The organism is Marinobacterium zhoushanense, assembly GCF_014641945.1.
Classification (GTDB): Bacteria; Pseudomonadota; Gammaproteobacteria; order Pseudomonadales; family Balneatricaceae; genus Marinobacterium_D; species Marinobacterium_D zhoushanense.
The window spans coordinates 770,345-826,934 of record NZ_BMIJ01000001.1; the positions used below are offsets into that span (position 1 = coordinate 770,345).

Here is a 56,590-nt window from a genome sequence, read left to right on the forward strand (position 1 = left end):
CGCGTGGAGAAGCTGTTTCTGGTGCCGCCCGGCGCCTTCCAGCCGGCCCCCAAGGTCGATTCCGCCATCGTGCGCCTGACACCCTACGAGCAGCTGCCAATGGTTGCTAAGGACGTAAATCGGCTGCAGGAGGTGGTCCGCACCGCCTTCAGCCAGCGCAGAAAAACCCTGCGCAACAACTTGAAACCGCTGATCGATGCCGCCACATTGGAAACACTGGGTATAGACCCGCAGCTAAGACCCGAGCGCCTGTCACTGGCAGAGTTCATCAGAATCAGCGATGCTATCGCTATCGGGCAGCAAGAGGAAAACTGAATCACGATGGACCCCTTCGAGTACGGCCGCAACATACAGATCGATGTACAAACCTCCTATCTGCCCGAGCAATCGGATCCGGAGGCGCATCGTTTCGTATTCTCATACCAAATCACGGTAACCAACCATAATCCCGAACCGGTCAAGCTGGTCAGCCGCCGCTGGGTCATCACCGATGGCAATGAGCAGGTGCAGGAGGTCAAGGGTGAGGGCGTGGTCGGCGAGCAGCCGGTGATCGAGCCGGACCAGAGCTTCAGCTACACCAGCGGCACGGTACTGGCCACCGAGGTCGGCAGTATGCAGGGCCATTACGAGATGCAGACAGAAGAGGAAGACCGCTTCATCGCACCTATTCCCGCCTTTACACTGGCCCAGCCTAACGCCCTGCACTAGACGCTAAAACAGTCCGGCCTGTACCTGCCTGGGTTCAGGCCAGTCGACGAAGCCCCGGCAGCCGTTCCCCAGCAGCTCAACGAAACGCCTGGCCAACAGCGGCGCCTCGGCGTTGTCCGGGGTGTGGAAAAACAACCAGGGCTTGCGCCCCTGACCTATCCATTTCGCGACACACTGCACCCAGAATGCGAGTTCCTGTTCGGCCAGGGCTCTGTCCAGCGGCGAGATGAACCTCAACATCGGCGCTGCTGCCGTTGCCACAGGCCGCAACGGCAACCGTGGCTTGGCCTTGAACGCCTCCTGCGTGATCGGATCAGTACTTGGATGGCGAAACAGTGCGCGGGTATCGAAGCAGACCCGGTTCACCCCCGCAGAAGCCAGAAGTTCAGTCAGCTCCCGGTCCGCATCGCCGGCACTGAAAAACTCCGGGTGACGCACCTCGACCGCATAACTGAAACCCGCCGGCAGCAGGCGGAGAAAATCCGCCAATGCCGGAAGATCCCGCGGTGAAAAGATCGCAGGCAACTGCAACCACAGCATGCCGAGCTTGTGTTCCAGCGGCGCCAGACGCTGCAAAAAGGTAAGCAGTAACTGATCGACGCCGGTTAGCATCCGTTTGTGGCTGATCTCGCCTGGGAACTTGAAGCTGAACCGGAACTGCTCACCACTCTCCCCTCGCCACCGCGCAACCGCTTCAGGCGATGGCAGGCCGTAGAAGGTCGTGTTGCCCTCTACCGAATTGAAGCAGTTTGAATATCCTCTCAGCTCCGACAGCCCCTGCTGACCGGCGAAGAGAGTGTCATGCCAGGCCGGATGACTCCACTGCGGCAGACCGATGTAATAGTCGGGTTGTGTCAAAACAGTTGATGTCACACTGAGCTACTTTGACCGGTGAATGGCTGATCGCCAAGCCTAACAACCGTAGTGAAAAAATGCATCCGTTGACCCCATCAAGGCTGCCCCATATTGATGCAGCCGTCCCCGGAGCACGCCGAACCGCAACAATGAACATTTGCCAAATTATTAATTTGACAGGGGTATGACACCTCTGTATAGTTCGCACCACGTTGATGCGGGGTGGAGCAGTCTGGTAGCTCGTCGGGCTCATAACCCGAAGGTCGTTGGTTCAAATCCAGCCCCCGCTACCAAATTTAAAGAAGGCAGATCAGCTAATTGCGATCTGCCTTTTTTGTTTGTCGGCTCAACTAAGCCCAAGCACACCGCATGAACCCATTGAGCCTTCACGCCATTAACAAAATCAACCTAAAGGCCAGCCCAGTTAAGACTGATACTTAGGCTTCACCTCACTCGCCATCACCCTCGGGCGATCCTGTTCCACCTCAGTCAGCGGTTCACATAGCTCAAGCGAGGCCTGGCAACGCCGGGTCAACAGCTGGTATTCAGCAGTACCCTGGGATTTCCACTGCACCTCCTCGTCGCGCAGCTCGCGCATCACCTTGGCCGGCGAGCCGACCACCAACGAGCGCGGCGGACACTCGAACCCCGCCTTGACGAAGGCGTTGGCGGCGACGATCGATTCGGTGCCGATCACGACACCATCCATCACCACCGCATTCATCCCCACCATCGCGTTGCGGCCGACACGACAGCCGTGCAGTATCGCCCCGTGCCCCACATGACCATCCTCCTCGACCAGGGTATCGGTATCGGGGAAGCCGTGCATGACACAGTTGTCCTGCACGTTGGAACCGCGTTCCAGGATCAGGCGACCGAAGTCGCCCCGCAGACTGGCGTTGGGCCCGACATAGCAGCCGGGACCGACGATCACATCACCGATCAATACCGCCGTCGGGTGCACATAGGCACTGGGGTCGATGACCGGTGTAACACCTTCGATTCGATATACGGGCATGGCTTTACTCCTGTACCGGCGCGGGAACGTCATGGCGGTTCTGCACCACCACGAAGCGGCGGCTGACAAACGCCAGATCGGTCAAACAAGCATTCGCCGCCGGATTACCGCCGGTGGCATGGAAATCACTGAATGCGGCCGACTGGTTGACGAACACGCCGCCGCTCAGGTTGCAGGACAGCGCCACTTTCACCTCCAGCGCCAGCTCTGCTGCCCGCTCCAATACCGCCTCGGATGTAGAATAGACGCCGAGCGTGATCGCGCCCTTTTCCGCGATCACTTCACGCGCGATATCGAAACTCTGTTCGGTACTGTCGGTGGCGATCAGGAAAGCGATCGGCCCGAAGCGCTCCTGCGCATAGGCCTCACGGTCGGCTGCGTCCACGCTCAGCATCAGCGGGGTCTGCATGCGCGCACCGGCGAACTCCGGATGCTCAACCGGCTGGCTATCCAGCACCACACGCCCCAGCCCCCTGCTCTCCTCGATACGCTGCACCGTAGCGGGATTCTGCAACGCGCCGAGCACGTTGACCTGCACCTCGGGGTTGGACAGGAAGCGGCTCACCGCGTCAGCCAGCGCCGTCGCGATAGCGTCGAAACTCAGATACCCCTGGTCGGTGTCGATACCGTCGCGGGGGATGAGGATATTCTGCGGCGTGGTGCACATCTGGCCGGAGTACAGACTCAGCGAGAACGCCAGGTTGCGACAAACCGCTTTCAGGTTATCCACACTGTCGATGATCAGCGTGTTGACGCCGGCCTTCTCGGTAAACACCTGCGCCTGGGGACAGTTACGCTCCAGCCAGTTGCCAAACTCGGACGACCCGGTGAAGTCGATCAGTTTGACCGCCGGATGCTGAGCCAGGGTTTTGGTGATCGGCGCCGCCGCACTGTCCGGCACCATCGACACCAGGCAGGGATCGAATCCCGCCTCAGCCAACACCTGTTGCGCGATCTGCACACTGATCGCCACCGGCAGTACCGATCCGGGGTGCGGTTTTACGATGACCGGGTTACCGGTGACCAGGCTGGCAAACAGGCCCGGATAGGTGTTCCAGGTCGGGAAGGTGGCACAGGCCACAACCAACGAAATGCCCTGTGGCACGATGGTGTAAGACTTTTCCATCGCCAGCGCCGGATGTTTACCCTGCGGCTTGGTCCAGCTGGCGCGCTCCGGCACCTGCTTCATCGCCGACCAGGCCATCGCGACCGCCTCCAGCCCACGGTCCTGGGCATGTGGACCACCCGCCTGGAATGCCATCGGGAACCCCTGCCCGGTAGTATGCATCACCGCATAGGCCATCTCGAAGCTGCGCTGGTTCAGTCGATGCAGTATCTCCAGACAGACACCGGCACGGGCATCCGCGCCGGCAACGCGCCACGCCTTCATACCGGCCTGCATACGGGCGATCAGCCCCTCAATGTCCGGAACTTCATAGGTTATCCCCAGCTCGAGGCCATAGGGGGATACCTCTTCGCAAACTCGGCCTGCGATGCCGGTTAGCGCCAGTTCGTACCGTTGTCCAAGAGTGGCTTCAAACGCGGCACGACCTTCGGCATTCGCCGTCTCACCATAGATGCGCCCGCTCGGCACCTCCGGATAGGGCGACCAGAAATCGCGTGTGCGACCGGCATCCACCGCCCGCTCCAGTGTTGCCAGGTGTGCTTCGAAAAATGCCTGGGCCTTAGACATAGAACCGATCTCCAGTGAGGTCGGATCGTCTCTATCGAGAGACGCCAGCATCTGTAGCTGGGCACCGATGAGCGATCGCAGTTGTATTTGTAGTCGCTAACGATGCTAGTAACACGCTTTTTTAATGTCAAATTATTAATAGGTAACACAACAAGACGAATCGGACACACCCGCGAACCGAACTGAGACCCGAAAGCCAAAAGCCACAGCTTTAACCTTTATATATCAGCCATATATATGAATAACGAGACAGTTATGACCACTTCAAAATACAGATAAAGAACATGACACAACCTCAAACAGCTACTTATAAAGTAAAAATGCACAACATAAAGACACGTTATTTTTTACTCTATTACTTTTCATGTATCACTTTTTTGAGCTAAGCTAATCGGCAACAATGAGGTAGGTCCACGCGAGATCGACCCGACACAAGACAGATGACATCCATAACTACAAAAACAGTGAAGACTATGCTGAATTTTCTACTGACCGGAACGTCATCCAACGGCGTACTGACTATTCAACTACACCGCCCGGAAGCGCTGAACGCCCTCAATACAGCGCTGCTCCGTGAGCTGGCCGACACACTCGACAACGCCGCCGCTGACAGTGCGGTGCGAGCGGTCGTCATTACCGGCGGCAGCCGAGCCTTTGCTGCCGGTGCCGATATCCGTGAAATGGCCGACCTGGACCTGCTGGGCGTCATGAACGACCCTCGCCCGCAATACTGGGCGCGGATCTCAGCCTTTGCCAAACCGATCATTGCCGCCGTCAATGGCTTTGCCCTCGGCGGTGGCTGCGAGTTGGTGATGCACGCCGATATCGTCATCGCCAGCCGCGATGCCCGCTTCGGCCAGCCGGAGATCAAACTGGGCATCATCCCCGGTGCCGGCGGAACCCAGCGCCTGATCCGCGCCGTCGGCAGATCCCTCGCCTCACAGATGGTGCTGACCGGAGAGCCGATCACCGCCCAGCGCGCCTATGACGCCGGCCTGGTCAGCGAACTCACCGAGCCGGAACTGACCCTTGAGCGTGCCCAGCAGATCGCGGCCAGCATCGCCGCCCAGGCGCCGCTGGCGGTACGCCAGGCCAAGGACGTGCTGCTGCGCTCTCAGGAGACGCATCTGGCAGCGGGTCTGGCCTATGAACGCAAGGCGTTCACGCTGCTGGCGGCCACCGAGGATCGTAACGAAGGGATCCAGGCATTCATCGAAAAACGGCGTCCGGAGTACAAGGGGCGCTGAGCCCCACTCCCGGACAGGACCGACCACCCCATCCGTCTACTCTGAAGGAGCCGCCAGCCATGGCTTTCGAGCATATTGAATATCGCGTCGATCAGGGCGTTGCCGTACTGACCCTGAACCGCCCCGCCAGCCTCAACAGTTTCAATGCTGAGATGCACGCCGAGATGCGCGAAGCGCTGAAACAGGTGCGCAAGGATGAATCCGTACGCTGCCTGCTGATTACAGGTAACGGCCGCGGCTTTTGTGCCGGTCAGGACCTGTCCGACCGCAACGTGGCGGCCGATGCCGAGATGCCGGATCTGGGCCTCTCCATCGAGAAATTCTACAACCCGATGATCCGCACCCTGCGCGAACTGCCGCTGCCGGTTATCTGTGCCGTCAACGGCGTTGCCGCTGGCGCCGGTGCCAACATCGCGCTGGCCTGCGACATCGTATTCGCGGGCCGCTCCGCCAGCTTCATCCAGGCGTTCTGCAAGATCGGCCTGGTACCGGACTCCGGCGGCACCTGGACCCTGCCGCGCCTGGTCGGCCCGGCCCGCGCCATGGCGCTGTCGATGCTGGGTGACAAGATCTCCGCCGAGCAGGCCGCCGACTGGGGCATGATCTGGTCCTGCGTCGACGACGACGCGCTGATGGACAGCGCCCTGGGCTGCGCCCGTCACCTGGCCACACAACCGACCCAGGGTCTGGCACTGATCAAGCGCGCGCTGAACGCCAGCAGCACCAACACCCTGGACCAGCAGCTCGATCTTGAGCGCGACCTGCAGCGTATGGCCGGCCGCACCGCGGACTACCGTGAAGGCGTCGCCGCATTCATGGAGAAGCGCAAGCCCGAGTTCAAAGGCTGCTGATGCAAACTGAGATTAAACAGCAAACTGGGATTAAACAGAGAGCCGAGATGAAACAGATTACTGAACGTTCCGTAATCGGCGTGATCGGTGCCGGCGCCATGGGTGCCGGTATCGCCCAGGTCGCGGCGGCAGCCGGCCATCCGGTGCTGCTGTTCGATAACGCCCCCGGTGCCGCCCGGAAAGGGATAGACAACACCGGCAAAGGGCTGGACAAGCTGGTTGCCCGCGGCAAGCTCGACGCGGCTGAACGTGACGCCCTGCTGGCCCGCATGCAGCCGATCGATTCTCTAAACGCGCTGTCCGATGCCGATCTGGTGATCGAGGCGATCATCGAGAACCTGGAGATCAAGCGCGGCCTGTTTGCCCAGTTGGAAACAATCTGTGCACCGGGCACCCTGTTCGCCTCCAACACCTCGTCGATCTCCATCACCTCCATCGGCGCGGGCTTGAAACAGCCCCAGCTCTTGGCCGGCATGCACTTCTTCAACCCGGCACCGGTGATGAAGCTGGTCGAGATCGTCTCCGGCCTGGATACCGATCCCGCCGTTGCTCAGACCCTGCACCGCCTGGCCACCGCATGGGGCAAGAAAGCGGTCTACGCCAAATCCACCCCGGGCTTTATCGTCAACCGCCTGGCCCGCCCGTTCTACGCCGAAGGCCTGCGGCTGCTCGAAGAGGGCGCCGCCGACTGCGCCACGCTGGATGCGCTGATGCGCGAGGCTGGCGGTTTCCGCATGGGCCCGTTCGAGCTGATGGATCTGATCGGCCACGACGTCAACTACGCGGTGACCTGCTCGGTGTTCAACGCCTACTACGGCGACACCCGTTTCCAGCCGTCACTGACCCAGCAGGCGCTGGTCGACGCCGGGCGCCTGGGACGCAAGTCCGGCCAGGGCTTCTACACTTACCGCGACGAGGCCGAAAAACCGCAACCGAGCACTGTCGCCGCTAGCGCAGAGCACCTGCCGGAGACCATTGTGATCGAGGGTGAGCTGGGCTCTGCCGCACCGCTGATCGAGCGCTGGCGCGCAGCCGATATCAATGTGGTGTTGCGTGAAGGCCGCGGTCTGATCCGTGTCGGCGACTGCACCCTGGCCCTCAGCGACGGCCGCATGGCCGATGAGCGCGCGGTACAGGATGGTATTGGCGCCCTGGCGCTGTTCGATCTGGCGCTCGATTACGGCCGCTGCAGCCGCCTGGCTGTCAGCCGCAACCGCCGGGTATCGGACCAGGATATGGACGCCATCGCCGCGCTGTTCAGCCATATCGGTATCGCCCTGACCCAGCTCGATGACGTACCGGGTCTGGCCGTGCTGCGCACCGTCGCCATGCTCGCCAACGAGGCCTCGGACGCGGTGATGCAGGGCGTCTGCAACGCCGCCGATGCCGACAACGCCATGCGCTACGGCGTCAACTACCCGCAGGGACCGCTGGCCTGGGCTGAACAGGTGGGCCTGCCCCATATCCACCAGACCCTGAGCAACCTGCAGAGCAGCTACGGTGAGGAGCGCTACCGCCCGTCACGCCTGCTGCGCCAGAAACTCTACTCCGGAGCGCGCTACCATGACTGACCAGATCTCCTCTATGACACCCCAGCAGCTGGCCGAGGCTTGTGCCGACGCCATGTACAGCCGCGACAATGCCACCCGCATGCTGGGCATGAAGATCGAGCATATCGCCCCCGGCGAAGCGACGCTGAGCATGGAGATCACCCAGCAGATGATCCAGGGCCACAACAACTGCCACGGCGGTTACATCTTCACCCTGGCCGACTCGACCTTCGCCTTTGCCTGCAACACCTACAACGCGGTGACCGTGGCCCAGGGCTGCACCATCGACTATGTCGCCCCGGGCCAGCTCGGTGATCGGCTGACCGCCTCTGCCAAAGAGCAGTCCCGCGGCAAGCGTACCGGTGTGTACGACATCCGCATCGAGAACCAGAACGGCGACCTGATCGCACTGTTCCGCGGCAAATCCTACCAGGTGCGCGGCACGCTGCTCGCTGACGACGCCCGCCCTAACGAAAGCGCGTAACCGGAGACCCTGCATATGAAAGACGCACTGATTATCGATGCCATCCGCACACCGTTCGGCCGTTACGCGGGCACCCTGGCGAGCGTACGTGCCGACGATCTCGGCGCGGTGCCGATCAAGGCGCTGATGGAGCGCAACCCCGGTATCGACTGGAACGAAGTGGATGACATCGTCTACGGCTGTGCCAACCAGGCCGGCGAGGACAACCGCAACGTGGCGCGCATGTCGGCACTGCTAGCGGGGCTACCGGTCAGCGTACCGGGCACCACACTGAACCGCCTGTGCGGCTCTGGCATGGACGCGATCGGCACCGCCGCGCGCGCACTCAAGGCCGGCGAGACCGCGCTGATGATCGCCGGTGGCGTCGAGTCGATGTCCCGAGCCCCGTTCGTCATGGGCAAGGCGGAGACGGCATTCAGCCGTAGCGCCGAGATCTTCGATACCACCATCGGCTGGCGTTTCGTCAACAAGCAGATGAAGGCGCAGTACGGTGTCGATTCGATGCCGGAAACCGCGGAGAACGTGGCCGCGCAGTTCAACATCAGCCGTGAAGACCAGGACCTGTTTGCCCTGCGCAGCCAGCAGCGCACCGCAGCCGCCATCGAAGCGGGTCGCTTCCAGCGCGAGATCGTGCCGGTGACGATTCCGCGCCGCAAGGCGGATCCGCTGATCTTCGATACCGACGAACATCCCCGCACCACCACGCTGGAAGCGCTAGCCAAGCTGCCGACGCCGTTCCGCGACGGTGGCAGCGTCACTGCCGGCAACGCCTCCGGTGTTAACGACGGCGCTTGCGCCCTGCTGCTCAGCAACGCCGAGACCGCTGAGCGCCTGGGGCTCAAGGCCCGCGCCCGCGTGGTCGGCATGGCTACGGCGGGGCTGGAACCCCGCATCATGGGCTTTGGACCTGCACCTGCGGTACGCAAGGTACTGAAGCAGACCGGTCTCGAGCTTGCGCAGATGGATGTGATCGAGCTCAATGAGGCGTTTGCCGCCCAGGCTCTGGCGGTACTGCGTGACCTGGGCTTGCCGGACGATGCCGCGCACGTGAACCCGAACGGCGGAGCCATCGCCCTTGGCCACCCCCTCGGTGCCAGCGGCGCACGCCTGGTGACCACGGCGCTGAATGAACTGGAGATCCGCCAGGGCCGTTATGCCCTGTGCACCATGTGTATCGGCGTCGGTCAGGGTATCGCCATGGTAATCGAGCGACTCTGACCCATTCGCCCCAGACGGCCGCCCGCGAGCGCCCAACAGCTGCGGGCGGAATCGGCTATAAAAATAATTGATCAGGACACGAGATATGACCAGCACTGCACACAAGAACACCAGCATTCTGGACCCGATCGAAACCGCCAGCATCGATGAGCTGCGCCACACCCAGCTGCAGCGCATGCGCTGGAGTCTGATGCACGCGTACACCAACGTGCCGTTTTACCGCAAGGCGTTCGACGAGGCCGGCGTACACCCGAAAGAGCTGGAGACCCTGGAGGATCTGGCCCGCTTCCCGTTCACGCTGAAGAACGACCTGCGCGACAACTATCCGTTCAACATGTTCGCCGTGCCGATGCGTGATATCGTCCGCATCCACGCCTCCAGCGGCACCACCGGCAAACCCACCGTGGTCGGTTACACGCAGCAGGATATCGATACCTGGGCCGACGTGGTCGCCCGCTCGCTGCGCGCCGCCGGCGCCCATGCCGGTGACCTGGTCCACGTCGCCTACGGTTACGGCCTGTTTACCGGCGGCCTCGGCGCCCACTACGGTGCCGAGCGCCTGGGTTGCACGGTGATCCCGATGTCCGGCGGCCAGACCGAGAAGCAGGTGCAGCTGATCCGCGACTTCAATCCGGATGTGATCATGGTCACCCCCTCCTACATGCTCAATATCGCTGACGAGATGGAGCGCCAGGGGCTCGATCCGCACGAACTCAAGCTGCGCCTGGGCATCTTCGGCGCCGAGCCCTGGACCGGCACCATGCGCACCGAGCTTGAGCAGCGTCTTGGCATCGACGCCATGGACATCTACGGCCTGTCGGAAGTGATGGGCCCGGGCGTGGGTATGGAGTGCATCGATTCCAAGGATGGCCCGACCATCTGGGAAGACCACTTCTACCCCGAGATCATCGATCCCAATACCGGCGAGGTAATGCCGGATGGCGAGTATGGCGAGCTGGTATTCACCTCACTGAGCAAGGAAGCGCTGCCGATCATCCGTTACCGCACCCGCGACCTGACCCGCCTGTTGCCGGGTACAGCACGGCCGATGCGCCGCATCGACAAGATCACCGGGCGCAGCGACGACATGCTGATCATCCGTGGCGTCAACGTGTTCCCGACCCAGATTGAGGAGCAAATCCTGCGCATACCGGAGCTGGCACCGCACTACGAGATCATCGTCAGCCGCAACGGCAACCTGGACCAGATGGAGATCAAGGTCGAGCTCAAACCCAATGCCGTCGGCATCGATGCCGAGCCGCGCGTGATCAAGGAGCTGACGCACCACATCAAGTCCTATATCGGCATCAGCACCCGCATCAACGTCGGTGCACCGGGCTCACTGCCGCGCTCCGAGGGCAAGGCGAAGCACGTTAACGACCTGCGCAAACAGTAAGTCGATCGGGGCAGTTTCGCCTGCCCCATTTTTTCGCCCATTTATGATACGGTTTTATTTCTTTACATTATTTGTTCGTATCATATAATCGGTACAAACATTGATCTGAAGCAATGACAGATCACGAAAAATAACAGGAGACAGCCATGTACGCCCAACTCGTCGATACAGGCGCAAAACGTCTTAAGACCCTGGAGGAGATGTCGCCGGAAGAGCGCGCATTCCAGGAGAAGATCGATGCCGAGATCAAGATCGAACCGAAGAACTGGATGCCGGAGGGCTACCGCCGCACCTTGATCCGCCAGATCTCCCAACACGCCCACTCCGAGATCGTCGGCATGCTGCCGGAGAAGAACTGGCTAACCCGCGCGCCCAACTTCAAGCGCAAGCTGCAGCTGCTGGCCAAGATCCAGGATGAGGGCGGCCACGGTCTCTATCTGTACAGCGCCATGGAGACCCTGGGTGCCGACCGTGATGAAGAGGTCGCCAAGCTGCACAGCGGCGAGGTGAAGTACTCCAGCATCTTCAACTATCCGGCGCTGAGCTGGGCAGACATGGGCACCATCGGCTGGCTGGTCGACGGCGCCGCCATCGTCAACCAGGTTGTATTACAGAGAACGTCATACGGCCCGTATTCCCGTGCCATGATCCGCATCTGCAAGGAGGAGAGCTTCCACCAGCGCCAGGGTTACCAGATCCTGCTGCACATGATGCAGAACGGTACCGACGAGCAGAAAGCGATGGTGCAGGACTCGATCAACCGTTTCTGGTGGCCGGCGATGATGATGTTCGGTCCGCACGACTCCGACTCCCCCAACTCCGCCCAGTCGATGGCGTGGAAGATCAAGCGCATGTCCAACGACGACCTGCGCCAGCGCTTCATCGATCAGACCGTGCCGCAGTTGGAGTTCCTCGGCTGCACCGCGCCGGACCCGGATCTGAAGTGGAACGAAACACGCGGTCATTACGATTTCGGCGAGATCGACTGGACCGAGTTCTACGACGTGGTCAAGGGCAACGGCCCCTGCAACCGCGACCGTCTGCGCACCCGCCGCAAAGCCATTGAAGAGGGTACCTGGGTCCGCGAAGCGGCCAGTGCCTATGCAGCCAAACAGAAGCAGAAAAACGCAGCTGCCTGAAACGAGGATTAGAACATGTCTGACTGGACCCTTTTTGAAGTATTCGTGCGCAGCAAGCACGGTCTGAACCACAAGCATGTCGGCAGCGTGCACGCCACCGATGCTGCCATGGCACTGGAAAACGCCCGCGAGCTGTACACCCGTCGCAGCGAAGGCGTCAGCATCTGGGTTGTACCCTCCGCCGCCATCACCGCCTCGTCACCGGACGAGAAAGAGCCGCTGTTCGACCCGTCCGACGACAAGGTGTACCGCCACGCCACCTTCTACGATCTGCCCAAAGAAGTGGGCCACATGTAAGGAGGGGCTGACGATGACCCAGAACCAAGCTCTGTTTGAATACCTGCTGCGCCTCGGCGACAGCGACCTGATCCTCGGTCAGCGCCTGTGCGAGTTGGTCGGCAATGCGCCGGCCCTGGAAGAGGAGATGGCGATCGGCAACGTGGCGCTGGACCTGATAGGTCAGGCCCGCTCCTGGATGACCCTTGCGGCAGAGGTGGCAAGCGCGGCGGAGATCGAAGGTGCCGGCCGCAGCGCCGACGACCTGGCTTTCACCCGCGACGAGCGCGCCTACCGCAACCTGCTCATCGTCGAGCAGGCCAACGGCAACTTCGCCGACACCATGGCCCGTCAGTACCTGTTCGACGTCTGGCACTTCCACCTGCTGAGCGCACTGAGCGGCTCCGCCGATGAACGCATCGCTGCTATTGCCGCCAAGGGACTGAAGGAGGTGATCTACCACCTGCGCCGCTCCAGCGCCTGGATCAAGCGCCTCGGTGACGGCACCGAGGAGAGCCACGCCAAGATGCAGGACGCGATCGACGAGATCTGGACCTACTCCGGCGAGATGTTCATCGCCGACGAGGTGGACAGCCTGCTCGCCGACGCCGGCATCGGTGCCGATCTGAATCAGCTGCGCAGTCTCTGGCAGGCCGATGTCCAGGCCCTGCTCGCGGAAGCGACACTGAACTGCCCGTCGATGGATGAGTACATGCAGCGCGGCAGCAAGCAGGGACTGCACACCGAGCAGCTCGGCTTCCTGCTGGCCGAGATGCAGTTCCTGCCGCGCGCCTATCCGGGTGCCAGCTGGTAACCCTTGATCTGCCTCCCCTGATAAAAAGAGGTATGCACGATGATCCGGGAATTCGACAACGCACAGGCCGATCACACGAGCCAGCCACTGATCGCCACCGACCGTGCCGGTCAGCAGCTTGAACAGCCCTCGATCGAGGCGATCTGGACCCTGCTCGACGCGGTACCCGATCCCGAGGTGCCGGTGGTCAGCGTGGTCGATCTCGGCATCGTGCGCGATCTGCAATGGGACGGGCGTCAGCTGGTGGTGACACTAACCCCCACCTACTCCGGCTGTCCGGCCACCGAGTTTATCGAGGAGGCGATCACCGAGGCGCTGCATGCGGCCGGCATCGCCAATGTGCGCCTGCATCAACAACTGGCACCGGCTTGGACCACCGACTGGATCACCGAGTCCGGCCGCGAAAAGCTGCGCCAGTACGGTATCGCACCGCCGGTAGGCTCCGCCTCCAAGCGCAGCCTGTTGGGTGAGGAACCGGAGGTTGCCTGCCCCCAGTGCGGCTCCCACGACACCGTGCAGGTCAGCGAGTTCGGCTCTACCGCCTGCAAGGCGCTGTACCGCTGTAACAGCTGTCTCGAGCCGTTCGACTACTTCAAGTGCATCTGAGCTCAAGCTACCGAGCCAGTCGCATCCGAGCCCAACAATAACAGAGAGAATACGATGAGCCGTTTTCACACCCTGGAAGTTGCGGACGTCCGCCAGGAAACCCGCGACGCTATCTCCATCGCTTTCGCGGTGCCCGACGAACTGAAAGATACCTACCGCTACCGTGAGGGTCAGCACCTGGTGCTGCGTACCCAGATCGACGGTGAAGAGGTACGCCGCTCCTACTCCATCTGCACCTCCCCGGCGGATGAAGAGCTGCGCATCGCGGTCAAGCGTATCTCCGGCGGTCTGTTCTCCAACTTCCTGAACGATCAGGCGCGCAAGGGGCTGCAGATCGAGGCGATGCCGCCGGCCGGTCATTTCCATATCGACCTGGATCCGGCCCGTGCCGGTCACTACCTGGGCGTTGCCGCCGGTAGCGGCATCACACCGATCTACTCGATCATCAAGACCACGCTGGAAAGCGAACCGAACAGCGAGTTCACCCTGTTCTACGGCAACCGCGCCACCACCAGCACAATCCTGCGCGAGCAGCTGGAAGACCTGAAGAACCGCTTCATGTCGCGCCTCAACCTGGTCTACGTCATGACCCGCGAGCAGCAGGATATCGACCTGTACAACGGCCGCATCGACGCCGACAAGTGCAAGGCGCTGTTCGACCACTGGCTCGACGTGCCCAACCTGACCGCCGCCTTCCTCTGCGGTCCGCAAACGATGATCGAAACCGTGCGCGAGCAGCTGGAAGCGCATCAGCTGGACCTCTCACGCATCCACTACGAACTGTTTGCGCCTACCGGCGGCAACCAGGCACGCAAGCATCGCGTGCAGGACAGCTCCGGCAAGGTCGAGATGTGCGACGTTACCGTGATCGCCGACGGCCGCAGCATCAGCTTCGAGCTGCCGCGCAACAGCGACAACATCCTCGACGCCGGCAACAGCCACGGCGCCGATCTGCCCTACTCCTGCAAGGCCGGCGTCTGCTCCACCTGCCGCGCACGGGTGGTTGAGGGCGAGGTGGAGATGGACGCCAACTTCGCGCTCGAGGATTACGAGGTGAAGGCGGGTTACGTACTCTCCTGCCAGTGCTACCCGGTCACTGACAAGGTGATCCTGGACTTCGACCACTGATCTTAGGGAGATTCTCGCGATGAAACTGAACAGCTACATCAACGGCCAGTGGATCGAAGGCAACGACAGCGGCACCGAGGTGTTCAACGCCGTCAACGGCGACCTGGTGTGCAGCGTCAGCAGCAGCGGCATCGACTTCAACGACGCCGTGCGCTTCGCCCGCGAAAAGGGTGGTCCAGCGCTGCGCAAGCTCACCTTCCACGAGCGCGCCAACGCGCTGAAGGCACTGGCTCAGCGGCTGATAGCGAAGAAGGAGGAGTTCTACCGCATCTCCGCCTGGACCGGTGCCACCCGCACCGACAGCTGGATCGATATCGAGGGCGGTATCGGCACCCTGTTCACCTACGCCAGCCTGGTCCGCCGCGAACTGCCCAACGAGACCTTCCTGGTCGAGGACGATGCCCAGCGTCTGTCCGCCGGGGGCAGCTTTATTGGCCGTCATATCCTGGTACCGAAACAGGGTGTTGCAGTGCATATCAACGCCTTCAACTTCCCCTGCTGGGGCATGCTGGAAAAGATTGCGCCAAGCCTGGCCGCCGGTATGTCGGTGATCGTCAAGCCGGCCACCGCCTCGGCCTACCTGACCGAAGCGATGGTGCGCGAGATCGTTGACTCCGGCCTGCTGCCGGAGGGCGCCATCCAGCTGATCTCCGGCAGCGTCGGCAACCTGCTCGATCTGCTTGATGAGCAGGACGTGGTTACTTTCACCGGCTCAGCATCTACCGGACAGAAGCTGCGCAGCCACCCCAATATCGTCGCCCACTCCATCCCGTTCACCATGGAAGCGGACTCGCTGAACTGCAGCATCCTCGGTGCCAGCGTGGAGCCGGGCTCACCGGAGTTCGACCTCTATGTAAAAGAGGTAGCGCGGGAGATGACGGTCAAGGCGGGACAGAAATGTACCGCGATCCGTCGTGCCATCGTGCCGCGCAACCGGGTCGAGGCGGTAGCCGACGCGCTGAAGGCACGCCTGGCCAAGACCACCATCGGCGATCCGTCCGTTGAGGGCGTGCGCATGGGACCGCTGGTCGGTCGCAGCCAGGTCGACGATGTCTGGAGCAAGGTGGAACAGCTGCGCCAGGCGTGCGAACTGATCCACGGCGGCAACCGCGACTTCGCCATCACCGGGGGTGATGCCGAGAAGGGTGCGTTCTTCCCCACCACCCTGCTCTACGCCGACCAGCCGCTCAGCAGCGAGCTGCCGCACAGCGTGGAGGCGTTCGGTCCGGTATCGACGCTGATGGCCTATGACGACCTGGATCAGGCAATTGCCATCGCCAAGCGCGGCAAGGGCAGCCTGGTGGGTTCCATCGTTACCGCCGACAACCTGGAGGCCCGCGACCTGGTACTCGGCAGTGCCGCCTACCATGGTCGCCTGCTGATACTGAACGCCGACTGCGCCAAGGAGTCCACCGGCCACGGCTCGCCATTGCCGACCCTGGTCCACGGTGGCCCGGGACGCGCCGGTGGCGGCGAGGAGCTGGGCGGTCTGCGCGCGGTCAAGCACTACATGCAGCGCACCGCGATCCAGGGTCACCCGACCACGCTGACCGCGATCACCAAGGAGTTCAACCCGGGCTCCGAGCAGATCAAGGATCCTGTGCACCCGTTCCGCAAGTACTTCGAGGAGCTGCAGATCGGCGAGACGCTTATCACCCACCGCCGCACCGTAACCGAAGCGGATATCGTCAACTTCGGCTGCCTGTCCGGCGATCACTTCTACGCCCACTTCGATGAGATCGCGGCGAAGGACTCCCTCTTCGGCAAGCGCGTGGCCCACGGCTACTTCGTCATCTCGGCAGCTGCCGGCATGTTCGTCGAGCCCTCGCCGGGCCCGGTACTGGCCAACTACGGCATGGAGAACCTGCGCTTCGTCGAACCGGTCGGGATCGGCGACACCATCCGGGTACGCCTGACCTGCAAGCAGAAGATCAAGAAGGATCGTCGCTCGGACGAAGAGCAGCCCAACGGCGTGGTGGTCTGGGATGTGGAGGTGCGCAATCAGCACGACAAGCCGGTGGCGCTGTACAACATCCTGACGTTGGTGGCGCGCAGGGAGGATTGATCGGACTCAGCTTGGTGCCTCTGCCTGCAGAGAGGGGCACCAGGCTGAACTCTCCGGCATATCACCACTATATATAAAGCACATTTCAGAGACACAAACTAACTAGCTTGTATCTTAAACAATAATCATAAATAGCTAATTTTATTAAGCTATCAATAATTACACGCTATATATATGCGACTTAATGACACAATAATGATATTAGACATTTCTATTTCGTGTCATATAATCCCCTATTAAACCCAGGCAACCAAACCTCACGCCTGTCGTTTGATGAAGACCGAAAACTATAAGAAGGACACTTCAATGAACTTGAAAAAACTGCTCGTAACCTCCTCACTGATGTTGTCGCTCGGCTCGCTGCCGACCCTGGCCGCTACCGAGATGCGTGTCGCCACCTGGCTGCCGCCGACCCACCCGCAGAACACCGATGTACTGCCCACCTGGGGCAAGTGGATCGAAGAGGCCACCGAAGGCCGCGTCACCCTGAAGCTCGAATACAACATGGGCCACCCCAAGGACATGTTCTCACTGGTTGAAGATGGCGTTGTCGATGCCAGCTGGACCTTCCACGGCTACGTGCCGGGCCGCTTCCGTCTGACCCAGATCGTCGAACAGCCGGGCCTTGGCGCCGATGCCGAAGCTGCCTCCGTCGCTTACTGGCGTGTCTACGAAAAGTACTTTTCCGACGCCAACGAGCATGAAGGTCTCGAGCTGATGGGCCTGTTCACCCATGCCCCCGGCCAGATCCAGACCGCCAAGCCGATCTCCAGCCTGGCTGATCTGAAAGGTATGAAGATCCGCCTCGGCGGCGGTATCCAGAGCGAACTGGGCGCGCGGATGGAGGTCACTCCGGTCAACGCGCCGGCATCCAAGGTCTACGAGATGATGCAGCAGGGTGTTATCGACGGCACCTTCCTGCCGGTCTGCGAACAGAAGACCCTGCGCCTGAGCGAAGTGGCACCGAACCTGACCCTGCTGCCGGGCGGCATGTACCTGGGCAGCTTCGCTATCTTCGCCAACCCGGACTTCCTCGATAGCCTGGATCCGAAAGACAAGCAGGCGATCCTGAAGGTGTCCGGCGAGAAGCTGTCACAGATGGCCGGTCAGGTGTGGGATCAGTGCGGTATCGATGCACTCGCCGCCAGCCGCGAAGCGGGTGTCAACGTGGTCGAAGTGGGCAACAACGACGCGATGGCCAAGCAGTTCGATACCCTGACCAAAGGCCTGGACGAGGTCTGGGTTCAGTCGGTCGCCGACCGTAGTGATGATGCCGAAGCTGCGTTGAAAGAGCTGCGCGATATCGCCCGCTCCTACAAGCCCGGCAGCGTCGCGGCAAACTGAGGTAAGGGCTAATGCACTTCTCGCAATGGCTGCATCTGCACTACCACGAGAAGGGCCCGATGGCCTGGCTGGCGTTTCTCCTCGAAGCGCTGGCCGGCGCCCTCCTGCTGGCTCTGGTACTGCTTACCTGCGTTGACGTATTCGGGCGCTACTTCTTCGGCAATGCCGTGGACGGCGCCACCGAGATGACCGAGATCGCACTGGCGATCATCGTATTTGCCGAGATACCGGTGATCACCTGGCGCGGCACCCATGTGGTGATCGACGTGCTCGATAACCTGTTCGGGCGCTGGGTCAAGGGACTGGAAACCCTGTCCGCCCTGCTGATCGCGGCGATGCTCTACCTGCTCGGCGATACCATAATGACTCAGGCGGCGCGCTCGCTGCGCCGGAACGTCACCACCGAATACCTACATATTCCGGTCGGCGACATCATCCAATATATCGGCATCATGTGCTGGCTTACCGCCGCCTGTACCCTGAGCTGGGGTATCTACCGCATCTTTATGCGCGGGCGCGAACAGCACAGCTAACCCAACAGCTACACCGCCATAACGATAATAACGTTTGCACGAGGTCCCTCAGCCATGACTATCGCGCTGATCAGTTTCGCCATCCTGTTGCTATTGATCGTCGTTCTCCGCATCCCACTGGCCTTCGCCATGGCACTGGTCGGCGTGGTCGGCTTCGCCTGGTTGTCGGGCCTGACCTTCGACAACCTGACCACCTTCCGCTGGCACGGTGCGCTGGCGATGGCCTCATCCCGCGTCATCTCGACCGCACAGGAGTACAGCCTGTCGGTGATCCCGCTGTTTATCCTGATGGGTAACCTGGTCACCCGTTCCGGCCTGTCCCACGAACTCTACCGCGCCTCGCACGCCTTTCTCGGTCACTTCCGCGGCGGCCTGTCGATGGCCACCGTGGTGGCCTGCGGCGGTTTCTCCGCCATCTGCGGCTCCAGCCTCGCCACTGCGGCAACCATGGCCAAGGTGGCCATGCCGCCGATGCGCAAATATGGCTACGACGACAGCCTGGCCAGCGCCTCCATCGCCGCCGGCGGCACCCTGGGCATTCTGATCCCGCCCAGCGTAATCCTGGTGATCTACGGTCTGCTGACCGAGTCGAGCATCCGTGAACTGTTCGCCGCCGGTTTCATCCCCGGTATGCTCGGCATCCTGCTCTACCTGGCCGCAGTGCGGTATGTTGTCTGGCGCCACCCGGAAAAGGGGCCGGCCGGCGAGCGCGCCTCCTGGCCGGAACGGCTACAGGCGCTTAAGCAGGTACGCGGCATCCTCGGCCTGTTCGTTCTGGTCATGGGTGGTATCTATCTCGGCGTATTCACCCCCACCGAAGCGGCGGGTATCGGTGCCGGCGGCGCCTTTGTCATCGCCCTGATGCGCCGCTCGCTGAACCTGCGCGTGCTGTTCGAACTGGTTAACGATACCGGGCGTACCACGGCGATGCTGTTTAGCGTGGTGATCGGCGCGCTGATCTTTTCCAACTTCATCACCCGCGCCGGTCTGCCGGAAGACCTGCTGGCCCTGGTTACCGGCCTCGGGGTATCGCCGATGGCGGTGATTCTGGTGATCCTGCTGATCTATGTGCTACTCGGCATGGTGTTCGAGAGCCTGTCGATGCTGCTGCTGACCGTGCCAGTGTTCTTCCCGCTGGTGCAGAGCCTGGGCTTCGACCCGGTCTGGTTCGGTATCGTCGTGGTCGTGGTCACCGAGATCAGCCTGATCACACCACCGGTGGGGATGAACGTGTTCGTACTCAGCGCGGTGTTGCCGGATGTCAAAACCGGCACCATCTTCCGTGGCATCACCCCATTCTGGTGTGCCGATATCCTGCGTCTGGTGCTGATCACCTCGATCAGCTGGATCTCACTGGTACTGCCCCGACTGCTGTACGGTTAATCCTTTCTCGATAGCACTAGCCGTCCTTGGGTGACCTCAGGTCACCCCTTTTCTGTTTTAGCGCCCTCCATCGCCCTGGCCGGGTTTTCAGTTCCCCAGCCCGCTTGTAAACTAGGGCGCGTCCCCACACGGAGGTTTTCCGCCAGTCCATGAGCAGTTCAATCCACCTCAACGCCCTGATCAACCAGTTCCGCAGTCAACGGCCTATCCGCGCCGGCTCACTGATCATCTCCGTATTCGGCGACGCCATCGTGCCGCGTGGCGGCAAGGTCTGGCTCGGCAGCCTGATCAATGTGCTCGAACCGCTGGGGCTGAATCAGCGTCTGGTGCGCACCTCCGTGTTCCGCCTGAGCAAGGAGGAGAACTGGCTGGCCGCGGAGCAGCTGGGCCGACGCGCTTACTACAGCCTGACCAACCAGGGCCGCCGCCGGTTCGATCAGGCGTTCAAACGTATCTACGTGCCTGCAGTACAGGAGTGGGATGGCAGTTGGAGCCTGGCGGTCCTGTCCCAGGTACCGGCAGAGATCCGCCAGCAGGTACGGGATGAACTGCAGTGGATGGGCTTCGGCGCCTTCGGCCCGACGCTGATGGCCGCGCCGCACTGCGACATGCTGGAGGTGCGCAATACGCTGCAGGAGCTGGACGCACTAGACAGCACCATCCTGTTCGAAACCCGCGAGGGTACTCAATACTCCTCCAAGGCACTGCGCGCGCAGTCTCGTGAGTGCTGGAATCTGGACCAGATCAACGACAGCTACCGCAGCTTTCTCGACCGTTTCCGCCCGGTGTGGCAGGAGATGAGCAACCAGAAACAGCTCGACCCGCAGGAGTGCTTCATCGCCCGCACCCTGCTGATCCACGAGTACCGCAAGGTGCTGCTGCGCGACCCACAGCTGCCGGCCGAGCTGCTGCCCTCGGATTGGGGCGGTACCGCCGCACGCCAGCTGTGCCACAACCTGTACAACCTGGTGTGCAAGGCGTCGGAGCAGTATATCAGCCGCTCCATGGAAACCGCCGACGGCCCCCTGCCGCCGCCCTCACCGTCGTTCTACAAGCGCTTCGGCGGCCTAAGCGACCAATAATCTCGGAACAAAATCCCGGACCGCTCCGCATCCATGCGCCCGCGGCATGACCGTCATGGATGACGGAGGGCCGCCCCACGGGAGTCCTGTCGTTGCAGGAGCAAACGACAGGGACCGTGCTTCCTGTACATAAAAAAGGGAGGCCAAAGGCCTCCCAGCAAGACGGCAGGTGGAAATCTGCCAATGGACACTCTTTTCACTCAGGTACAGCTTGTTGCAGTTGCGCCAGTGCCGATACGACGGCTCCAATGCAGGATTGGCTGACCTCAATCGAACTCAGTCAGCCTTAACACGTCAGGTCCCCAACAGCAGCTTGTCGTCGTCCAGCTCTTCGCCGTCGGGACGGATCTGCGCAAACAGGTTGAGCAGATCCTTGACCCCATACTGGCTGCGCTCCTCACCGGACAGATCGAAGGCGACCTGGCCCTCGTGCATCATGATGGTCCGGCTGCCGTGATCAAGCGCCTGGCGCATGGAGTGGGTCACCATCAGCACGGTCAGTTTCTTCTCGGCCACGATCTGGTCGGTGATATCCATCACCAGCGCTGCCGTTTTCGGATCCAGCGCCGCGGTGTGTTCATCCAGCAGCAGGATCTTGCTCGGCTGCAGTGCCGACATCAGCAGGCTGACCGACTGGCGCTGGCCGCCGGAGAGCAGCCCCATCTTGGCATCGAGGCGATCCTCAAGACCGAGATTGAGGCGGGAAAGCTGCTCGCGGAACAGCTGGCGCAGACGCTCGTTCAGCGCCAGCCGCAGGCCGCCGCGGTTGCCGCGGCCATAGGCCAGCGCCATGTTCTCCTCGATCGTCATATCGCCGCAGGTACCCGCCAGCGGGTCCTGGAACACCCGCGCCACATCGCGGGTACGTGCCGCCGCCGACAGCGCGGTCACGTCGCGGTCGTCGAAGTAGAGCCGCCCGGCGGAGCTGCGGATATCACCGGCGATGGTGTTGAGCAGCGTCGACTTGCCGGCACCGTTGGAACCGATCACGGTGATGAACTCGCCCTGTGGGATGCTCAGGTTGACACCGCGCAGGGCGCGCTTTTCAGTGGCCAGCCCGGCATTGAAGGTGACTTTCAGATGTTCACAGCGGATCATGCGGCACCTCCTTGGGCGGCCTTGCGCGCTTTCCATTCACGGCGGAAATGCGGCAGGATCAGCGCCAGACCCACCAGCACCGCGGTAATCAGGTTGAGATCGGAGGTGGTGAACCCGATGAAATCGGCATTCAGCGCCACCGACACGGCCAGGCGGTAGAGCAGCGAGCCGAGGATGCAGCTGAACACGATCACCAGCATCGAGCGGCTGTTGAGCAGGCTCTCGCCGACTATCACCGCGGCCAGACCGACCACGATGGTACCGATACCCATGGTCGAGTCGGCAAAGCCGTTGGTCTGCGCGAACAGCGCACCAGCCAGGGCGACCAGGCCGTTGGACAGGGCGAGACCGGCGTAGATCTTCTCATTTATGACGATGCCGTTGGCCTGCGCCATACGCGGGTTGGCACCGGTGGCGCGCATCGCCATACCGTATTGCGTGTTGAGGAACCAGGCCAGCAGCAGGCCGACCGCGATCACCACCGCCGCCACGAAGATCACCTTCATATACATATTGGGGATGCCCAGCGACTCGAACGGTGACAGCACCGTCGGCTCGGCGATCAGCGCCAGGTTGGGCTTGCCCATGACCCGCAGGTTGATGGTGTACAGCGCGGTCATGGTCAGGATACTGGCCAGCAGATGCAGAATATTGAACCGCAGATTGAGCCAGGCGGTCAGCAGGCCGGCGACAGCACCACCGAACATGGCGCACAGCGTGGCCAGATAGGGGTTCACACCGGCGAGGATCAGTGCCGCCGCCAGCGCCGCACCCAGGGTAAAGCTGCCGTCGACAGTCAGGTCAGGGAAATCAAGCACGCGGAAGGTCAGGTAAACCCCGACCGCCACGAGACCGAATATAAATCCGATCTCCAGCGTACCCAGAAAAGAGAATAGAGACATGTGGATATACCTCGTCTGGTGCCACAACCCGGTGATTGCCGCGAGGCCATAATGACCTCGCGACTGACGACCCCGCGGCTATCGTTCTCGGTATTTTCAACTCGAGACTTTCAGCTCAAAGCGCAGGCCGCGCAGAATCCGGTATTGCTGATATTACTGAACGACTTTGGTGGTACGCTTGAGCACGGACTGAGGAATCTCCACCCCCATCCGCTTGGCCATCCCGGTGTTCACGTACAGGTCGGAACCGACCGCCACGCGCACCGGAATATCACCGGCCTTTTCACCCTTGAGGATGCGCACGACCACGGCGCCGGTCTGGCGGCCGATGTCGTGGTAGTTGAAGCCCAGAGCCGCCACGGCGCCGCGCTCAACCGAGCCGGTATCGCCGGAGAACACCGGGATCTTGCCGTCGATACCAACCTTCACCACCGACTCCAGCGCGGTCAGAATGGTGTTGTCGGTGGGACAGTAGATCGCCTCGACCTCGCCGATCAGTTTCTGCGTCGCCATCATCACATCGGAGGATTTCGGTGCCGGTGCTTCAATGATCTCGATCCCCATCTTGGCCGCTTCCTGCTTCAGCAGCGCGACAATCGCCACCGCGTTGGGCTCGCCCGGATTGTAGGGCACGCCGAGCTTCTTCAGGTTCGGCAGGAACTCTCGCACCAGTCCCAGGTGCTGAGCCACCGGGGTCATGTCGGACAGGCCGGTGACGTTGGCACCCGGCGCTTCGTAGTTGGTCACCAGCTTGGCGGACAGCGGATCGGTCACGGCGGAGAACACCACCGGGATATCCCGAGTGGCACTGACCAGGCTCTGTGCCGACGGCGTGGAGATACCGACGATCACGTCCGGCGCATCGCCGACCAGCTTGCGGGCGATCTGTGCCGCCACCGCCGGGTTGCCCTGGGCGCTCTCGTAGGTGAACTTCAGCTCCTGATCAGTGTAGCCGTTCTCCATCAGGGTCTGCTTGATGCCGTCACGCACGGCGTCCAGTGCCGGGTGTTCGACAATCGCCGTGGTCGCCACGTACACCGGTGCAGCCTGCGCTGCGGACAGTGTCAGGGTGGTAGCGGCAACAGCAGCGGTCAGCAGCTTCTTCAGGTTCATTGCGGTTTTCATCGGTAGCACTCCAGTTATTTATGCTTATTCAGGTGGTGCGGTTACTAACCTATTGAAAGTATTTGGGACGACAGTTAACAAGGAGCAGCGATCAGGCTGCGGCCCGGGGTTGGCAGGCATCGAAGCCGGCGATCCGCTCGGCGCCGATCAAATCGGCGGCGTGGCTGGTCGCGATTTCACGCTCATCGGCCAGGGTGAACACCTGGTCCAGGGTGGCGGCGATCTCGTCGACCTTGCGCCAGACCCAGGCGTCATCGCTCTTCTCCAGGTCCCCGGCAACGGCCAGCAGGCCACCGCAGTTGACGATGTAATCGGGCACGTAGAGCACGCCGCGACGCGCCAGCTCGATGCCGTGGTTGGGTTGGGTCAGCTGGTTGTTGGCGGCGCCGGCGACGATGGAGGCCTGGATCTGGCCGATGCTGTCATCGTTGATCACCATACCCAGCGCGCAGGGGCTGTAGATATCCACAGGCTGAGCGTGGATCACGGTGGGATCGACGATATCGATGCCGAAGGTGTCACGGGCGCGCTCGACGGAGGATGCCTGCACTTCGGCGGCGACCACCTCGGCACCACGCTCGCGCAGCAGCTCGACCAGTTTGAAGCCGACCTTGCCCAGCCCCTGCACCGCTACACGGCGACCGCTCAGATCCTCGCTGCCGTAGCGGTGACGCGCAGCAGCAAGGATGGAGGTCAGCACGCCGTAGGCGGTAACCAGATCCGGCGCCAGCCCGGCACGTCCACCCAGGTGCGACGTACGCTCGGCCATCACCTCCACATCGGCGGCACTGAGCCCCACATCGACGCCGGTCTTCACCTTGCCGCCCAGGCTCTCGACGAAATCGCCCATGGCCAGGAAGGTGGCGCGACGGTCCAGGGTGTCGGGGTTGGCGATCATCACCGACTTGGAGCCGCCGTAATCGAGCCCAGCCAGCACCGACTTGTAGGTCATGCCGCGGGACAAGCGCAGCACATCGGTAAACGCCTCCTGGGCACTGGCATAGTTGCGCAGACGACAGCCGCCCACGGCGGGTTTGCCGTTCCAGGCCCGGTGCACGGCAGTGATCGCCTTCAGCCCGGTGGCCTCGTCAAAGTGCATATAGACGTTGACGTGGTTGTCGAATTCGGGGTGATCGAACAGAACGCTATTCATGGATCAGATCTCCACTGTTTTTCTTATATCGAAGTGCTTGTCAGGGGCATTTCATAGCCTGGTGATACGCCGACGGTCTGCGCCAGCGCTGCGACAAAGGCGTCGATGGAGCCATTGCTCAGCCCCGCGACGTTGAAACGACCAGACTCGACCAGATAGACGCTGTGCTGTTTGCGCAGCGCCACCACCTGCTCGCGCTCAATGCCGAGGAAGGAGAACATGCCGCGCTGATGACGGATGTGACCGAAGTCGCCGTTCACACCGACCTGTTCCAGGCGATCCACCAGGCGATGACGCAGGTAACGGATCCGCTCCCGCATCGCACTCAGCTCGCTCTGCCACAGCGCGGTCAGCCCGGTATCGTCGAGAATGGTTTCCACCACCGCGCCGCCGTGGGCCGGCGGCATGGAGTAGTGGCCGCGAATACGGCTGAACAGCTGGCCGCCGGCACGCTCGGTCTGTGCCGGGGTGCGGCCGATCAGGAACAGCGCACCGGTACGCTCGCGATAGAGACCGAAATTCTTCGAGCAGGAGGTCACCACCATCATCTCGGGCAGCTGTTCGGCCAGATAACGCACGCCATAAGCGTCCCGGTCCAGCCCATCACCCAGCCCCTGGTAGGCGATATCGACGAACGGCAACAGGCCGCGGCGCTCGATCAGCTCGGCCAGCTGCCGCCACTGCTCCGGCTCCAGATCGGCACCGGTGGGGTTGTGGCAGCAGCCGTGCAGCAGCACGATATCGCCCGCTTCGGCCCCGTTCAGGCTATCGATCATCTCGCCAAAGCGGATTGAGCGCTGCGCCGAGTCGTAATAGGGGTACTCGCGTATTTCCAGACCGGCACCGGCAAGCAGCGGCCGGTGGTTGGCCCAGGTCGGGTCGCTGACCCAGATCCGCCCGGTGGGACTACAGGCCGCCAGCAGTTCGGCACCGATACGCAGGGCACCGCAGCCGCCGGGCGTCTGGGCTGATACCACTCGATTCTCGCCAATCACCCGATGATCGGCACCGAACACCAGTTGCGTGATCAGCCGGTTGAACCCTTCACTGCCGGCAGGGCCGATATAGCTCTTGCTGGTTTCACGCTCCAGCAGCAGCCGCTCGGCGCTGGACACCGCCTGCATGATCGGGGTTTGCCCCTGCTCGTCCTTGTATACACCGATACCGAGATCGAGCTTGTTGGAGTTTGTATCGCGGCGATAGCTGGCCATCAACGCCAGTATCGGATCCTCGGCTACGGGTTGCAGTGTTTCGTACATCGAAGTCCACCTTTCAAGAGCCTGGCCGACGCCAGATGCGACAACGCGCCGCGCGCCATGCTCGGATTGAGTTGAATAGGGGAATACCCAGTTTTGGGAGCTAGTTTCGAGTGTCAGGTTTCGGGCGGTCAGTAGCCCGGAGGAGCGCTGAATAGCCGGGAGTACACGACCTCGGCGCGGGGATTCAGCTCAGAGAGGGTAAAGAAGCGTGCGCGGCGACAGCATAGCGCCAGACCACACAGGTAATAGGATGACAGCTGGATTAAAGGGGTTCTAACGCGGTTCATTCCGCACCTCAGCATCACGTTCTTATTGTTATACCGGTTACGCCGGATGGCTCGACGCGCCGGTGACAGCTGGGAAAAAGTCTATCCCTTTCATTGCGAAAGGTGCTTAGAAGTTAAAGGAGATTACGACGTCAATTTAAAATACTCTTCAATCAATATTCCATTAACGAAAGATTCTTCACTAAATACGAAAAATCATGAACAGATAGCCCAATCGACATCCTGCACTTGCCGACGATACCCCTTCTTCAATATTATGTAACCAGTTACGTAATTAATTACAAAGTTGAGAAATAACCTCCTCATGGATCAAATGCAGAGCTTCGGCAGCCTGTCACTGGGCAGCCGGTTGCGGCGGCTGTCGGACCGACTGGTCGCCGATGTGGTGGATATCTACCAGGCCCAGGGAGTGGAGCTGAACCCCACCTTCTTTCCGCTGTTCAACCTGCTTTACCGGCAGGGCGCAATGTCGGTGACCGAAGCCGCAGAACTGCTCGGCGTCACCCACCCGGCGATCAGCAAGATCGCACGCAAGATGCTGGCCGAACAGTGGCTGAGCAAGACCACCGACCCCAGCGACGAACGCCGCCAGTTATTGGCATTAAGCGAGCGCAGCCACCAGTTACTGACGCGGATAAAGCCGATCTGGCAACAGATCCAATCGCATCTGGACGCGCTGATGGCAAGCCAACAACACCCGCTGTTGGCGGCAATGGACGAGTTCGAGGCCAGGCTGCAGCAGCAGGGGTTCAAGGTTCCGGTACTGGCCGCGCTGGCTGATGTTCAGCCCTGCGCGGAGATCGAGATCATCGGCTGGGACAGCCGGTTGCGCGATCACTTCCGCGACCTGAACCTGGCCTGGCTCGAGCGCTACTTCAACGGCGAGCTGACCGAGCAGGACCAGCAGGCCCTGGATAACCCCGAAGGCTACTACCTGGCACGGGGCGGCTATATCTGGTTTGCCCGCTCGGGTGGCAAGATCGTCGGTTGCTGCGCGCTGGCGAAACAGGGCGATCAGCGTTTTGAGGTATCCAAGATGGGGGTCGACGAGAGCTGTCAGGGTCAGGGGGTAGGCCGCCAGCTGATGCTGACGGCACTGGGCAAGGCGCGTGAGCTCGGGGCCAGCGAGGTCTTTCTGGAGAGCGCCACCCTGCTGGAGCGGGCGATGAAGCTGTATCGTAACCTGGGCTTCCGCGCGATCCCACACCCGGATGGCCAATCGCGCTATCCGCGCGCCGATATCTATATGACGCTGACACTGTAAGCACGATCAGGGCTGTATTATGAGCACTGGGCAGGAGAGTTCGATGACCACTACCGATTACCCCTTGGCCGAGCGACGCCGACAGGAGTTTGTCGCTGGCGCCAGGGCAACCATTCCACTGATCGTCGGCGCGATCCCCTTCGGTATCCTGTTCGGTACCCTGGCCGAGCCGAGCGGACTGTCGGCGCTGGGCGCGCTGGCGATGTCGCTGATTGTGTTTGCCGGTGCCAGCCAGTTTATCGCGCTGGGCCTGCTGACTGCCGGTGCCGCAATGCCGGTGATCATCGCCACCACGCTGGTGGTCAACCTGCGCCATATGCTCTACGCCGCCAACCTGGTGCCGAAGATTCGCCACCTGCCGCAACGCTGGCGTATACCGATGGCGTTCGGCCTGACCGATGAGACCTTTGCCGCGGTCAGCAACCGCTACCTGCAGCAGGAGGACAGCCGAGAGCTGCACTGGTTCTACCTGGGCTCTTTCCTCGCCATGTACAGCAACTGGGTGCTCTGCACCGCGCTGGGGGTTGGACTGGGCAAGATGTTCCCGGACATGACCCGCTGGGGGCTGGATTTCGCCATGTCGGTCACCTTTATCGGCATGGTGGTGCCCTACCTGCGCAACACCCCGATGTGGGCAGCGGTGATCGTCTCCGGCGCGATGGCGATCGCCACCGCGGGCATGCCACACAAACTGGGGCTGATGGTAGCGGCGATCTGCGGCATCGCCGCGGGTTTGTCGCTGCATCTGCTCAAGCGTCGCGGTGAGATGACGAAGCATGAACAACCCGCTGTGAAGCATGGTGAGGAGACAGGCGGATGAACGAGGTCACGTTGATTTTCGGCATGTTCCTGGCGACCTTCAGCGTACGCTACCTACTGTTCGCGGTTGCCGGTCGGGTGCATTTTCCGCCCTGGCTCAACACCGCACTGGGGTTCGTGCCACCAGCCGTGTTGACGGCGATCGTCCTGCCCGCGGTATTGATGCCCAATGGCGAACTCTGGCCAAGCCTTGCTAACCCCTGGCTGCTGGCGGCACTAGTCGCCGCAGCGGTGGCACTGGTGCGGCGCGACCTGCTGACCACCATTTTGGTGGGCATGGCCACCTTCATGCTGCTGCGGTTTGGCTTCGGGCTTTAAGCGGAGTAAGCATCAGCCGATCGGCAGGGTGGTCTCGTTTTTCAGCTCGCGCAGCGCGAAATGGGACTGCACCTGCCCCACCCCCTCCAGGGTAAAGATCTTTTCGTTGATGAACTGGTCGTAGCTCTGAATATCTGCCACTACCACATGGATCATGAAGTCGGCATCGCCAGTGATGGAGAAAAACTGAAGCACCTCAGGATAGGAGCTGACGGTGTCCTCAAACAGCTTCTTGCTGTCGGCATCGTGTCGCAGCAGCGACACGGTCAGGATCGCGCGCAGACCGCGGGATAGCTTCGCTGCGTCCAGCAACGCCGTGTACTGGCGGATCACGCCCGCCTCCTCCAGCGCCTTCACCCGACGCCAGGTGGCCGCCGACGACAGGCCGATCTTTTCCGCCAGTTGCTGGTTGGTAATACGACCATCCGCCTGCAGCGTATTCAGGATCTTACGGTCATAGGAATCGAACATGCGGACACCTTTAGAAACAATCTTTCTTATATTTAGAGATCGAAAGAATACTCTTTCTATATCTAAAAAATCCACCGAATAATAGTAAGCTCATTTCGCGATCTGTGGCGTAGCATTTTCTCACCTGAATAAGCGTTTCGCTTAGCACAACAAAAACAAACCTGTACAAGCAGGATCAGGAGACAACTATGCCCGCCATCCAACGCGCAGAGAGCGCCTGCGAGCCCCAGCTGGACTGGGAAGTGATCGCCTACCAACTTCTGCTGTCCCGCGAACTGGACGATCTGGAAGAGAACACCCTGGTACCCGCCAAAGAGGTGCTGTACCAATTTTCCGCCCGCGGCCACGACCTGAGCCAGATCATACTCGGTCAGTACCTGATCCACCGACGCGACGCGGTCAGCGGCTACTACCGCTCCCGTCCGCTGATGCTCGCCCTCGGCCTGGACCTGGTCGACGCACTCGGCGGCCCGTTGATGCGTGCTGGCGGTTACAGCGACGGCCGCGATATCGGCGTGGTGCACAACCTGCCCAACCTGAACGGCCCCTGTGGCCTGCCGATGAGCGGTGGTGTCGGTGCCCAGTACACCCCGATCGCGGGCTGGGCCCAGTCGATCCGCTACCACCGCGACGTCCTTAAGGATCAAAGCTATGCCGGTTGTATCGGTGTGGCTCACGGCGGCGAAGCCTCTTGCTCCACCAACGGTTTCTGGTCAGCGTTGACCATCGCCACCACTCAGGACCTGCCGATGCTGTTCTATATTGAGGACAACGGCTACGGCATCTCGACCACCTCCGACTACCAGACGCCAGGGCGCGACATTGCCGCCAACCTGGCCTCGTTCAAGAACCTGAAGATCTACTCCGGTGACGGCACCGACCCACAGCAGGCCGCGGAGCTGATCGCCGATGCGGTGAGCTGGGTACGTGAGGAGCAGCGCCCCGCCCTGCTGCGCCTGACCGTACCGCGCCTGAGCGGCCACTCCGGCCAGGACACCCAGGGCTACAAGGACGAAGCCACCATCGATGCCGAACGTGCCCGCGATCCACTGCCCAAGCTGAAGCGGTTCCTGGTGCCCGCACTGATGAGCGAGCAGAAGTGGAGCGCACTCTGTGCCCGCGCCGCGCAGGACGTGGCCGATGCACTGGAACAGGCCCGTGCCCGTCCGGCCCCATCGCCGGAGAAGATCACCCGCCATGTGTTCGCCGAGGTCGATGACCAGGGCCAGCCCGAGCTGCAGCTGCAGGGCGGTATCGCGCCGTTCAAGCCGGTCTTTCCCGCCAGCTCCGTCGCTGCCCGCCCCGAAGGCAAGCGAATCAATATGGTCACCGCGATACGCGAGACGCTGGATTACGAGCTGGAGCACAACCCGCGCATGGTGGTGTTCGGCGAAGACGTGGGCCCCAAGGGCGGCGTGCATGCCGTAACGCTGGGTCTGCAGAAGAAGTACGGCGTCGAGCGTGTATTTGACACCAGCCTGTCCGAGGAGGGGATCATCGGTCGCGCGCTGGGCATGGCTCAAGCCGGTCTGCTGCCGGTGCCGGAGATCCAGTTCCGCAAGTACGCCGACCCGGCCGAAGAGCAACTCAACGACTGTGGCACCATGCGCTGGCGCACCAACAACCGCTTTGCCGCACCGATGGTGGTGCGCATCCCCGGCGGCTTCTTCAAGTGCGGCGATCCCTGGCACAGCCAGGCCGCCGAGGTGAAGTGGGCACACGCTATCGGCTGGCAGGTGGCGATCCCCTCCAATGCCGAAGACGCTGTGGGTCTGCTGCGCTACGCCCTGCGCGACAACAACCCGACCATCTTCTTCGAGCACCGCAACCTGCTTGATGACAGCTCCGCCCGCCGCCCCTACCCCGGCGACGAGTTCATCATCCCGTTCGGCAAGGCGGCACGTCTGAGCGAAGGCGATCACCTGACCCTGGTCACCTGGGGCGGCATGGTGCCGCGCTGCCAGAAGGCGGTGGAGCTCAGCGGACAGTCGGTGGAGCTGTTCGACCTGCGCACCATCTCGCCCTGGGACAAGGACACCATTCTCGCCTCGGTACGCAAGACCGGTCGCTGCCTGATCGTGCATGAGGACAACTTTACCGCTGGCTTCGGCGCCGAGATCGCCGCCACCCTGGCCGACGAGTGCTTCTTCGAGCTGGATGCACCGATCCAGCGTCTGACCATGCCGGATATCCCCAGCCCGCACCACCCGGCGCTGCTCAATGCCGTGGTGCCGACAGCGGAGAAGATCTGCTCCGCGATCAACCAACTGCTGGAGGTGTAATCATGAGCGCATCTATCGATATCACCCTGCCGGAAGACCAGCTCGAAGGCACCTCCGCCACCCTGCTCGCCTGGCTGGTCAAACCGGGCGAGCGCGTGACCCGGGATCAGCCGGTGGCGGAACTGGAGACCGACAAGGTCACCATGGAGGTGGCCGCCCCCGCCGACGGCATCGTCACTGCCCTACTGGTGAAGGAGGGCGATGAGATCCAGCCCGGTATGGTGCTGGGCAGTATCGGTTCGGCTGAAGAGGCTACCACCGCTGAGATCGGCAAATCGGAACTGGCCGCAGCCACACAGGCCTCCGCACCGGCAGCGCATACGACTAACGCTGATAGCGAGATGCTGCTCAGCCCCGCCGTTCGCCGCCTGGTGCGCGACCACCAGATAGACCTGAACGGCATCGCGGGAAGCGGCAAAGCGGGCCGAGTCACCAAGAGCGACCTGCTGGCCCATATCGCCAGCCAGCCAAAAGCAGACAGTCTGATCCAGGCCCCTGCTGCGGCGAAGATCGCAGACGCGACGCCCGCTCCAGCCGCCCCGCCCGCTGTCGAGCCGATGCCGCGCGCGGTGGAAACAACGGCTTCAGCTGGCTCCACCCTGCGTCCGCACAACTCCATGCGCAAGCAGATCGCCCAGCATATGGTGGAGAGTCTGCTGCACACCGCGCCGCATGTGACCAGCGTGTTCGAGCTCGACATGAGCGCGATACAGCGCCATCGCAACGCCAACAACAAGGCGTTCGAAGCCCAGGGCGTGAAGCTCAGCTTCACCAGCTACTTCATCGCCGCCGTGGTCAAGGCGCTACAGGCAGTGCCCGAGGTCAATAGCCGTTTCCACGGTGACGCGCTGGAGATGTTCCACGATGCCAATATCGGCATCGGCACGGCACTGGGTAACGATGGACTGGTGGTACCGGTTATCCACAAGGCACAGGAGCTGAGCCTGTTCGGCATCGCCCGCCGCCTGCAGGAACTGACCGACGCCGCCTACTCTAACAAGCTGAAGCCGGCGGATATGCGCGGCGGCACCTTCACCATCTCCAATCACGGCGTCAGCGGCTCGCTGCTAGCCGCTCCGATCATCATCAACCAGCCGCAGGTGGCGATCCTCGGTATCGGCAAGATGCAGAAACGGGTGGTGGTGGAGGATATCAACGGTGTCGATGCGATGGTGATACGGCCGATGTGCTACCTCACCCTCAGCATCGATCACCGGGCGCTGGACGGTTACCAGACCAACAAGTTCCTCAGCATTGTGGTTGATACACTGCATAACTGGTCATGAGCCCTCTGCCCCGGCCAGGGATGGCTGGGGCGTTTTAACTGCAGAGCTCTGAAACCAGAAAGCTCCGCTAAGAGAGAAAGGAAGTTCGACTGGGAAAAAATTAAAACGCAGCTCTGGGCCGCTTTTTTAAGTAATTTGCTACACAACGGTTTGCCCAATGTGTTTCGTCGATCGGTTGAATCCAGCGCACTTAGCGGTCCTTGAGCCACTACCGATTGTTGTCGTCAAAGACATAGACGGCTTTTTCCCGGACGTCTTAGTTCCGTAACGGAGAGGACTCCCCTGCCTCCTGTCTGGGTGCAATTTATTCCCGATTCAGCGCTTCCAGCAGTTCAATTTCAAATATCAGATTTGAATTTGGCGGAATTTTCTCACCAAAGCCGCGCTCGCCATAACCCATCTCCGCAGGCACCAGCAGTTTCCGTTTGCCGCCCACCTTCATGCCTGTGAGCCCTTCGACCCAAGCAACGATCACTTTCTTGCGGCTTAGTACCGTCTGAAACGGCTGACCTCTGTCGTACGAAGAATCAAACTCAGTTCCATCCGCCAGATAGCCGCGATAGTGAGCCGTGATTAAGGCGCCGCCCTTTTTCACTTCAGTACCCGTGCCTTCAATCAGATCTTCAACTACCAATTGTTCAAATTCAGCCATGCGTTTCCCTTTGAGTATCGATAGCTTTTACATCACGGCATTCAGTAACGCCTAGTTAGAGGTATCAATGAGCAGCACAAGAGATTTGTGCCCTACCCCGAAATTTAACACGCCTGTTGTCTCTTCGAAGTCGCCTGCCGGCACGTCGTAATTCTTACCAGCATTCACTCTGGGGCTTTTAATCTGTCCAGGAACGCAGGGACGATTCAGGGTATTCCAGAGCCGAGGCCTGCTGTTCATTGGATACCGGCAATACCGCACTCCGGGAAGCCTGGGCCAGAGGCAAGACCTGACCCTATTAGCTTCTTGAACCTGCTCTGTCGAAGGCTGTATCTATACTTTAACGTACCTGCGACCTATTCGTTCAATGGCCGGGTACATGCCGGCGGGAAAACCTAAAGACTGTAATCGGGGGTTAAACATATGAGCACCAGCCTTACCGATGTACTGCACATACTAATCCAATGGCAGTGCACGCCAAATCAGGCGCTCGCTATTCTGAAGCTAGATCCTGACCAGCCATTTCCCCAAGTCCTCAGTGAGGAACAATGTGAGCGTGTGACTTTCTTACTCAATATCCACTCAGACCTCAGCACAATCTTCGACGACCCCGAGGACGTGTACGGTTACATGTCGAGCCCTCACGACGATCCATATTACGAAGGAAAATCCCCCCTGGAACTGATCAGCACTGGAGATTTAACCGTGTTCGAACGTGTCTGCTGGCATATAGATGCGATGAGAGTGCTCTGACGGCGTATAGCTTAACAAGTAAAAGATTCATGTGCTGGCCTTGAGCTTTAAGCCGAGAAATCTAAGCAAAAGGCAAGGCCTGTCCCCATTGCCCTCACCAAACAAGCACCATTAATGATGCTGAGCTTGGCCAACAGGTGAAAGGTTACTTCGGGTACTCTGACCCCGAATGCTCCAGACCCCGAATGCTCCACCATGAAGGCGTCTGCACCCAGGGTCACCGGGAAGGCTAGCCAAAAGGACGCACCCCGATCAACCATTCATGCAGAACAACGGCAAAGGCACCATAGAACGCCAGGCCGACGACCACCGCGATCAGGTCGCGTTGAGCGCTGATGGCTGTGTAAGTCACCCCCTCCGCCCGATCACGGCGACGAGCAACAGCATAATAGAGTATGGCCCAGGCCAAGAAGCTGCCGAACAGCAGAATGTCAGCCACTGTGCCGTTGCTGAGCAGGTGGGCGAACGCCCAGACCTTCACGCCCAACACCATGGGGTGGCCCAGCTTGGCCTTTATATAGGTGCCTGGCACATAGGCCGCAGTGACGAGGATAAACACTGGAACCAATAAGAGAGCGGTGAGGTGCCGAGTCCAGTCCGGCGACACCCAAACCCAGGTCGGTGTGTAGCGCGCCTCCCCGTAACCCCAGATGATCAGCACGAAACCGACGAGTGAGATAACGCTGTAAAGGCCTTTCCAGGGGATAAGGCCCATGGACCGGACAGCGCTTTCCCGCAAACCAGGCGCCACGATGCGTGTGGAATGCATACCGAGAAACACAACAAGACCGAGGATTAGGATGGCCATGACGACTCCTTGTTATCATGAAGGTCGAGTGTCCCAGCTTAGAGCACTGATCGATAGCTGTATACGGTCATCAGCCAGGGCGGCACGGCGGTCTACGTCCCGCCCTGATTTCAGTTGACCCTCTCGTCCAGGCGACTGTCAGCGTATCGTGCGAAGTGGCCACAGCGCCAGCCACCAACCTGATCGGTCCGTTCCCGCGCTAACGCTCAAATTCAACGCCGCGGAAATTGGCAAACTTCTGGCGAGTCTTATTCAGACTACCGATACCAGTGGCAACCGCATGACCAATTTGGGCACTGGATTCAACCGCTTGCTGTTTGACAGGCTATGAGCAAGCGCCTCAGCCGCCCATCAGTCTCTCCCCCGCCGGCACTTCCGGCAGCGCCTGATCGAAAAACCCTTCGGTATGGATCATCTCGTCGCGAGCACCCTGTGCCTTGGCGGCGGCAGTGCAATCGACCACGAACTCGGGGCTGCCGGCGATGTAGATCGCGTGGCCGGTCAGGTCCGGGTACTGCCGCGCCAGCAGCTGTGGGATACGGCCGTGCAGCATTCCCTCCTTTTGTTCGCGGGTCAGGGTGGGGATAAATTTAAAGCGGCGGTGGCGCAGGTTCCACAACTCCAGCAGACCTCGGTCGTAGATGTCGGCTTCGGTCTGGGCCGAGAACATCAGATGCACCGGTTTGTTGAAACCTCTGCGCAGGGCGGCGTCGGTCAAGGCCAGGATCGGCGCCAGCCCGGTACCGGCGGCGAGGCAGAGCACCGGTGCGTCGGTGGCCGGATCGCCGATAAAGGTGCCGTAGGGGCCGGACAGGCTGAGCATGCTGCCGGGATGCAGGCTGTCATGTACCCAGTTGCTGGTAGCACCGTCGGGCACCCGGGTGATCTGCAGAATGATCTCGCCGTTGTTGCTCGGTGCGTTGGCGATGGAGTAGGAGCGCGGCGGAACGGTGCGCTCGATATTGCTCAGCTGCACGTACTGGCCGGGCCAGTAGCGCAGGGTTTCGCCGATCGGGCGGATACGCAGTTCGACGATACGTGGCGTACGCTCGATGCGGTCGACAACGACACAGCGCACGTTCTCGCGCGGCGGAAACAGCTTCGGCTTGGCGTCCTCGGTGCCCCATTCGATCTCCAGCACCTCGCCCAGCGGCTTGGCCATGCACATCAGGCCGTAGCCCTCGTCACGTTCCGCCTGCGACAGCGCCATGTCCAGCACCATGCCCTGGTCGAACTCGCCGCTACGCACGCGCACCTTGCACTCGCCGCAGGCACCGGCGCGGCAGTTGTTGGGCAGGGCGTATCCGGCACGCTCCAGCGCCGCCAGTACGGTATCGCCCGCGGTTACATCCACTTCTTTGCCTGAGGGGTAGAGTCGTACTCGCGTCATGGTACCCATCCTGATCTATTCAATTCTTGTTGGGCACCTTTAAAAACCTACTGCGCGAATTGTGGGCTGCGTTGCGCGGTGCTCGGAATCCTCATGTATAACCCATACACTGCGGTTCCTGCGCGCCGTGCGCCTTGCCCACAAACCGCTCGTCACGGTTTTTCAAAGTGCCCTGTAATTCAAAGGCAGCACAAGCCGGCACCCCGGAAGGGGGTGTCGGCTTGCTTCGTGCAACGGTTACTCGCGATCAGAAGATCGGGATGATATCCGCCGAGTCCAGATCGGCCTGGGTGACCTCCTGACCGGTGATATCCACTTCAGGGATCGCCGGGAACGGGGTGTCGTACTTGTCGAGCACCGCCTTCAGGTTCAGCATCGCCGCGCGCCAGTTGTCCTTCTTGGCATCGAACGAGGGCACACCGAAACCGGCCTGACGGGCGATCTCTTCCGCTTCACGCTGGGTGGCGATGAAATCTTCCGGCAGGTCCCAGAACTCCGCTGGCGGCTCGAACAGCACCGCGGAGAGGAACAGGTAACCGGCGCGGATCTGCTTGGTGATGATCGACTTCTCTTCGGCGGACAGCTTCGGATAGTCGCGCTCCATCAGCGACAGGCAGATCGCCATGTGGCGGCCTTCGTCGCGGCCGATGTTGCGGAACGCTTCCTGGAACACCAGCTCTTCGCAGCTCTGCGACATCTGCTTGAAGATGGTTGCCGCAGCGATCTCTCCCATCAGGAAGGAGCTGAACAGTACCGCCAGGCTGTACTTCGGCACCGCCTGCTTGTAGCCGTTCCAGTAGCGACCGCCGTTGTAGTAGAGCCAGCGGGCGTTTTTCTGCAGGCGACGGCCCAGTTCGGTCTTCGGTTCGTACTCCAGCGGGCTCGGCGATTCGAGCAGTTTGGTGATCGCCAGGCCGCACATCTGTTCGTGGTTCTGCTCGTCGCGGGTCACGGAGAAGAAGCAGCGACGGATGGCGTCCTCTTCGTGGCACTCGTAGGTCTTGATGAACGCTTCGGCGAATACCGGCGGTGCAGAGGCATCAAATACGGAGAGCAGGGTCCACCAGTAGGCGATCGCTTCACGCTCTTCCCAGCTGTAGCTGGAGACGTCGAAGGTATCCCAGGGCAGGTCTTTCGGATTCCACGCTTCGCGCAGTGATGCGTCCCAGATCTCCTCTACCTTGGAGGATTTGGTCTCCCAGCGCAGCGGGTAGATGTTCGGCTGCGGCGTCTCGGGCGGGAACTCCATCTTGTCGGCGATTTTATCGTGCATCTCTTACACCTCTTCTAGTCGTTATGGTGATGAACGTGTTCGAAGAGTAGATTTAGTGACACACAAAAACAACTATATATTTTTATTACGTATCATTTTATAAATAACACCAAACTGATTCAACCTCTTGTTTTGCTTATATTTACCTATTTGATACAGCCGTTTAGCGCGCCGAAAAACCACACTCTACATTGACACAGATCAAAATATTTCATATCAATTAGCGTAACAGATTAACGAAGCCAGACTGACACTAACACGACCGGCGTAACCATCTGTCAACAACTGTGAAAGGTTGTGAAGAGTTGTTCGGCGCTACTGCTAATGCAGGGCGCGGCGAATAAAATCCCGACTGGGCTCCGCCACCCCAACGAATAATAAGACAGGAGTTTTCCATGGCTGCATCGGAAACAGAGAAGTCGATCTCCAGCCCCTCCCATACCCGCACCAAGCTGTTTCTGATGCTGTTGTTGCCCAGCCTGCCAGGCTTGGCCCTGCTCGCGCTGATCATCTATCTCAGCGTCGAGGCAGGCCCGGGAACAGAGCCGCAGCTGAGTACGCTGATACCCGCCAGCCTGGTGATTGCGGCACTGATTCCGCTGTCGCTGATCCTCAGCTACACCCTCCTCAACCGCTCCTTTTTACGGCGCGTGTTCGAGATCAAGCAGACCTTCGAGGAGATCAAAAACCGCCAGGGCGATATCTCCGCCAGCCTGCCGGTGAAGGGCGAGGACGAGATCGGCCGGTTGGGCATGGCGTACAACGACTTTGCCCAGTCGCTGAAACGGATGATCGCCCAGTCCCGCCAGCGTAGCGTCAACGTATCCCTCGGCGCTGCACAGTTGCAGAGCATCATCCAGCGGGTCCACCGGGCCGCGGAGCAGCAATCGAGCCAGGCCAGCCTGGTGTTCCAGGCCAGTGAGGAGGCCACCCAGGCGATTAACGAGATCGCCAGCCATACCCAGATGATTGCGCAGCGAAACGAGCACAACCTGCAGGAGATCAACGCCTCCAACGGCGAGCTGTCCCGTATCCAGGATCAGGTCACAGCGATTGGCGAGGAGGTATCCCGTTTTCAGCAGATCGTCGCCCGGCTGTCGGAAAATTCCGGTGAGGTGATCGATGTGCTGGCGATGGTGCAGGGGTTCTCCGAACAGACCAACCTGCTGGCGCTGAACGCCTCCATCGAGGCGGCCCGAGCCGGTGAGGCCGGGCGCGGCTTTGCCGTTGTCGCCGACGAGGTGCGCAACCTGTCGCTGAAAGTCAGCGAGGCAACGCAGAGGATCGATCGCAGCATCGCGGAGATGACCTCGCTGGTGGAGAGTACCCGCACAGGCTCGAACAACATCATGAGCCATGTGCGTGATACCGATACCTTCATCAGCACGACCCACGGCAAGTTCTCCGAGCTGTTACACGATTTCGATGCCCTGCACAACCAGCTCGGCGAGATCAGCGCGGCGGTAGAACAGCTCTCCTACGCCAACAGCGCCACTCATGACAACATCTCGTCGATCAATCAGCTGTCGGACAGTATCCGCGACGAGATCGAGATCTCCGCTCGCCACTCCCGCACGCTGGAGGAGGCAACCGAGGAGATGCAGGAGCTGCTGTCCAACTTCCGTATCGGCTTCGGTGGCTTCGAGGATATCATCAGCACCTCCCGCAACTGGGCCCGGGAGGTAGAGCAGCAGCTACAGACGCTCGCCAAAGAGGGGCACGACCTGTTCGATCACAACTACCGCCGCACCAATCCGAACCAGCTGCCGGAGAAATACGACACCCGCTATGTGGACGCCTATGAGCGTGCACTGCAACCCCTGTTCGACAGGTTCATTGAGCAGCGTCCGGAGTTCATGATCGCTTCGGCATTCGATATCAACGGCTATTTGCCGGCACACAACGCCAAGGTGTCGCGGCCAATGACCGGCGATTTCAATACTGACAACGCGCTCAGCCGCCACCGCCGCCTCTATGCCGCCAACCGAGCCGAGAAGCGCCGTGCCACCAACACTGCGCCCTTCCTGTTGCAGACCTTCATCCGCGACACCGGCGAGATCCTCAACTCGATCTCGGTACCGCTCTATATCGGCGGCCGCCACTGGGGCAACTTCTGTACCGGCTTCCTGCCTGAGCGGTTACTGGAGATCGACGCCGAACGCAGCGCCCGCTGACCCGGTTCTGAAATAGCGGGCTGGTGACACCCTGAGCACCGCCCGCGCCCCCACAATACCCCTTCCCTCACCCTATCCCGACAACGCGGCTACTTATTGGCCGAGTTATCTATCTCCCGCATCTCCCCTGTGCATAACATTACGCAGCGGACGTCTATGGCTGATGTGTGGGTGTTTTGTCGGTGGCATGAGTCAAAACCGAGAATACTGATCAGAAGGAATAGCGTAGTTTAAACAGCCTGTGCACGAAACGCGGTTTCCGCACACAAGCATATGTTTTCATTACAGAAACAAGGAGTACGTTTATGAACCCGCTATTTCTCAAGGGTGCTAACTTCTTCGAAGCGATCGAGCCCCCCAGGCAGCCCCGACTGCACCTTGCGGTGGTAAGCCATCTTCTCAAGGGAGTGCCGCTTTACCTGGAAACATTGCAGCGAGTGGCCCATGTCGATGTGGTGTTTCCCAAACCGAAGAGCGTCAGCCATGAAACTCTGGAGCACCTGGGCGAGCGCTTTCAGATCCTGATCAAGAACCGTAACCAGCTCAGCTCCCCCGAAGTGGTGGCGGCCATTCTGAATGACTACGTACGCGACGGGGAGCTGATCCTGATCGACGTTGGCGGCTACTTTGCCGAGGCCCTGCCCGACCTGATCGATCGCTTGCGGATCCCGCTCAAGGGAATCGTCGAAGTGACCGAGAACGGCCACCAACGATATGCCGCCAAGTCCGAGCTACCGGTGCCGGTTATGTCGGTTGCACGCAGTCCGCTGAAGAGCCCGGAGGACTATTTGACCGGCCAGTCGATCGTCTACTCATCGGAGGTGCTGATGCGCCAGTGTCACCACATTCTCAACGGTGGTAATGCGGTGGTATTCGGTTACGGCAAGATCGGCAGCTCCATCGCCAAGGCACTGCATTCGAAAAACATCAACACCAAGATCGTGGAGATCGACCCGATACGCGCGATCGAGGCACGCTCCCAGGGCTTCGATCTACTGACCAAGGATGATGCCCTGCAGACCAGCGATATCATCTATTGTGCAACAGGGAATCAATCGTTGTGTGCCAACGACTTCTCGCTGGTGAAGAACGGCGCGTTCATCTTCTCCGTCACTTCATTCGACGACGAGATGGAGCTGCCGCGGGCCAACAGCAGTTACAGTGTCTACCCGGTCACAGAGCACATACAGCGCTACGAGCGCCTGGGTCAGTACTACTATCTGGCCAATCGCGGCAACGCGATCAACTTTATCCACAATGCGGAGGTGGGTCCGTATATTTTCCTGGTGCAGGGGGAGTGTATTCAGGCGGTGCACTATCTGAGCAGTCACGAACTACCTGCAGGGCTGCACGAACTGCCGGTTGAGGAGAGGCGGCGATTGGCCCACAGCTGGCTAGCCCACTTCGGCTAAAACAGCCGGCCAATCCGCCCAGCCAGTCGGGTGAAGGGGGTGAGCATGAAACTCACCACCTTCACAACTTCTGATTCTGACCCACGTGCAGGTGGTAGAGGCAGCAGCGATTACGCCCCGTGCGCTTGGCCTGATACATCGCCAGATCGGCTTTGTTGACGAGATCATCCACATCCATACCATCCGTCGGGTAGAAGCTGACGCCAAAGCTGGCGGAGAGATGCACCTCCTGATCCCTGACCCGGAACTCGGTCTCGAAACTGGCAAGCAGCTTATCGACGATGATATTGACCGTATCCATGTCAGGCAGATCATCGATCAGCAACAGGAACTCATCCCCGCCCAAGCGCGCCAGGGTATCGACCTTCCTGACATGTTGGCTCAACCGATGGCCGATCTGCTGCAACAACGCGTCGCCCAATTCATGTCCGCAGCTGTCATTTACCGCCTTGAACCCGTCCAGATCGATAAATACGGTCGCCAGCAGGTTTCGATTGCGCTGCGCCTTCTGGATCGCATGCTCCATTCGAGCGCGCATCAGCAACCGGTTGGGCAGGCCGGTCAGCGGATCCTTGCAGGCTTTCTGGACCAACTCCTGCTCCAGCTCTTTCTGCTCGCTGATATCGGTCAACGTCAGCACAAAACTGCTCACCTGACGCTGCGCGTTCATGACGGCATTCAAGGTACCGATGTAGGGCCACTGCCCGCCCTGCCGGTCACGCCCTATCAGCTCACCGCGCCAGGACTCCTGCTGTAGCAGGAAATCGCTGAAAGCGTGTGTCTCATCAACATCGGAGATAAGTTGATCCAGCCGGGCACCCGCCATCTGCTCCTCGGTGTAATCGAACGCCTGGTGTGCGGATCGGTTGGCCGACAGCACCTGGCCTTCCGGACTCAGAATAAAACAGCAGTCGGAGGTAGTTTCAAAGACCAGCGCCGCCTGCTGCATCCGCTCGGCAGCCAGGCGTTCCGTTGTGACATCGCGTCCGATGCCGACCAAGCCGTCGATCTGTCCGGCATCGTTTCGAATCGGGAACTTGTACATATCCAGCAGGCGTCGATGACCGTCGTTATAGGTGACCCATTCGTCGATCCGGCAGGCTTCCCCTTTTTCGAGGGTTTTGCGATCCTGCTCCCGTATATAGGCTGCCGAGCGTGGCGACATCAAATCCTGGTCGCTACTTCCGACAATCCGCTCCTCCGGCAGGCTCACAAACTTCTCGAATGCCTGGTTGCAGTACTGGTATACGCCCTCTGCATTTTTGATGAAGATGAAATCGGGAATGGCATTGATCACCATCTGTAGCAGTTTGCGCTCATAGGCCAGACTGGCCTGTGCGAACGTCAGATCGGTCATATCGCGGGCAACGACGATTGCGTTACGGGTTGGGGCCGAAGCGCCAGGAAATGGGGTAAGGGTGCAATCGAGGTAGCGGATATCGCCGGTTGCATCAGGCTCCCAGATATGAAACCGGACCTGTTCGTTAACCAGCGTGCTGTGCAATCCGGAGCGGACGCGTTTGAAGAAACTGGTATCGTCGTGCAGGTCGTCGATACTCCGGCCGATCAACTCGTCTCTGGTATTGCCGAAAAAGCTGGCATAGCCCTTACTCACGGCGCGGTAGTTCCGCTCCTCATCGATAACCGCGATCAGATCGGAGATGCTGGACAACAGCCCTGAGATCTCCTCCTCAGAGGTCCCCCACAGAATCGACTCCATCAACTCCTCATCCGCAGTCCGTTTGACCGACATCCTGTCTATTAGCCCCGGGAAACCAGTCCAACTCAATATCTGAATAATGTCATCCATAACGCCGTCCCTGGATACTTAAGTGATTAAGTGGCCGGTATCCAATACGCAGCCACATGCTTCGGTAATTCCCTCAATTCAGCGCTGTCCTCGGCAGAGGTCCAGTAGGTCAAACCCTTTCCATTTACCGAGAATATGAATAATAGACCGTTAGCGCCGACAATCATAATTCAGGCTTACGACACCTGCATCCCGGCTTCATGCACATTTCGCCTAATCAGGATGATCACGGAGGAAGTCGTTGAACTGCGACCCGTCAAACTACCTGGATGGGTCGCGGCGCACCCGCCGCCGCGCCCTATGCGAAGCGCCGTTGCGGATCGACCAGCGCAGGGTCGGCACCAGCAGGTGCATCGAGGAGCGGATCAACAGTCTATGTACCGTTGACAGCCGCTGCCCGGCCATCGCCTGCGCCCACCCCGGTAACAGATCGATTCCAGCCCGTGTCATCAGATAGCCGACCGGGCGCGTCATTCGATTGGGGCTCGGTGCGTTCAGCAGCAGCCGGAGTACCTCAGCGGTACGCTTGTCGAAAACAAGCTGGGGACGCATTGCGTCGATATAGTTTTCCACCTGCCGACGACTTCGGGGCACATTTTCGGCACCGAGCGCCTCGGCAACCAGCGCGACCTCATCGAAATAGCGGTCCTGCTCCTTGTCGCTCATATCGGGATTGCAGTAACGCATATAGGAGGCCAGGAAACTGCTGACCTCGGCCACATGCACCCAGGTAAGCAGTTCCGGATCGCTCGCGCTGTAGAGCCTGCCATCGGGCGATTGTCCCGTTATGCGGCTGTGGATATCACGCACCCGTACAATTAGCCCTTGCGCATCTTCGGTGGCGGCGAAGGTGGTACCTGCGATGAACTGGCTGGTGCGTCGGAGTCGACCCAGCATATCGTCACGGAAGTTGGAGTGATCCCAGACGCCGGCCAGCGCCAGCGGGTGCATCATCTGCAACATCAACGCCCCGATTCCGCCACAGAGCATGGAGGGGAAATCGGCGTGAACCCGCCAGCAGACACTGTCCGGTCCGAACAAACCAGGATCTCCCGCGGGTTGCTCGTAGTCGATGGTATTCAGTGCCAACCCGGAGATACTGAAGATTTGTCGCTCGATACGCTGTCTTATGCTGTTCATGATGGGACCTTCATACAGATCCCAATAGTGTGCCCCAATGCGGTCCACCACCCAACACCGACCTGTCATCGGTGCGGGTGGGACACAATCGCGGCGAGCTACGCCACCAGCGCCAGTGAGTTGAGCGGATCAAGCCAGATGCTGACCGAAGAACTCCAGGGTTCGCTGCCAGGCCAGTTCGGCGCTGGCCTGGTCATAACGGGCCGTCGAATCGTTATGGAAGCCGTGATTGACCTCAGGATAGGTATAGGCGGTGTACTCCGCCTTGGCAGCTTTCAGTGCGGCCTCATAATCCGGCCAAGTGCCGTTTACGCGGGTGTCCAGACCGGCGAAATGCAGTTGCAGCACGGCCTTGATATTGGTGATATCCGCTTGCGGCGGCGTACCGTAATAGGGCACTGCGGCAGCGATATCCGCCCCCAGCAACGCCGCCAACTGATTGCTCAAATAACCGCCGAAGCAGAAGCCGACCATGCCCAGCTTGTCGGTGGTCAGTTCATGGGCCTTGAGCATCTTGGCAGCGCCGACAAAATCCCCCTCGATCTTGCCGCGCTCCAGGGTACTCTGCATGGCACGTCCCTCATCGTCATTGCCCGGATAACCGCCCAGCGGGTAGAGCGCGTCGGGGGCGAAAGCAACATAGCCGGCCTTGGCCAGGCGCCTTGCCACATCCTTGATATAGGGGTTCAGGCCACGGTTTTCGTGTGCAACCAGAACGCCCGCCACCGGGTTTTCCGCGGTCACACCGCTGGGTACGACCAGATATCCGCGCCCCTTGCCATGACCATCCGGTGCATCGAACTCCAGGTAGCTCGCCTTGATATCGGGATCGTTGAACGAAACCTGTTCGGCCAGCGCGTAGTTGGGCAGCAAGGCGCCGGCAACGGCGTTCAGTGTCAGCCCCGCCAACCCCAGCGTGGCCAGGCGCTGTATGAAGGTTCGACGATCGATGTCGCCGTGGGCGTATTCGTCGTACCAGTCGAACGCCTCCTGCGGAATCTTGAACGTCAATCGGGACTCGGTAGATGGTTCAGGTTTGCTGTGCGTATTCATAACCACTCCTGGTTTAGGGGACGAAATGAGACTGTTTCGCGCAACCTTCAGTTAAGCAGAGGATAAAAACTCTGCCTCCTTGCCACTACGTCGGCGGGAACGCCGCGGATCACCGCCCCTCGGTCCGGCTATGGTTTATACTGATCGTCCCTATAGAGAAGTGTGTCGCAGTGATGAATGAACAACCAGAGGTAACGGATATCCGCGGCTGGCATGCCCATGTCTATTTCGATGAGGCCAGCATTGACCAGGCTCGCGCCCTGTGTGAACAGGCCGCCGAGCAGTTCCCCGACCTGATAAAGGGGCGGGTACATGAGAAACCGGTCGGTCCCCACCCGGACTGGAGCTGTCAGTTGGCCTTTCGCGCCGAACTGTTCGAGCAGGTGATCCCCTGGCTGACATTAAACAGGGGTGGCTTGACCGTGTTCATCCACCCGATCACCGGTTTCGACCTGATCGATCATCGCGACCGCGCGATCTGGATGGGCAGCGTGCGCCCGCTCAACCTCTCCGCACTGCCGGAAACCTCGGTGGTCTACGATCTCTGAGTTTCGTCGCTTCGGAATCCGCCCGCAGGCTGACTGAAAGAACGCCCCCTACCCAGAGAAGGGAGGGGGCTTTATCGGAAAGCCTGGCCTATTTAATATCGACCACCACTTCCCCCGATACCGGATCGGTGACGCCCAGGTCGCCACCCTGATCCTCCAGCGTATCGCGAAAGCGGTCGAGAATTGCGACCATCTGCTCACGGGCCGCAACGATATCATCCATGCTGTCCCATTCGCCGACGAAGCAGTAACTGCGTTCGCCGGTCTTCACCAGCGCCGCCCTTTTCATACCCGCGAACTCCTCATCGACCTTGCGGTGCTCGTCGATGAACCTCTCTTCGCAGCCGGGTTTAACCTTCAAACGAACGATATTGAAAGCCGACATACTCACCCTCCCGATCTGCCCAAGTTCAATTGAGGGCTGTTGTGGTCGCGCTTATTCAGCACCAGCCACAACCGCCCCTCCTTCAGGGCCGATCCGGAAGCGGGTCGCCCCCTGTAGACAGTATGGAAGAGGGACTAGCGTTCTGCCCGCGACGGCCGGGGATCAATCCTCGCCCGTCAGCGGTACGATCAGTACCGGACGCTTGCTGTTGTACATCACCCGGTTCGGTGTCGAACCGAGCAGGAACTTCTCCATCGCGGTGTGGTGGCGTACCCCCATCACAATCACGTCGGCGTCGATCTCGTCGGCAACCTTGAGAATCACGCGCCAGGGTGTACCCTCCTCGACCCTCGCGGTCACCTGCGACGGATCCATGATCTCGTTGCCTTCCAGCTCCGATTCACAGAAGCGTTCGATCCGCTCCTTGACCTTGCGCTGCAGGTTCTCGATCCCCTCGCGCTGACACCCCTCGATCTCCTCCTCATCGAGGATATTGCGGAGCTGGTTCTGCGCCGAAGCCGGCAGGGACTCGATCACGTGCAGATAGGTGATCTCGGAGTGGTAGTGACCACACAGACTCACCGCACGGCGAAACGCGGGCCGTGCGCCCTTCTCCAGATCGGATGCATAGAGAATCTTCTTTACGTCAGGCAGCATGCAGATGCCTCCTTAGGTTGGACCGAAGACAGGCTCCATTAGGAGCCCGTCGGTGCAGTTTGCTTATCGATAGAGCAGTTGGGGCAGGAACAGCGATATCTGGGCGAAGAAGACGATCAACGCCAGGCGCACGATATCGGCACACCAGAACGGGGTCACCCCCTTGAAGATGGTCCCTGTCTTGACGTCCCGCAGTACGGCACTTAGCACAAACACGTTCATCCCCACCGGCGGCGTTATCAGGCTGATTTCGGTGACCACGACGACGACGATACCGAACCAGACCAGGTCGAAGCCCAGGTTCGCCACCAGCGGGTAGAACACCGGCACGGTCAGCAGCATCATCGACAGGCTCTCGAACACCATACCGAGCACGATATAGATCGCCAGAATCACCAGGATCACCATGATGGGCGTCACCTCGAGACCGGTCACCAGGCTCAGCAGTGCATCCGGCAGGCCCGCGCGGTTGATAAAGTCGGAGAAGATCAGCGCACCAATCACCACACCGAACAGCATGGCTGAAGTGCGTGCCGTATCGGTCAGTGTATCGAACAGAATCGCCAGGCTGAGACGACGGCGGGCCAGAGCGATGATGAACGCGCCGCCAGCACCGATACCGGCTGCCTCGGTCGGGGTGAAGATACCAAGGTAGATGCCGCCCATCACCACGGTGAACAGTACCAGCACACCCCAAACACCTTTCAGTGCCTGCAGACGCTCCGGCCAGGCCATCTTGTCACCGGCCGGACCATGTTCGGGATTACGCCAGACCACGTAACGCACCGCGGCCAGGTAGAGCAGGATACCGAGCATGCCGGGGATGAAACCGGCCGCGAACAGCTCGCGGATACTGGATTCGGTCAACAGACCGTAGATCACCAGGATCACGCTGGGCGGAATCAGGATACCCAGGGTGCCGCCGGCCGCGATCGACGCCGCCGCCAGTCCATCCGAGTAGCCATACTTGCGCATCGGCGGCATCGCCACCCGTGCCATGGTGGCGGACGTGGCCAAACTAGAGCCGCAGATCGCGGAGAAGCCACCACAGGCCACCACGGTCGCCATCGACAGACCGCCCTTGCGGTGGCCGAGGAAGGCGTTGGATACATGGTACAGCTCCTGCGACAGGCCGGAGCGGGTGACCAGGTTACCCATCAGAATGAACAGCGGAATTACCGACAGGCTGTACTCCTGCACCGTATCGATGACACGGTAGGAGGCCATGGAGAGCACACCGCTCCAGCGGAAATCCGTCAGATTACCGAACTCCAGTCCCTGAAGTGCGGCGAAGCCAAAGAAGCCAACCAGTCCCATAGCGAACGCGATCGGCATGCGAACGACAAGAATCAGCAGTAGCAGGACCGCAAATCCGAGCAGTACGACAGACATAGACTGTACCTTTTAGGACCTATTTCGGTTGGGTGGTGAGGATGCGGTAGATACCGTAGGTGATCATCCCCAGCGCCGTGAACCAGCTCATCACCGCGATATACTCGACGATATAACCGGTCGGGATACCGAGATACTCGGTCTCCACTCCGCGACGCAGCGAGCGCTCGGCCAGTTCGAAGATACGTACACCGAGGAAGTACATCGAGGTGGAGATCACCAGCGCCGCGAGCAGACCCAACGCCTTGACCACCGGGCTACCCAACACCCGATCGAGAATATCGACCACGACATGTCCACCGCGCCAGGTCACCACCGGCATCTCGGCAAACAGCATGATCGCCAGCCCGATCTCGGTCAGCTCGGTGGCACCGTCCAGGGAGTTAGCAAACAGGTAACGCCCGGTGACGTCGACACAGGTCAACAGCATCAGCGAAAACAGTACGGTTGCGGCAACTACTTCAAGGGCGAAGGCCAGCCACCTGACTGGCCCCACCTCGTCATAGTGCACATGAACCCATGCACTCAGAGACATACAGGTTACCTATCAATTCTTGCCGCTTTCGTAATCGCGGGCGATGGACCAGAGCTCATCGATAGCGGCCTTGGCATCGATACCACGATCAGCCACGCTCTCGACCCACTCCTCCTTCATGCCTTTGATCATTGAATAGAATTCACGCGCCATCGGATCGGTCTCTTTGACCTCGATCAGGTTGACGCCGGACTCCTGAGCCACCTTGTAGCCTTCGGCATCGATCGCGTCCCAAGCCTTACCGGCCATCTGCGACAGCTTCTCACCGGACACGCTGAGGATCGCCTCGCGATCTTTCGGATCCAGGTCAGCGAGGACATCGGGGTTCATGAAGATCGAGAAGCTACCCAGGTACATACCACCCGGCAGCAGGGTGACGTTCGGGGCCACTTCGTTCAGGCGCAGCGCCTTCTGCTCGCCCATCGGCAGGAACACGCCATCGATCACGCCCTGCTGCAGCATCTCGTATACCTTGGGTGCGGGTGCTGCGACCGGGGTGATACCCATGCGCTCGCCGAGCACGCTCTGTACACCGCCACCGATACGGATCTTCTTGCCCTTGATCTGCTCCCAGGAGGTGATCGGCTCCTTGGAGTGGATGTAGCCCGGGCCGTGGGTGAACATACCGATCACTTCGAGACCGGCAAACTCGTTCGACTGCTTGAAGTACTTGTCGTAGGTGCGCCAGAGCGCCACGGACGCGGCCTCAGCGCTGACACCCAGTCCCGGCTGCTCTACCGCCTGCGGCAGCTCGAAACGGCCCGGCACATACCCGTGGTAGCTGAAGCTGGCATCGATGACGCCATCCTCAACCAGTTGGAACAGGGTTTTCGGGTGACCCAGGCCATCCTGGATCTCGACCCGAACGCGACCTTCCGTCGCCTCTTCTACCCACTTCGCCCAAGTCGGCCAGACCACCGCGTTCTGCGGATTGGTCGGCGGCAGCCAGGTACCGACATGCAGTACGGTCTCGGCGAATACGCTGCTGGACAGGGTCAGTGCGCCCAGCGCGATTGCGGCTTTTGCCTTGGAAAAAAGCGTCTTGTTGATCATTGCTATCCACCTGTTTCTCTAGAGAGATTATAGTTATTTATTAACATGTTAACTTTCAACGCAACACGAAGCCGCATCGAAAGCGCTGTGCCAGTGATCTGGCGTCAGGATTTTGCGAATAGAGGATGAATGTTGTTCTTGTTGAACTTGAGTACCGGATCGAGCTCGGTCATCTCGAATGAGATCTGACAATAGCCATTGTCGGTGATCGGCTTCATCCAGTCGCAGAGGATCTCGAACACCCGCTCTGCCACCTCTTTTTTCAGCGCCATATCGCGACCATGGCCGATCTTGAGGTTCAGGTTGAGGAAGGCGAAATCGTCGCGACCGTCCGCAACGCGGAAATCATTACAGCGGATGGCGCGACTGCGTACGCCCCCGATAGGAAAGGCACCGGTTGACACGACATACTCATGCAGTGACTTGAACAGCGGCTGGAACTCCAGCTTGTCATGCAGATTTCCCGAGTACTCGACGATGAAATGGGGCATTTCAGCGGCTCCCGTGCTTGTTATAGCTATTTAGCTCTTTATAGCTCTATTGTCTTTGGGGCGCGGGCGGTCGAAATCGCCCGCTAGCGCAAAACTTAATTAACATATTAACTTTTGTCAATGAGCATGCTTGGATAATTGGTAGTGCCTGCAACCTGCCATAGCGCGAAACCGCCAGCGTCTGCGCAGTCTGCACTGCCCTTCTGGTTCCGCAGAATATTCCGACTAAGCTCTAACAATGGCGATTTGCGAACGTCTACAGGTTGACTTACTTAAGATGTTAACTAAAATGCAATTAACGGACGCTAGATGCAGCGAGACACGCCTCTCGCACAAAACTTAATAAATTAACTATTTTCGGCCAACACCACTCCCGCGGCTTCTGCAGCCACAACGCTGCGAACCCAAAGAGCGGAGCCGACACCACCAAAGGTTCAGTCCCGACATGTTGACCCAAGAGCAGATCACGACGGCCGCGGAGCGGCTCTACCAGGCTGAAGTCGAGCGTAAGCAGATCCCCGCGCTGACCCTTCAGCACCCCGAGATGACCATGGACGACGCCTATGCGATCCAGAAGGCCTGGGTCGACCGCAAGATCGAGGACGGTCGTTCGGTCATCGGCTACAAGGTGGGCCTGACCTCTCGCGCCATGCAGATGGCGGTCAACATCGATCAGCCGGACTACGGCGTCCTGCTCAACGACATGCTGTTCGAGGACGGCGCCACGCTCAAGGCGTCCGACTTCCTCGACCCGCGTATCGAGGTGGAGCTGGCGTTCATCTTGAACAAGCCGCTGTTCGGCGAAAACGTCAGCATCTTCGACGTTTACAACGCCACCGATTACGTCATTCCATCGCTGGAACTGATCGCCGCGCGCTGCATGCGTACCGACCCGGAGACCGGCTACACCCGCAAGGTGTACGACACTATCTCCGATAACGCCGCCAACGCCGGCATCATCCTCGGCGGCCGCCCGATCAAGCCGACCGAGATGGATCTGCGCTGGGCCGGTGCCGCGCTCTACCTGAATGGTCAGATCGAGGAGACCGGTCTGGCCTCCGGCGTACTCGGCCATCCGGCCAAGGGGATCAGTTGGGTGTGCAAGCGCTTCGCGCCGCACGGCGTCGGCCTAGAACCGGGCCAGATCATCCTGGCCGGCTCCTTCACCCGTCCGGTACCGGTCAAGGCCGGCGATACCATCCACGCCGACTTCGGTCCGCTCGGCGGCATCGGTCTACGCTTCGTGTAAATGAGCTTCGTATAACCGATTCAGGAGAAATCTCTGATGGAGATGCCGAAAAACCGTTTCAAGCAGGGCCTGGCCACAGGCCAGACCCAGTACGGCCTCTGGCTCGGACTGCCGGATAACAGCGCCGCCGAAATCGCCGCGGTGGCCGGGTTCGACTGGCTACTTATCGACAGCGAGCATGCGCCGTTCGACCTGCGCACCATCATGTCTCACCTGCAGGCGATCGCTCCCTATGACGTGGCGCCGATCGTGCGTCCGGTCGAGGGTGATACCGCGCTGATCAAACAGCTGCTGGATATCGGCGTGCAGACCCTGCTGGTGCCGATGGTCGAGGACGCCGAGCAGGCGAAGCAGCTGGTACGTGCCGTGCGCTATCCGCCGGCCGGCATCCGTGGCCTGGGCACCTCGCTGGCCCGCGCCGCACGCTGGAACCAGATACCCGGTTACCTGAAGAAGGCCAACGACGAGATCTGCCTGATCGTGCAGGTGGAGACCGCCAGCGCGATGGAAAACCTAGATGAGATCCTCGCCGTAGAGGGCGTCGACGGTGTCTTTATCGGCCCCTCCGACCTGTCCGCCTCCATGGGTTATATCGGCGATGCCGGTAACCCGGTGGTGGTCGAGGCGATCAACACCGGTCTGAACAAGATCCGCGCGGCCGGGAAATACGCCGGCCTCTTGTGCCTGGATCCCTCCCTGGCCGAGCACTACGTGACCCAGGGCGCCAACTTCGTCGGTGTCGGCGTCGATACCATGATCCTGGCCCAGGCGACCCGCAAACTGGCACAGCAGTTCAAGAGCGACAAGCCGGTTGAAGAGGATAAGCCCCAGGCTGGGTATTAAAAGAGAGTCTGGTTACTTAAGACAGCCAGGCGACTAAGAGACAAAGGTTGAATATGACAACGAATACTCTGGTTAACAGCAAGCTGGTCTGCGTCGCGCTGAACGACAAGGCACAGCTGGCGGCGCTGGAAAGCACCTTCAATGAAGCGCCTTACAAGAAACCGCCGACCCAGCCGGTGCTGTACTACAAGCCGCGCAACACCTGGAACCTCAACGGCGCCGAGATCGAGTGGGCCAAGGACTTCGACGGTAACGACGTACCGGCGATGGTTGTCGGCGCCAGCCTGGGCGTGGTGATCGGCAAGGAGACCTGCCGCGTATCCGTGGACGAAGCACTCGACTACGTAGCTGGTTACACCATCGTCGGCGACTTCTCCCTGCCAGAGGAGAGCTACTACCGCCCGGACATCAAGGGCAAGTGCCTGGACGGTTCTGCACCGGTCGGCCCGGAGATCGTCGCCGCGGACAAGATCGCCAACCCGGACGCACTGAGCGTCTGCATCAACGTCAACGGCGAACAGAAGAGCGTTTTTGAACTGGCCAACATGGAGCGCAGCGTTGCTGAACTGATCAGCATCATTTCACGCATCATGACCCTGCAGCCGGGCGAGATCATCGCCGTCGGCTTCGCCGGTGAGCGCGTTGCCGTTGCCAAGGGCGACAAGGTTGAAGCAAGCATCGAGGGTGTAGGCACCCTGACAAACACTCTGGGAGGTGCCTGAGCCATGAGACACGCACGCGTTATTTTTGACGGCCGCGAGCTGGATATCGATATCGACACCGACGTTAACAATCGGGACCGCATCACCACCACCGATGGCGAAGTGCTGAATGTAGCGCTGGATTCCGACGCGATCACCTGGCTGCCGCCGGTAAAAGAGCCGGGTACGATTTTCGCGCTGGGCATCAACTATGCCGATCACGCATCCGAGCTGGCGTTCGAGCCGCCGAAAGAGCCGCTGATCTTCATCAAGCACGCCAACTGCCTGACCGGTCATAAGCAGGTGAGCTACCGTCCGGACAACATCGACTACCAGCACTATGAGTGCGAACTGGTCGCCGTGATCGGCAAAACCGGCAAGAACATCAAGCGTGAAGATGCGCTGGAGTATGTGGCCGGCTATACCGTCTGCAACGACTTTGCGATCCGCGACTATCTGGAAAACTACTACCGCCCCAACCTGCGCGTCAAAAGCCGTGATTCTCTGCTGCCGATGGGTCCCTGGATCGTCGATACCGCCGATATTCCCGATGCCAACGCGCTGAGACTGACCACCACTGTCAACGGCAAGGTCACTCAGGACGGTAGCACCAAGGATATGATCTTTGACGTACCTTTCGTCATCGAATATCTGAGCAAGATCATGACCCTGAACCCGGGCGATATGATCTGCACCGGCACGCCACACGGCATCGTTGACTGCCAGCCGGGCGACACCATCGTTTGTGCTATCGAAGATATCTGCTCACTCGAGACCCGTATGGTCAGCGAGCAGGAATACTACGGCGACAAATACTGATATTGAGGCATTAGCTTCGGGAGAATAATGATGAGCGATACACTGCAAACCAACCTGGAACGCGCCACTCAGTATCTGGAGCGCTTCAAGAACAACACCACCGGCCACTACATCAACGGCGAATTCACCCTCGGCACTGGTGGCAAGGAGTACGACAACATCACCCCGACCGACAACTCCTCCATCGGCAAGGTGATGGCGGGCTCCATCGACGACGTAAACGCTGCCTGCCAGGCCGCCGAGGACGCCTTCGAAGAGTGGTCCAACACCCCAGGCGCCGTGCGCAAGAAGCTGTTGAACCAGTTTGCCGACAAGCTGGTCGAGCGCGCCGACGAGATCGCCCTGGTCGAGTCGATGGATTGCGGTCAGGCGATCCGCTTCATGAAACAGGCCGCCGTGCGCGGTGCCGCCAACTTCCGCTTCTTCGCCGACAAGGCGCCGGAAGCGCAGAACGGCCTGGCTCTGCACCAGGATGAGCACACCAACTACACCCTGCGCAAGGCGATCGGTCCGGTCGGAATCATCACGCCGTGGAACACGCCGTTCATGCTCTCCACCTGGAAGATCGCCCCGGCGCTGGCCGCAGGCTGCACCGTGGTGCACAAGCCGGCGGAACTGACTCCGCTGAGCGCCTACCTCCTGGCCGAGATCGCCGATGAAGTGCTGCCCAAGGGCGTGTGGAACATGGTCAACGGCTTCGGCGAGAACGTCGGCAAGCGCCTGACTGAACACCCGGCGATCAAGGCCGTGGCCCTAGTCGGCGAGTCCGCCACCGGCTCCCACATCATGCGCCAGGGTGCCGACACCCTGAAGCGGATGCACTTTGAGCTCGGCGGCAAGAACCCGGTGATCGTATTCGATGACGCCGACTTCGAGCGCGCGCTGGATGCCGTCGTGTTCATGATCTACAGCCTCAACGGCCAGCGCTGCACCTCCTCCAGCCGCCTGCTGATCCAGAGCGGCATCCGCGACAAATTCATCGCCGCGCTGGAGCAGCGTGTGCGTAACCTGCGCGTGGGTCACTCGCTGGATCCGAACACCGAAGTCGGCCCGCTGGTGCACACCGGCCATTTCGAGAAGGTGATGAGCTACATGGATATCGCCAAGGCGGATGGCGCCACCATCGCTGTCGGCGGCAACCGCATCCTTGATGGCCGTGAAGGTCTGGATCCGGCCGGCAACTACGTGCAGCCGACCCTGTTCACCGGTGCCAACAACACGATGCGCATCGCCCAGGAGGAGATCTTCGGCCCGGTATTGACCGCCATCTCCTTCGACACCGAAGAGGAAGCGATCGCCATCGCCAACGACACCGAATACGGTCTGGCCGGTTACATCTGGACCGAGAACACCGGCCGCGCCATGCGCATGGCCAAGCATGTCGAAGCGGGCATGCTGTGGGTGAACTCGGAGAACAACCGTAACCTGCCCTCCCCGTTCGGCGGCATCAAGATGTCCGGTATCGGTCGTGACGGCGGTGACTGGAGCTTCGATTTCTATATGGAAACGAAGAACATCTGCATCGCGCACGGCACGCACAAGGTGCCGCAGCTCGGTAAAGGCTAAAACCTACTGCGCGACTCGTGGCCGCTTGTAGTATGAGCCGCGCGGTGCTCGGAATCCTCATGTATCACGTATACACTGCGGTTCCTGCGCGCCGCGCGCCTCGCCCACAAGCCGCTCGCAACGGTTTTCGGAGCGCCTAAACATAAGCAGATTATGGAGACCGCGTGACCGACTCCGAACACAGCGCCTGGATCCCCAACATCGTCCTGGGACAGGATTACGACCAGCGCTA

Annotated in this window: 54 protein-coding genes and 1 tRNA gene (2 of these 55 cut by a window edge); 33 read left to right on the top strand and 22 right to left on the bottom strand. The window is 60.4% G+C overall.

The window, feature by feature from the left end; all coding sequences use genetic code 11:
* On the top strand, positions 1 to 315 hold the 3' end of the coding sequence (gene rsmA, locus IEX40_RS03595; protein ID WP_188745709.1) for a 16S rRNA (adenine(1518)-N(6)/adenine(1519)-N(6))-dimethyltransferase RsmA. 501 nt of this gene lie to the left of the window's left edge; 315 of the gene's 816 nt are visible here — the last part of the coding sequence; the start codon falls outside the window, past its left edge; it ends in the stop codon at positions 313 to 315.
* 6 nt (positions 316 to 321) lie between these two features.
* Positions 322 to 708, top strand: coding sequence for a Co2+/Mg2+ efflux facilitator ApaG/CorD (apaG, locus tag IEX40_RS03600; protein WP_188745710.1), 387 nt, complete (start codon positions 322 to 324; stop codon positions 706 to 708).
* A 3-nt stretch (positions 709 to 711) separates the two neighbouring features.
* Here apaG and IEX40_RS03605 read toward each other — a convergent pair whose 3' ends face one another.
* The gene (locus IEX40_RS03605) at positions 712 to 1,581 is read right to left on the bottom strand and encodes a DUF72 domain-containing protein (protein ID WP_229680537.1); all 870 of its coding nucleotides are present in this window, start codon (positions 1,579 to 1,581) and stop codon (positions 712 to 714) included.
* A gap of 198 nt (positions 1,582 to 1,779) precedes the next feature.
* On the opposite strand from IEX40_RS03605, the gene IEX40_RS03610 reads away from it, so the two are divergent.
* Positions 1,780 to 1,856, top strand: a tRNA-Met gene (locus IEX40_RS03610).
* Positions 1,857 to 1,987: 131 nt separating this feature from the next.
* Here IEX40_RS03610 and paaY read toward each other — a convergent pair.
* Together paaY and paaN are read right to left on the bottom strand one after the other, a co-directional pair.
* Entirely contained in the window at positions 1,988 to 2,581 is a 594-nt protein-coding gene (paaY, locus tag IEX40_RS03615; RefSeq protein WP_188745711.1) for a phenylacetic acid degradation protein PaaY, read from the bottom strand.
* A gap of 4 nt (positions 2,582 to 2,585) precedes the next feature.
* Positions 2,586 to 4,274 (bottom strand): phenylacetic acid degradation protein PaaN, encoded by a 1,689-nt coding sequence (gene paaN / locus IEX40_RS03620; RefSeq protein WP_188745712.1) that lies wholly within the window; start codon positions 4,272 to 4,274, stop codon positions 2,586 to 2,588.
* A 473-nt stretch (positions 4,275 to 4,747) separates the two neighbouring features.
* Here paaN and paaF point away from each other — a divergent pair, with 473 nt between their 5' ends.
* The 16 genes from paaF to paaX all read left to right on the top strand — a co-directional run bounded on the left by paaF (position 4,748) and on the right by paaX (position 21,390).
* Positions 4,748 to 5,521 carry a 2,3-dehydroadipyl-CoA hydratase PaaF gene (paaF, locus tag IEX40_RS03625; RefSeq protein ID WP_188745713.1) on the top strand — a complete coding sequence of 258 codons (774 nt, stop codon included), beginning with the start codon at positions 4,748 to 4,750 and terminating at the stop codon, positions 5,519 to 5,521.
* 59 nt (positions 5,522 to 5,580) lie between these two features.
* Positions 5,581 to 6,372 carry a 2-(1,2-epoxy-1,2-dihydrophenyl)acetyl-CoA isomerase PaaG gene (gene paaG / locus IEX40_RS03630; RefSeq protein ID WP_188745714.1) on the top strand — a complete coding sequence of 264 codons (792 nt, stop codon included), beginning with the start codon at positions 5,581 to 5,583 and terminating at the stop codon, positions 6,370 to 6,372.
* A 47-nt stretch (positions 6,373 to 6,419) separates the two neighbouring features.
* A complete protein-coding gene (gene paaH / locus IEX40_RS03635) occupies positions 6,420 to 7,943 on the top strand; it encodes a 3-hydroxyacyl-CoA dehydrogenase PaaH (RefSeq protein ID WP_188745715.1) in 1,524 nt (507 codons plus the stop codon).
* A complete protein-coding gene (paaI, locus tag IEX40_RS03640; protein ID WP_188745716.1) occupies positions 7,936 to 8,406 on the top strand; it encodes a hydroxyphenylacetyl-CoA thioesterase PaaI in 471 nt (156 codons plus the stop codon). The genes paaH and paaI overlap by 8 nt, the downstream gene beginning before the upstream one ends.
* A gap of 15 nt (positions 8,407 to 8,421) precedes the next feature.
* Positions 8,422 to 9,624 carry a 3-oxoadipyl-CoA thiolase gene (gene pcaF, locus IEX40_RS03645; RefSeq protein WP_188745717.1) on the top strand — a complete coding sequence of 401 codons (1,203 nt, stop codon included), beginning with the start codon at positions 8,422 to 8,424 and terminating at the stop codon, positions 9,622 to 9,624.
* A gap of 85 nt (positions 9,625 to 9,709) precedes the next feature.
* Entirely contained in the window at positions 9,710 to 11,020 is a 1,311-nt protein-coding gene (gene paaK, locus IEX40_RS03650; RefSeq protein ID WP_188745718.1) for a phenylacetate--CoA ligase PaaK, read from the top strand.
* 146 nt (positions 11,021 to 11,166) lie between these two features.
* The gene (gene paaA / locus IEX40_RS03655) at positions 11,167 to 12,159 is read left to right on the top strand and encodes a 1,2-phenylacetyl-CoA epoxidase subunit PaaA (protein ID WP_188745719.1); all 993 of its coding nucleotides are present in this window, start codon (positions 11,167 to 11,169) and stop codon (positions 12,157 to 12,159) included.
* Between the two features lie 15 nt (positions 12,160 to 12,174).
* Positions 12,175 to 12,456, top strand: a complete 282-nt coding sequence (gene paaB / locus IEX40_RS03660; protein WP_188745720.1) for a 1,2-phenylacetyl-CoA epoxidase subunit PaaB — start codon at positions 12,175 to 12,177, stop codon at positions 12,454 to 12,456.
* Positions 12,457 to 12,469: 13 nt separating this feature from the next.
* Entirely contained in the window at positions 12,470 to 13,249 is a 780-nt protein-coding gene (gene paaC / locus IEX40_RS03665; RefSeq protein ID WP_188745721.1) for a 1,2-phenylacetyl-CoA epoxidase subunit PaaC, read from the top strand.
* 39 nt (positions 13,250 to 13,288) lie between these two features.
* Entirely contained in the window at positions 13,289 to 13,855 is a 567-nt protein-coding gene (gene paaD, locus IEX40_RS03670) for a 1,2-phenylacetyl-CoA epoxidase subunit PaaD (RefSeq protein ID WP_188745722.1), read from the top strand.
* Between the two features lie 54 nt (positions 13,856 to 13,909).
* Positions 13,910 to 14,983: a 1,2-phenylacetyl-CoA epoxidase subunit PaaE gene (gene paaE, locus IEX40_RS03675; RefSeq protein WP_188745723.1), complete on the top strand. Its 1,074-nt coding sequence runs from the start codon at positions 13,910 to 13,912 to the stop codon at positions 14,981 to 14,983.
* 19 nt (positions 14,984 to 15,002) lie between these two features.
* Positions 15,003 to 17,048: a phenylacetic acid degradation bifunctional protein PaaZ gene (gene paaZ / locus IEX40_RS03680; RefSeq protein WP_188745724.1), complete on the top strand. Its 2,046-nt coding sequence runs from the start codon at positions 15,003 to 15,005 to the stop codon at positions 17,046 to 17,048.
* A gap of 306 nt (positions 17,049 to 17,354) precedes the next feature.
* Entirely contained in the window at positions 17,355 to 18,392 is a 1,038-nt protein-coding gene (locus tag IEX40_RS03685) for a TRAP transporter substrate-binding protein (RefSeq protein WP_188745725.1), read from the top strand.
* 11 nt (positions 18,393 to 18,403) lie between these two features.
* Positions 18,404 to 18,925, top strand: coding sequence for a TRAP transporter small permease (locus tag IEX40_RS03690; RefSeq protein WP_188745726.1), 522 nt, complete (start codon positions 18,404 to 18,406; stop codon positions 18,923 to 18,925).
* A 54-nt stretch (positions 18,926 to 18,979) separates the two neighbouring features.
* Positions 18,980 to 20,308: a TRAP transporter large permease gene (locus IEX40_RS03695; RefSeq protein WP_188745727.1), complete on the top strand. Its 1,329-nt coding sequence runs from the start codon at positions 18,980 to 18,982 to the stop codon at positions 20,306 to 20,308.
* A gap of 149 nt (positions 20,309 to 20,457) precedes the next feature.
* On the top strand, positions 20,458 to 21,390 hold the full coding sequence (gene paaX, locus IEX40_RS03700; RefSeq protein ID WP_188745728.1) for a phenylacetic acid degradation operon negative regulatory protein PaaX: 933 nt from the start codon (positions 20,458 to 20,460) through the stop codon (positions 21,388 to 21,390).
* A 294-nt stretch (positions 21,391 to 21,684) separates the two neighbouring features.
* Here the strand turns inward: paaX and IEX40_RS03705 are convergent, their stop codons facing one another.
* From IEX40_RS03705 to IEX40_RS03725, 5 genes are all read right to left on the bottom strand, one after another.
* Positions 21,685 to 22,488, bottom strand: a complete 804-nt coding sequence (locus IEX40_RS03705) for an ABC transporter ATP-binding protein (RefSeq protein ID WP_188745729.1) — start codon at positions 22,486 to 22,488, stop codon at positions 21,685 to 21,687.
* A complete protein-coding gene (locus IEX40_RS03710) occupies positions 22,485 to 23,390 on the bottom strand; it encodes an ABC transporter permease (RefSeq protein WP_188745730.1) in 906 nt (301 codons plus the stop codon). The genes IEX40_RS03705 and IEX40_RS03710 overlap by 4 nt, the downstream gene beginning before the upstream one ends.
* A gap of 153 nt (positions 23,391 to 23,543) precedes the next feature.
* Entirely contained in the window at positions 23,544 to 24,515 is a 972-nt protein-coding gene (locus tag IEX40_RS03715; protein WP_229680539.1) for an ABC transporter substrate-binding protein, read from the bottom strand.
* Between the two features lie 91 nt (positions 24,516 to 24,606).
* Complete coding sequence (locus IEX40_RS03720) at positions 24,607 to 25,668, bottom strand: Glu/Leu/Phe/Val dehydrogenase family protein (protein WP_188745731.1); 1,062 nt, start codon at positions 25,666 to 25,668, stop codon at positions 24,607 to 24,609.
* 23 nt (positions 25,669 to 25,691) lie between these two features.
* Positions 25,692 to 26,927, bottom strand: a complete 1,236-nt coding sequence (locus tag IEX40_RS03725) for an amino acid aminotransferase (protein ID WP_188745732.1) — start codon at positions 26,925 to 26,927, stop codon at positions 25,692 to 25,694.
* A 591-nt stretch (positions 26,928 to 27,518) separates the two neighbouring features.
* Here IEX40_RS03725 and IEX40_RS03730 point away from each other — a divergent pair.
* From IEX40_RS03730 to IEX40_RS03740, 3 genes are read left to right on the top strand one after another with little or no spacing between them, the layout of a single operon-like run.
* Complete coding sequence (locus IEX40_RS03730) at positions 27,519 to 28,478, top strand: bifunctional helix-turn-helix transcriptional regulator/GNAT family N-acetyltransferase (protein WP_229680541.1); 960 nt, start codon at positions 27,519 to 27,521, stop codon at positions 28,476 to 28,478.
* Between the two features lie 43 nt (positions 28,479 to 28,521).
* Complete coding sequence (locus IEX40_RS03735; protein ID WP_188745733.1) at positions 28,522 to 29,298, top strand: AzlC family ABC transporter permease; 777 nt, start codon at positions 28,522 to 28,524, stop codon at positions 29,296 to 29,298.
* Entirely contained in the window at positions 29,295 to 29,615 is a 321-nt protein-coding gene (locus IEX40_RS03740; protein WP_188745734.1) for an AzlD domain-containing protein, read from the top strand. The genes IEX40_RS03735 and IEX40_RS03740 overlap by 4 nt, the downstream gene beginning before the upstream one ends.
* A 12-nt stretch (positions 29,616 to 29,627) precedes the next feature.
* Here the strand turns inward: IEX40_RS03740 and IEX40_RS03745 are convergent, their stop codons facing one another.
* A complete protein-coding gene (locus IEX40_RS03745) occupies positions 29,628 to 30,086 on the bottom strand; it encodes an Lrp/AsnC family transcriptional regulator (protein WP_188745735.1) in 459 nt (152 codons plus the stop codon).
* A 188-nt stretch (positions 30,087 to 30,274) separates the two neighbouring features.
* Between IEX40_RS03745 and IEX40_RS03750 the strand changes: the two genes are divergently transcribed.
* Both IEX40_RS03750 and IEX40_RS03755 read left to right on the top strand, forming a co-directional pair.
* Positions 30,275 to 32,368 (top strand): alpha-ketoacid dehydrogenase subunit alpha/beta, encoded by a 2,094-nt coding sequence (locus IEX40_RS03750; RefSeq protein ID WP_188745736.1) that lies wholly within the window; start codon positions 30,275 to 30,277, stop codon positions 32,366 to 32,368.
* A gap of 2 nt (positions 32,369 to 32,370) precedes the next feature.
* Entirely contained in the window at positions 32,371 to 33,654 is a 1,284-nt protein-coding gene (locus IEX40_RS03755) for a dihydrolipoamide acetyltransferase family protein (protein WP_188745737.1), read from the top strand.
* Between the two features lie 304 nt (positions 33,655 to 33,958).
* On the opposite strand, the gene IEX40_RS03760 is transcribed toward IEX40_RS03755, so the two are convergent.
* The 4 genes from IEX40_RS03760 to IEX40_RS03775 all read right to left on the bottom strand — a co-directional run bounded on the left by IEX40_RS03760 (position 33,959) and on the right by IEX40_RS03775 (position 38,530).
* A complete protein-coding gene (locus IEX40_RS03760) occupies positions 33,959 to 34,306 on the bottom strand; it encodes an FKBP-type peptidyl-prolyl cis-trans isomerase (RefSeq protein WP_188745738.1) in 348 nt (115 codons plus the stop codon).
* A gap of 982 nt (positions 34,307 to 35,288) precedes the next feature.
* A complete protein-coding gene (locus IEX40_RS03765; protein WP_188745739.1) occupies positions 35,289 to 35,867 on the bottom strand; it encodes an NnrU family protein in 579 nt (192 codons plus the stop codon).
* A gap of 340 nt (positions 35,868 to 36,207) precedes the next feature.
* Positions 36,208 to 37,257, bottom strand: coding sequence for a 2Fe-2S iron-sulfur cluster-binding protein (locus tag IEX40_RS03770; RefSeq protein WP_188745740.1), 1,050 nt, complete (start codon positions 37,255 to 37,257; stop codon positions 36,208 to 36,210).
* Between the two features lie 247 nt (positions 37,258 to 37,504).
* Positions 37,505 to 38,530 carry a hypothetical protein gene (locus tag IEX40_RS03775; protein ID WP_036187773.1) on the bottom strand — a complete coding sequence of 342 codons (1,026 nt, stop codon included), beginning with the start codon at positions 38,528 to 38,530 and terminating at the stop codon, positions 37,505 to 37,507.
* 395 nt (positions 38,531 to 38,925) lie between these two features.
* Between IEX40_RS03775 and IEX40_RS03780 the strand changes: the two genes are divergently transcribed.
* Together IEX40_RS03780 and IEX40_RS03785 are read left to right on the top strand one after the other, a co-directional pair.
* Positions 38,926 to 40,704: a methyl-accepting chemotaxis protein gene (locus IEX40_RS03780; protein ID WP_188745741.1), complete on the top strand. Its 1,779-nt coding sequence runs from the start codon at positions 38,926 to 38,928 to the stop codon at positions 40,702 to 40,704.
* 305 nt (positions 40,705 to 41,009) lie between these two features.
* Complete coding sequence (locus IEX40_RS03785; RefSeq protein ID WP_188745742.1) at positions 41,010 to 42,116, top strand: adenosylhomocysteinase; 1,107 nt, start codon at positions 41,010 to 41,012, stop codon at positions 42,114 to 42,116.
* Positions 42,117 to 42,177: 61 nt separating this feature from the next.
* Here the strand turns inward: IEX40_RS03785 and IEX40_RS03790 are convergent, their stop codons facing one another.
* The 3 genes from IEX40_RS03790 to IEX40_RS03800 all read right to left on the bottom strand — a co-directional run bounded on the left by IEX40_RS03790 (position 42,178) and on the right by IEX40_RS03800 (position 46,119).
* Positions 42,178 to 43,926, bottom strand: coding sequence for a sensor domain-containing protein (locus IEX40_RS03790; protein WP_188745743.1), 1,749 nt, complete (start codon positions 43,924 to 43,926; stop codon positions 42,178 to 42,180).
* 261 nt (positions 43,927 to 44,187) lie between these two features.
* Positions 44,188 to 45,066, bottom strand: a complete 879-nt coding sequence (locus IEX40_RS03795; RefSeq protein ID WP_188745744.1) for an oxygenase MpaB family protein — start codon at positions 45,064 to 45,066, stop codon at positions 44,188 to 44,190.
* A gap of 129 nt (positions 45,067 to 45,195) precedes the next feature.
* Positions 45,196 to 46,119 carry a dienelactone hydrolase family protein gene (locus IEX40_RS03800; RefSeq protein WP_188745745.1) on the bottom strand — a complete coding sequence of 308 codons (924 nt, stop codon included), beginning with the start codon at positions 46,117 to 46,119 and terminating at the stop codon, positions 45,196 to 45,198.
* Between the two features lie 173 nt (positions 46,120 to 46,292).
* On the opposite strand from IEX40_RS03800, the gene IEX40_RS03805 reads away from it, so the two are divergent.
* Complete coding sequence (locus IEX40_RS03805) at positions 46,293 to 46,667, top strand: DOPA 4,5-dioxygenase family protein (protein ID WP_188745746.1); 375 nt, start codon at positions 46,293 to 46,295, stop codon at positions 46,665 to 46,667.
* A gap of 88 nt (positions 46,668 to 46,755) precedes the next feature.
* Here the strand turns inward: IEX40_RS03805 and IEX40_RS03810 are convergent, their stop codons facing one another.
* The 6 genes from IEX40_RS03810 to IEX40_RS03835 all read right to left on the bottom strand — a co-directional run bounded on the left by IEX40_RS03810 (position 46,756) and on the right by IEX40_RS03835 (position 51,180).
* The gene (locus IEX40_RS03810; protein WP_188745747.1) at positions 46,756 to 47,052 is read right to left on the bottom strand and encodes an antibiotic biosynthesis monooxygenase; all 297 of its coding nucleotides are present in this window, start codon (positions 47,050 to 47,052) and stop codon (positions 46,756 to 46,758) included.
* A gap of 162 nt (positions 47,053 to 47,214) precedes the next feature.
* Positions 47,215 to 47,709: a universal stress protein gene (locus tag IEX40_RS03815; RefSeq protein WP_188745748.1), complete on the bottom strand. Its 495-nt coding sequence runs from the start codon at positions 47,707 to 47,709 to the stop codon at positions 47,215 to 47,217.
* 63 nt (positions 47,710 to 47,772) lie between these two features.
* Positions 47,773 to 49,101 (bottom strand): TRAP transporter large permease, encoded by a 1,329-nt coding sequence (locus IEX40_RS03820; RefSeq protein ID WP_188745749.1) that lies wholly within the window; start codon positions 49,099 to 49,101, stop codon positions 47,773 to 47,775.
* Between the two features lie 19 nt (positions 49,102 to 49,120).
* Complete coding sequence (locus IEX40_RS03825; RefSeq protein ID WP_188745750.1) at positions 49,121 to 49,636, bottom strand: TRAP transporter small permease; 516 nt, start codon at positions 49,634 to 49,636, stop codon at positions 49,121 to 49,123.
* A 12-nt stretch (positions 49,637 to 49,648) separates the two neighbouring features.
* Positions 49,649 to 50,689: a TRAP transporter substrate-binding protein gene (locus tag IEX40_RS03830; RefSeq protein ID WP_188745751.1), complete on the bottom strand. Its 1,041-nt coding sequence runs from the start codon at positions 50,687 to 50,689 to the stop codon at positions 49,649 to 49,651.
* A 104-nt stretch (positions 50,690 to 50,793) separates the two neighbouring features.
* On the bottom strand, positions 50,794 to 51,180 hold the full coding sequence (locus IEX40_RS03835) for a 5-carboxymethyl-2-hydroxymuconate Delta-isomerase (RefSeq protein ID WP_188745752.1): 387 nt from the start codon (positions 51,178 to 51,180) through the stop codon (positions 50,794 to 50,796).
* 445 nt (positions 51,181 to 51,625) lie between these two features.
* Between IEX40_RS03835 and hpaH the strand changes: the two genes are divergently transcribed.
* The 6 genes from hpaH to hpaA form a co-directional block, all read left to right on the top strand.
* Entirely contained in the window at positions 51,626 to 52,429 is an 804-nt protein-coding gene (gene hpaH, locus IEX40_RS03840; RefSeq protein ID WP_188745753.1) for a 2-oxo-hept-4-ene-1,7-dioate hydratase, read from the top strand.
* Positions 52,430 to 52,465: 36 nt separating this feature from the next.
* Positions 52,466 to 53,272, top strand: coding sequence for a 4-hydroxy-2-oxoheptanedioate aldolase (gene hpaI, locus IEX40_RS03845; protein WP_188745754.1), 807 nt, complete (start codon positions 52,466 to 52,468; stop codon positions 53,270 to 53,272).
* 53 nt (positions 53,273 to 53,325) lie between these two features.
* Entirely contained in the window at positions 53,326 to 53,994 is a 669-nt protein-coding gene (locus tag IEX40_RS03850) for a fumarylacetoacetate hydrolase family protein (RefSeq protein WP_188745755.1), read from the top strand.
* Positions 53,995 to 53,997: 3 nt separating this feature from the next.
* Complete coding sequence (locus IEX40_RS03855; protein WP_188745756.1) at positions 53,998 to 54,792, top strand: fumarylacetoacetate hydrolase family protein; 795 nt, start codon at positions 53,998 to 54,000, stop codon at positions 54,790 to 54,792.
* 30 nt (positions 54,793 to 54,822) lie between these two features.
* Complete coding sequence (hpaE, locus tag IEX40_RS03860; protein ID WP_188745757.1) at positions 54,823 to 56,358, top strand: 5-carboxymethyl-2-hydroxymuconate semialdehyde dehydrogenase; 1,536 nt, start codon at positions 54,823 to 54,825, stop codon at positions 56,356 to 56,358.
* Positions 56,359 to 56,522: 164 nt separating this feature from the next.
* A protein-coding gene (gene hpaA, locus IEX40_RS03865; RefSeq protein WP_188745758.1) for a 4-hydroxyphenylacetate catabolism regulatory protein HpaA crosses the window boundary here: on the top strand, positions 56,523 to 56,590 show its 5' portion. It continues 838 nt past the right edge of the window; the window shows 68 of its 906 coding nt (coding positions 1-68); it begins with the start codon at positions 56,523 to 56,525; its stop codon lies beyond the right edge, outside the window.

What these genes read in the sequence shown, in the direction of transcription:
- apaG (WP_188745710.1), top strand. Translation starts at nt 322, where the DNA reads ATGGACCCCTTCGAGTACGGCCGCAACATACAGATCGATGTACAAACC.
- paaY (WP_188745711.1), bottom strand. Translation starts at nt 2,581, where the DNA reads ATGCCCGTATATCGAATCGAAGGTGTTACACCGGTCATCGACCCCAGT.
- paaN (WP_188745712.1), bottom strand. Translation starts at nt 4,274, where the DNA reads ATGTCTAAGGCCCAGGCATTTTTCGAAGCACACCTGGCAACACTGGAG.
- paaF (WP_188745713.1), top strand. Translation starts at nt 4,748, where the DNA reads ATGCTGAATTTTCTACTGACCGGAACGTCATCCAACGGCGTACTGACT.
- paaG (WP_188745714.1), top strand. Translation starts at nt 5,581, where the DNA reads ATGGCTTTCGAGCATATTGAATATCGCGTCGATCAGGGCGTTGCCGTA.
- paaH (WP_188745715.1), top strand. Translation starts at nt 6,420, where the DNA reads ATGAAACAGATTACTGAACGTTCCGTAATCGGCGTGATCGGTGCCGGC.
- paaI (WP_188745716.1), top strand. Translation starts at nt 7,936, where the DNA reads ATGACTGACCAGATCTCCTCTATGACACCCCAGCAGCTGGCCGAGGCT.
- pcaF (WP_188745717.1), top strand. Translation starts at nt 8,422, where the DNA reads ATGAAAGACGCACTGATTATCGATGCCATCCGCACACCGTTCGGCCGT.
- paaK (WP_188745718.1), top strand. Translation starts at nt 9,710, where the DNA reads ATGACCAGCACTGCACACAAGAACACCAGCATTCTGGACCCGATCGAA.
- paaA (WP_188745719.1), top strand. Translation starts at nt 11,167, where the DNA reads ATGTACGCCCAACTCGTCGATACAGGCGCAAAACGTCTTAAGACCCTG.
- paaB (WP_188745720.1), top strand. Translation starts at nt 12,175, where the DNA reads ATGTCTGACTGGACCCTTTTTGAAGTATTCGTGCGCAGCAAGCACGGT.
- paaC (WP_188745721.1), top strand. Translation starts at nt 12,470, where the DNA reads ATGACCCAGAACCAAGCTCTGTTTGAATACCTGCTGCGCCTCGGCGAC.
- paaD (WP_188745722.1), top strand. Translation starts at nt 13,289, where the DNA reads ATGATCCGGGAATTCGACAACGCACAGGCCGATCACACGAGCCAGCCA.
- paaE (WP_188745723.1), top strand. Translation starts at nt 13,910, where the DNA reads ATGAGCCGTTTTCACACCCTGGAAGTTGCGGACGTCCGCCAGGAAACC.
- paaZ (WP_188745724.1), top strand. Translation starts at nt 15,003, where the DNA reads ATGAAACTGAACAGCTACATCAACGGCCAGTGGATCGAAGGCAACGAC.
- IEX40_RS03685 (WP_188745725.1), top strand. Translation starts at nt 17,355, where the DNA reads ATGAACTTGAAAAAACTGCTCGTAACCTCCTCACTGATGTTGTCGCTC.
- IEX40_RS03690 (WP_188745726.1), top strand. Translation starts at nt 18,404, where the DNA reads ATGCACTTCTCGCAATGGCTGCATCTGCACTACCACGAGAAGGGCCCG.
- IEX40_RS03695 (WP_188745727.1), top strand. Translation starts at nt 18,980, where the DNA reads ATGACTATCGCGCTGATCAGTTTCGCCATCCTGTTGCTATTGATCGTC.
- paaX (WP_188745728.1), top strand. Translation starts at nt 20,458, where the DNA reads ATGAGCAGTTCAATCCACCTCAACGCCCTGATCAACCAGTTCCGCAGT.
- IEX40_RS03705 (WP_188745729.1), bottom strand. Translation starts at nt 22,488, where the DNA reads ATGATCCGCTGTGAACATCTGAAAGTCACCTTCAATGCCGGGCTGGCC.
- IEX40_RS03710 (WP_188745730.1), bottom strand. Translation starts at nt 23,390, where the DNA reads ATGTCTCTATTCTCTTTTCTGGGTACGCTGGAGATCGGATTTATATTC.
- IEX40_RS03715 (WP_229680539.1), bottom strand. Translation starts at nt 24,515, where the DNA reads ATGAAAACCGCAATGAACCTGAAGAAGCTGCTGACCGCTGCTGTTGCC.
- IEX40_RS03720 (WP_188745731.1), bottom strand. Translation starts at nt 25,668, where the DNA reads ATGAATAGCGTTCTGTTCGATCACCCCGAATTCGACAACCACGTCAAC.
- IEX40_RS03725 (WP_188745732.1), bottom strand. Translation starts at nt 26,927, where the DNA reads ATGTACGAAACACTGCAACCCGTAGCCGAGGATCCGATACTGGCGTTG.
- IEX40_RS03730 (WP_229680541.1), top strand. Translation starts at nt 27,519, where the DNA reads ATGGATCAAATGCAGAGCTTCGGCAGCCTGTCACTGGGCAGCCGGTTG.
- IEX40_RS03735 (WP_188745733.1), top strand. Translation starts at nt 28,522, where the DNA reads ATGACCACTACCGATTACCCCTTGGCCGAGCGACGCCGACAGGAGTTT.
- IEX40_RS03740 (WP_188745734.1), top strand. Translation starts at nt 29,295, where the DNA reads ATGAACGAGGTCACGTTGATTTTCGGCATGTTCCTGGCGACCTTCAGC.
- IEX40_RS03745 (WP_188745735.1), bottom strand. Translation starts at nt 30,086, where the DNA reads ATGTTCGATTCCTATGACCGTAAGATCCTGAATACGCTGCAGGCGGAT.
- IEX40_RS03750 (WP_188745736.1), top strand. Translation starts at nt 30,275, where the DNA reads ATGCCCGCCATCCAACGCGCAGAGAGCGCCTGCGAGCCCCAGCTGGAC.
- IEX40_RS03755 (WP_188745737.1), top strand. Translation starts at nt 32,371, where the DNA reads ATGAGCGCATCTATCGATATCACCCTGCCGGAAGACCAGCTCGAAGGC.
- IEX40_RS03760 (WP_188745738.1), bottom strand. Translation starts at nt 34,306, where the DNA reads ATGGCTGAATTTGAACAATTGGTAGTTGAAGATCTGATTGAAGGCACG.
- IEX40_RS03765 (WP_188745739.1), bottom strand. Translation starts at nt 35,867, where the DNA reads ATGGCCATCCTAATCCTCGGTCTTGTTGTGTTTCTCGGTATGCATTCC.
- IEX40_RS03770 (WP_188745740.1), bottom strand. Translation starts at nt 37,257, where the DNA reads ATGACGCGAGTACGACTCTACCCCTCAGGCAAAGAAGTGGATGTAACC.
- IEX40_RS03775 (WP_036187773.1), bottom strand. Translation starts at nt 38,530, where the DNA reads ATGCACGATAAAATCGCCGACAAGATGGAGTTCCCGCCCGAGACGCCG.
- IEX40_RS03780 (WP_188745741.1), top strand. Translation starts at nt 38,926, where the DNA reads ATGGCTGCATCGGAAACAGAGAAGTCGATCTCCAGCCCCTCCCATACC.
- IEX40_RS03785 (WP_188745742.1), top strand. Translation starts at nt 41,010, where the DNA reads ATGAACCCGCTATTTCTCAAGGGTGCTAACTTCTTCGAAGCGATCGAG.
- IEX40_RS03790 (WP_188745743.1), bottom strand. Translation starts at nt 43,926, where the DNA reads ATGGATGACATTATTCAGATATTGAGTTGGACTGGTTTCCCGGGGCTA.
- IEX40_RS03795 (WP_188745744.1), bottom strand. Translation starts at nt 45,066, where the DNA reads ATGAACAGCATAAGACAGCGTATCGAGCGACAAATCTTCAGTATCTCC.
- IEX40_RS03800 (WP_188745745.1), bottom strand. Translation starts at nt 46,119, where the DNA reads ATGAATACGCACAGCAAACCTGAACCATCTACCGAGTCCCGATTGACG.
- IEX40_RS03805 (WP_188745746.1), top strand. Translation starts at nt 46,293, where the DNA reads ATGAATGAACAACCAGAGGTAACGGATATCCGCGGCTGGCATGCCCAT.
- IEX40_RS03810 (WP_188745747.1), bottom strand. Translation starts at nt 47,052, where the DNA reads ATGTCGGCTTTCAATATCGTTCGTTTGAAGGTTAAACCCGGCTGCGAA.
- IEX40_RS03815 (WP_188745748.1), bottom strand. Translation starts at nt 47,709, where the DNA reads ATGCTGCCTGACGTAAAGAAGATTCTCTATGCATCCGATCTGGAGAAG.
- IEX40_RS03820 (WP_188745749.1), bottom strand. Translation starts at nt 49,101, where the DNA reads ATGTCTGTCGTACTGCTCGGATTTGCGGTCCTGCTACTGCTGATTCTT.
- IEX40_RS03825 (WP_188745750.1), bottom strand. Translation starts at nt 49,636, where the DNA reads ATGTCTCTGAGTGCATGGGTTCATGTGCACTATGACGAGGTGGGGCCA.
- IEX40_RS03830 (WP_188745751.1), bottom strand. Translation starts at nt 50,689, where the DNA reads ATGATCAACAAGACGCTTTTTTCCAAGGCAAAAGCCGCAATCGCGCTG.
- IEX40_RS03835 (WP_188745752.1), bottom strand. Translation starts at nt 51,180, where the DNA reads ATGCCCCATTTCATCGTCGAGTACTCGGGAAATCTGCATGACAAGCTG.
- hpaH (WP_188745753.1), top strand. Translation starts at nt 51,626, where the DNA reads ATGTTGACCCAAGAGCAGATCACGACGGCCGCGGAGCGGCTCTACCAG.
- hpaI (WP_188745754.1), top strand. Translation starts at nt 52,466, where the DNA reads ATGGAGATGCCGAAAAACCGTTTCAAGCAGGGCCTGGCCACAGGCCAG.
- IEX40_RS03850 (WP_188745755.1), top strand. Translation starts at nt 53,326, where the DNA reads ATGACAACGAATACTCTGGTTAACAGCAAGCTGGTCTGCGTCGCGCTG.
- IEX40_RS03855 (WP_188745756.1), top strand. Translation starts at nt 53,998, where the DNA reads ATGAGACACGCACGCGTTATTTTTGACGGCCGCGAGCTGGATATCGAT.
- hpaE (WP_188745757.1), top strand. Translation starts at nt 54,823, where the DNA reads ATGAGCGATACACTGCAAACCAACCTGGAACGCGCCACTCAGTATCTG.